Here is a 40,711-nt window from a genome sequence, read left to right as displayed (position 1 = left end):
TGACCTCCCACACGACGCCGTATAGATTGACGCAAACCAAACTCACGCACATCTCGCTACAGTATTGCAGAAATGGGGGTAACCATAGATGTGGGAGCTGGCTTGCCAGCGATGCGCCGCGCGGGCGGCGCTCGATCTGATAGGCGCTACAAGGCTCTAGGCGAACACCTCGCCGCCTTCATGCGATCGCATGCAGAACCCAATCGCGGGGCAAGTCGCATCGGCGCACCGCCGCTCCCACGACCCAATCCCCCTCTCCAGCCGTAAGACATTTCCGAACCTGAAACAAAGTGCTTCAAAGCCCCTCGGCTTGGGAATTACCCTACGCCCGCTGCGGACGCGTCTGAATTGTCGAGGACCATCAGCAGGACTAACTTCCCCGGGTCGTCGTTATGGCGACCGGGTGTGAGAGCCTGCCATCGTCGAAATGCAGCACGCAGCACTGCCATGGCGGCTGTGCGCGGGCAGGCCCAGGCCTGGCCGGCATTTGCTCATTTCGACCGGTCTCTCACCCCGCGTACGGCTGCCACCCTCATCCTGTGAGAGGGGTCTGGAGGCGGCACCTTTTCAACCGAAATGAGTGCATACCATGAAAAAGATCGTTCCTGATCCACCACCCGCCAAACCGCTCGCCCGCCCCTTCTTCACCATCAACGACGAGATGCCCCGAGCCGAAGCGCTGCTTCACGCCATCCAGCTCATGCGCGGCGTCGAAGACACCCTCGACGAGTACTGCTGCGCCCTGGCCGGGGAACCCGGGCTGGGGATGCTGGTGAATGCGGCGCACAACGTGCAGATGGGGCGGGCGCTGGCGGAGCATGCGATGAAGCGCACCTGCTGAATTGGAAGTTGGCAATTGAATGGTGGGGGCTGCTGTGCAGCCCTTTGGCGCCACCTCAAGTTTGGCTTGCGCGACACCCGCCGCTAGAAACATATTTCGTACACATGTCGTTGCCAGCGACATGTTGACAATACGTGTCGCAGAAAAGCAAAAATGACGACATGTTTTCTGCCGACAGGCGTTTACTCATGAACACGTTCAATCAAGGGTGGCAGGCTACAAAACCTTTCAACCAGATACCTGTTCTGCCACCGGCTATCGAGCTTGAAACCCGGACAGTGCTCAAGCACTGCATTGAGGCACGCACGGCCTTGGGGGAGTTGAAGCAAGCAGCAGAACTGATCCCCAACCAAACGATGCTGATCAATACGATTCCGCTTCTGGAGGCCAAAGACAGTTCCGAGATCGAAAGTATTGTCACAACCACCGATCTGCTTTTTCAGCACGCCCAGTCCAATGACGGCCATGCGGATGCAGCCACCAAGGAAGCACTACGATATCGGACCGCCTTGTATCGGGGCTTCCAGTCGCTCAGCGAGCGTCCGCTCTCGACCAATACGGCGGTGGAAATATGCCGCACGCTCAAAGGCATCGACATGGATATCCGTAAGGTGCCCGGCGTTCAGCTTGCCAATGATCGCACCGGAGAAATCATCTACACGCCACCTGAAGGGGAGTCTCACCTGCGAGAGCTGCTCTCCAACTGGGAGCGCTTTCTGCATAACGAAACAGACCTTGACCCCTTGGTACGCCTGGCAGTCGCACACTACCAGTTCGAAGCCATTCACCCGTTCTCGGACGGGAATGGCCGCACCGGACGAGTGCTCAATATTCTCTTCCTGATTGAACAAGGGTTGCTCAATCTCCCTATTCTTTATCTCAGCCGCTTCATCATTGCCAACCGCGGTAACTATTATCGTCTTCTGCTTGAGGTCACACAGAACCAGGCGTGGGAACCTTGGATCGTGTTCATGCTCAATGCCATCGAGCAAACCGCCCGATGGACCTGCGCCAAGATCAATGCCATTCGCATGCTTTCTGAGCACACCGCTCGATTTGTCCGTGAACAGCTGCCCAAGCTCTACTCACGCGAATTGGTGGATGTGATCTTCGAGCAACCTTACTGTCGAATCGGCAATATCGTAGAGAAGCAGATTGCTCAGCGTCAGGCCGCCTCTCGCCACCTTCAAGAACTTGTCGGCATCGGTGTGCTGCGGGAAATCCAGGTTGGCCGGGAAAAACTGTTCATTCATCCCAAGTTGATGCAGCTGTTGATCCGAGACAGCAACGAACTCATTCCATACGGTCAGGTTGACTCGATATAGCGCCCAGTCCGGTCATCGCGACGAAACCAACGCGCCCCCCGTGACTTTCCCCCCTCCCCGCAAAGTCCCACTTCCTGGTAGCCCCATAACCACAACACCAGGCCAGCCTTCCATGCACCCTCAACGCACCACCTTGCACAACGAACTGCACGCCCGCCCGTCGCTGTATTTCGACGGCCCGGCCCATGTCTTCCACCTCGCCCTGCTCGGCGGTGACGCGGCCTGCCAGTCACTGCTGCAGCGCTGCTGCCCCGAGGCGCCCGACCCGTACGCAGCCCAGGGCATCACCCAGCTCGACGGCCACCCGTTCAAATGGGAACGGCACACCGAGTTCTTCACCCTGACCCTGGTCGTGCCCTGCGCCAGCAGCGACAGCGACTGGCAGGTGCTGCCAGAAGTGCTGGCCAAGGCCATCGCCCCGCAGGCCGCGCAGGTGATCAACGCGGTGCAGGTGCTGGTGCGCGATGAACAGGGCCTGGACCTCACCCGCTACGGCTTCAAGGACCCTTGCGGTTCCTGCGTCGGCGGTGGGGATGCCGCGGTGTGGAGCGACTTCCGCCTGACCGCCGACGGCACCAACCGCTTCCTGTTCATCAACCGCCGCCTCAACGCCTACCGCCAGGGCCGCATGATCCGCCGCCTGCTGGAGATCGAGACCTACCGCATGATGGCCTCGCTGACCCTGGACACGGCCAAGGCCCTGAGCCATGAGCTGGACGCCTTCGACAAGACCCTGGTGAGCCTGTCCGAACGCGGCGCCAGCGCCGCCGGGCATGACTCCAAGGCGTTGCTCGAAGCCATCGCCCTGCTGTCGCGCCAGGTGGTCAGCCGCACGGTGAAGACCCGCCACCGCTTCGGCGCCACCCAGGCCTATGCGCAACTGGTGTTCGAGCGCCTGGGCGAACTGCGTGAAAGCCATGTGGGCGATTGCCAGCGCCTGGGGGTGTTCATCGAGCGGCGCTTCAAGCCTACCGTGCGCTACTGCGCAGCCACCGAGCAGCGCCTGGAGCAACTGGCAAAGAACGTGGCCAACCTCGGCGACCTGTTGCAGGCGCGGGTGCAGGTGGAGATGGAAGAACAGAATGCCGGGATCCTGCAAAGCCTCAATGCCCGGGCCGATGCCCAGGTGAAGATCCAGCGGGCGGTGGAAGGCTTGTCGATCATTGCGATCACGTACTACCTGCTGAACCTGTTCAAGCTGCTGTATGGCGGGCTGAACGTACTGGGCGCGGGGCTGGCGGCGCGCGAAGCCTTGCTGGGGATGGCGCCGCCGGTGCTGCTGGTATTGCTGGTGATTCTGCTGCGCATCAGGCGCGCCAAGCAGCACTGAAAGGCCAGGGGGCGCCTTGCGCCCCTTTCGCCGGCAAGCCGGCTCCCACCTCGACCGCGCTTAGTTCAATCTTGTGGGAGCTGGCTTGCCAGCGATGAGGCCAGCACAAGCAACACAAGGCAGTTGCTTGTACAGCATCACGCCGGCTCGTCGGCCGGGCGGCCATTCTCCTGCACCAGCACCATGGTCTGCTGCGAGGACAGGGCAATGCCCTCATCGCGCAGGCGCCCGAGGATGGTGAACAACAAGTCGCTGCGGGTGCTCGACACCTGCCGCGGCGAAGCCACGTAGCCGCTTACGCCAATCACCATGCCACTGCTGGTCAGGTCCTTGAACGTCACCGAACAGGCCGGCGCATCGAGGATCGACTCATGCTCGTGGTAGGCCGCCAGCAACACTTCGCGCACCTTGGCCGGATCGGTCTCCAGCGGCAGTGTAAGGGTGATGCCGACCACCCCGAGGGCATTGGCCATGGTCACGTTGCGCACGTTCTGCGAAATGAACTGCGAGTTGGGCACGATCACCGTCGAGCGGTCGGACATCTGGATCTCGGTGGCGCGCACGTTGATGCGGCGGATATCACCCTCCACACCGGCCAGGCTGACCCAGTCGCCCACTTTCACCGGACGCTCGGTCAGCAGGATCAGGCCGGAGATGAAGTTCTGCACGATCTGCTGCAGGCCGAAACCGATACCGACCGACAGCGCACTGACCACCCAGGTCAGGCTGGTCAGGTTGATGTGCAGGGTGGACATCACCAGCATGGCCAGGAACAGGAAGCCCAGGTAACCCACCAGGGTCACCAGGGAGGCACGCATGCCGGCGTCCATGTCGGTTTCGGGCAGCAGGCGATCGCTGAGCCAGCGCTTGACCACACGAATGGCGAACCAGCCACCGATGAAGATGGCCACGGCCATCAGGATGTCCTGAGGCACGATGTTCAGATTGCCGAGCACCTTGCCGCCGGTGCCGTCCCAGTCGGCCAGGCTCAGCAGCAGCTCACCCGGGCTGGTACCCGAAGGCATGAATACCAGCAAGGCGGCGGCGAACAGCAGCACAGTGCGGCCGATACCGGCCAGGATGGTGCTGGCCTGCGCCTGGTGGCGCTGTTGCAGGCCCAACGCCGAAGCCAGTGCCAGGCCACCGGGTTGGCGTGGCGAAAGCAAGGTTTCGCAGAGATCGCCGAATACAGTGACCAGCAGGTAGGCACACACGGTGACCACGCTGATCCACAGCAGCTTGGCCGTGAGGAAGTAGGCCAGCGTCAGGTAGCCGGTCACCAGCGTCAGCAGGATCGCCACCACCCACACCACGATCACGAACGGGATCAGCCCGGTCAGGCCTTTGGGGCGTTCCAGGCCATGCTGGCGACGGGCGCGGCGGTAGCACACCAGCGCAGCCACGAACAGCAGCGACACCACCAGCGCGGTCAGGCCGTTGGTGGCCAGGGTCAGCGCCAGGCTGGTGCCGATCACGCTGTTGATGCGTTCCTGGGTGAGCATCACCATCAGCGCCAGCGCCAGTACCTTGGGGAACCAGCCCAGGGCGCTGGCCACTTCATCGGCAATCGGCGGCAGGCGCCACGACGGGCGCTGCAGCATCAGCATGGCGCGGCCCAGGCCCGAGATGAAGGCGCTGAACACCACCAGGGCGAGGACATGATTGGTCAGGCTGGCCAGGTCGGTGCCCAGCTCGGCGCTGCTTTCCAGGCCCCAGCGCAGCAACGACACCGAGCCGGAGATGGTGCCCAGGGTTGCCAGGCTGACGCTCACGGCCAAGGCACTGCGGCGCAGCCGGCCTACGGGCAGCCAGCGCACCATGGCGTTGGCCAGCAAGCGCTCGAGCACCCGGCGCACCAGGGTCCAAACCAGTACGGCGGCCACCAGGGCGCTGATGAACAACCAGCGGTGTTCGGCGCTGAACGCGCTGGCCATGGCGTCGGCGGCCTCTGCGCGCAGGTCGCGCAGGCGGGCCACATCGTCATCGGTGGGGCGGATCAGGCTCGACCAGAACGCCGGGCTCAGCGGGCTGGCGGCGCGGCTGGTGATCTGCGAATTGAACAGGCTGCGGCGCAGGTTGACGATCTGCGTGGACAGGTCGCGGGCTGACTGGGCCAGCGCGGTGGTGTCCTTCTGCTCGGCAAGCACCGCGTTCTTCTGATCGGTCAGTTGCTTGCGCTGGCGGCTCAGGCTCTGGGCCTCTTCCGGCATCGGCGGGCCGAGCACGTTGAGCTGGTCGTCCAGGCGCTGCACATCGGCGGCACGCGCGGTGACCAGCACATCAGCCTGGCGCTGCACCTGCAGGGCCGACTGGCGCAACTGCGCGAGCAGGTCGTCGTTGGCGTTGCTGGTGACGCCCTGGCGGATCTGGTCGAGCCGTTCGCTCAACTCTTCCAGGCTAGCGTTCTCGTCCAGCACCTGCTGCTCGGCCACGGCCAGCCGCGATACCGGGGTGACTGGGGCAGCCCAGGCGGGTACGGCCACCCACAGTAGCAGGGCCAAAATCCCCACATAGAATCGGTCAAGGCTGACACGCCTCATCGAATGTTCCTCTATACAACTCGACAGGGCCTGAATTCTACGCGGTCCGGCCGCTCAGGAGGGTGCCGTTTCTCGGGCCAGCAACTGGCGTTTGCGCTCCACCCCCCAACGGTAACCGCTGAGATCGCCATCGCGGCGCACTACGCGGTGGCAGGGGATGGCCACCGCAATCGTGTTGGCCGCGCAGGCCTGGGCCACGGCGCGCACGGCCTTGGGCGCGCCGATGCGTTCGGCGATGTCGGTGTAGCTGACCCGGCTGCCCGCCGGCACTTCGCGCAAGGCCTGCCAGACCCGCTCCTGGAACGCCGTACCCTGCACATCCAATGGCAGCGCCAGGCCCAGCGCCGGCGCTTCGACAAAACCGATCACCTCGGCGACCAGGCGCTCGAAGGCGTCATCCCCACCGATCAGCTGGGCTTTGGGGAATTTGTCCTGCAGGTCCTGGAGCAGCGGCTCGGGTTCATCGCCCAACAGGATCGCGCAGATACCGCGCTCACTCTGCGCCACAAGGATCGCCCCCAGCGAACACTGGGCGAGCGCAAAGCGGATGGTCGCGCCCTGCCCGCCGGCCCGGTACTCACGGGGGTGCATCCCTAAGCGCTGGGCGGCACTTTCATAGAAGCGGCTGTTGGAGTTGTAGCCGGCGTCATAGATGGCCTCTGTGACACTGCCGGCAGCCTCCAGCCCCTCGCGCAGGCGCCGGGCGCGGAAGGCCGAGGCATAGGCCTTGGGGGTAAGGCCGGTTTCGGCCTTGAACAGGCGGTGCAGGTGGAAGGGACTGAGGTTCAGCTCGGCGCCCAGTTGGTCGAGGTTGGGTGCCGTGTCGCTGGCTTCGATCAGGCGGCAGGCGCGGGCCACCACTTCGCTGCGGCGTACCGCGTGGGTGCCCCCCGCACATCGTTTGCAGGCACGGAAACCGGCCGCCTCGGCTTGCTGGGCGTCATTGAAGAACTCGACGTTCTCGCGTTTGGCCAGGCGCGACGAGCAGGCCGGCTGGCAGTACACGCCGGTGGTGCGCACGGCGTAGACGAAGTGGCCGGTGGCGGCACTGTCGCGGGTTTGCACGGCGTGCCAGCGCTCGGCGTCGGTGGTGTAGGTGGGGACGAGGGTCATGGCGTCGCTCCTTTGATTCGCTGCAGTTACCTTGCCTGGACAGGCAGAGCGCCGAACTCCGATTCTTGCGGTGATTACACCGGCCCCATCGCGGGGCAAGCCCGCTCCCACGTGGATCGAGATCTGGCGTGGGAGCGGGCTTGCCCCGCGATGAGTCATGCGCGCCACAGATACCATGCCGCCACCGTCCGGTACGGGCTCCACGCTTCCCCCAGCGCCCGCATCCGCGCAGGCGTCGGCGCCTTCTCCAAGCCCTTCATCCGCCGATACCCCTCGCGTACGCCAAAGTCATCCACCGGCAGGATATCCGAACGTTCCAGGCTGTAGATCAGCAGCATCTCCACCGTCCAGCGCCCCACGCCGCGCAGCGTCACCAGGCGCTCGATCAGTGCATCATCGGCCAGGGTCAGCGCTTCGTCGCGGCTGGGCACGATGCCGTCCAGGCTGGCCTGGGCAATGCCCAGCAGGGTCGCGGTCTTGCTGACGGAAAACCCACAGGCGCGCATCGCCTCCGGCGTGACCCGTAGCAATTGCTCGGGCGCTGGAAAGCGCTGCCCGGGAAACAGCGCCAGCAATCGCCCAAGAATCGCCTCCGCCGCGCGCGCATGCAGCTGCTGGTAGGCAATGGCCCGCACCAGCGCTTCATAGGGTTCACGCCCCGGGGTGGCGGCATGCAGGCAAGGGCCGGTTGCGGCAATATGCCGCGCCCAGTCCGGGTCCTGCCCGGCCAGAAACTCGGCGGCGGCCGTGAAGGCACGGGGCGTAAGGTCTGCAAGGATCATCAAGGGGCTCGAACAGGCTGAAAGACTTCAGCCTAGCGCAACCGTTCATCGGCGAAACGCTCAATCTTGCGCATTGAATCCTTGGCATACCATTGATCTGGCCTCGCTGCCCCGCATAGAATTGAGAACAATTCACAATCACATTAACCGGGCAAGGCTCTTCACACGATGCAGATCCCTGACACGCTGCAACCGGCCGAAGTCGATCTGCTCTATCGCACCCACCACAGCTGGTTGCGCGGCTGGCTCAGCGCCCGCACCGGCTGCCGGGACAACGCCGCCGACCTCGCCCAGGACACCTTCGTGCGCCTGCTCAAGGCACGCCAGGTTTCACCGCTGAAAGCGCCGCGTGCCTACCTGAGCAGCATTGCCCGTGGCCTGATGATCGACCAGTTCCGCCGCCGCGCCCTGGAAAAGGCCTACCTCGAAAGCCTGGCCAACCTGCCGGAGCTGCAGGCGCCCAGCGAAGAACAGCGCCTGGTCATCCTCGACACCCTCGAACGCCTCGACAGCGCCCTGCAGAGCCTCAAACCCCGCGCGCGCCAGGCCTTCCTCATGGCCCAGCTCGACGGCCTGCCCCTGGCCCAGATCGCCTTGCGCCTGGACGTGTCACGGGCCACGGTCGAGCGCGACCTGGCCAAGGCCTTGGGCGTCTGCTATCGGTTGCGCTATGCCGACCTCTGACCAGCAACCCACCCAGGCCCAGGTCGACCAGGCCATCGACTGGCTGGTGAAGCTGCGCTACGACAGCCCCGGCCAGCGAACCAAGCAACAGTTCCAGCTGTGGCTGGCCAGCCACCCGCAACATGCCGAGGCCTGGCAACGGGTCAGCGAACTGAGTGACGAACTGGCCAGCCTGCCGGGGGAGTTGAGCCGTCGCACCCTGGAGGGCAGCGAGCGTCAACGCATGAACCGTCGTGACCACCTCAAGCTGCTGTCGGTCCTGGCGCTGGGTGGCACGCTTGGCTGGGCGGCGCGCGAGCCGTTGGGGATACCGGCACTGCTGGCCGACAGCCGCACCGCCACAGGTGAGCGCCGCGAGCTGCAGGGCAGTGACGGCAGCCGCATCCGCCTCAACACCGCCAGCGCCATCGACCTGCGCTACAGCGCCGAGCTGCGCCAGCTGACCCTGGTACGTGGCGAGGTCAGCCTGGACAGCAATGGCAGCGACAATCGCCCGTTCCGCATCGCCACCCCCATCGCCACCCTGGCCACCCAGGGCGGCCAACTGCTGCTGCGCGAGAACGCCCAGGGCCTGCTGCTGGCCGTAAGGCGGGGCGAGGTGACGCTGTTCCCCGCCTCTGCCGCAGCCCATCAGGTCAAGCCCGGCGAGGTGGTGCAGGTGCTGGCGGCGGGCAGCTATCAGCCGGCCACGCTGCACGCTGACCCGTGGGGCTGGACCGATGGCGTGCTCAGCGTGCAGCAGATGCCACTGGGCGAGTTCGTCGACGAACTGTCGCGCTACCGCCCGGGCCTGCTGCGCTGCGCGCCGGCGGTGGCCGGGTTGAAGGTGTCCGGTACCTACCAGTTGGCCGATACCGACCAGATCCTGCTGCTGATCGCGCGCAACCTGCCGGTGCGCATCGACTACCGCACGCGTTACTGGGTGAGCATCGATGCCGCGTGAAAAAATCGTGAAAATAAATGAGGTGAAATCTCATTCTCGTCCGGCCTGAAGGAACAAAGCCCGCAAAGTGGTCTTCACAACCTTCAGGAGCGCTTCATGATTCGCCCGTGTGCCCCCCGCAACGACACCCTGCGCAACGCCATACGCGGCGCCGCCTTCGGCCTTGGCCTGGCCACCGTCGGCCTGCTGCCGGCACAGGCCAGCGCCGCGCCGGCAAGCCAGAGCCAACAACGCGACTGGAACATCCCGGCCGGCCCGCTGGCCGTCGCGCTGGACCAGATGGCGCGCCAGGGCGGGCTGAACCTGTCGTTCGACGCCGACAGCCTGAAGGGCAGGACCACCAACGGCGTGCGCGGCCACTATGACAATGCCCAGGCCCTGCAGATCCTGCTGCATGGCAGTGACGTACAGGTGCAGCAGCAAAGCGAGCAGAGCTTCCTGCTGATCCCCGCACTGGACGCCGGTGATGCCTTGCAGTTGGGCGCCACCAGCATCTCCAGCAACCGCCTGGGTGAAACCACCGAGCACAGCGGCTCCTACACCACCGGCGCGGTGACCATCGGCAAGGCCCCACAGAGCATCCGCCACACCCCGCAGTCGGTCACCGTGGTCACCCGCCAGCGTATCGACGACCAGAACATCACCAACCTCACCAACCTGCTGGAGCAGACGCCGGGCGTGGTGGTCAACCTCACCGACAGCGAGCGGGTGCAGTACTTCGCCCGCGGATACGCAATCGACGCCATCCAGTACGACGGCGCCACCGTGGTGCAGAGCAGCGGCGGTGGTTCGTTCATCCAGAGCGACTCGGCGATCATCGACCGCGCCGAGATCCTGCGGGGCGCCACCGGCATGCTGCGTGGCGCCGGCAACCCGTCGGGCACCGTCAACCTGGTGCGCAAGCGCCCCACCTACGAATTCCAGGGCGAAGGCAGCGTCACCCTCGGCACCTGGGATGCCCAGCGCTACGTCGCCGATATCTCCGGACCGCTGACCGAGGCCGGCAACGTGCGTGGCCGGGTGATCGCGGTGCATGACGAGAAGGACCACTTCCAGCAGTCGCGCCAGGAGCGCAAGGACGTGCTGTACGGGGTGATGGCGTTCGACCTCAATGACAGCACCACCCTGACCACCGGCCTGGAATGGACCCAGCTCGACGCCACGGGCGCCTGGGGCAACCTGCCCGCCGACTACGACGGCTCGCCATTGCCGTTCGGTCGCAGCACCTACCTGGGCGCCGACTGGAACCGTTGGAACCGCAGCAACCTGCAGACGTTCGCCGAGCTCGAGCACCGCTTCGACAACGACTGGTCCCTCAAGCTGATGGCCCAGCGCACCCACTTCGAACTGGACGACAACGGCTTCAAGCAGACCTACTTCACCCGCGCCACCGGCGCCGCCAACCCCGGCCGCAACCCCTACCTGATGAACTATCAGGTTACCGAGGGTGATGGCGGCGAGAGCCTGCAGAACAACCTCAGCGCCACGCTCAACGGCCCGTTCGACCTGCTCGGCCGCAGCCACGAGCTGATGCTCGGCGTGGAGCGCATCCGCAACGACTCCTATGCCTCGGCCACCAACAATGTGCAGTCGGGCGTGTTCGACATCCGCACCTGGGACCCGAAGACCAGCCTGGCCAACCCGAACATCAACATCACCGCCCACCCGGTGCGCACCCGCACCACCCAGGAAGGGGCCTACGCCACCTGGCGCATCTCCCTGGCCGATCCGCTCACCGCGATCATCGGCGCGCGCGCCAACTGGTATGACTACGAGCAGGAAAACAACACCAAGGCCAATGGCAAATTCAGCGTCGACAACGAGATCGTGCCGTACGCCGCGCTGATCTACGACCTGAACGACAACTTCAGCACCTACGCCAGCTACACCGAGATCTTCAACCCGCAGACCAACACCGACGCCGCAGGCTCGGTGCTTGAACCGGTGACCGGCGAAGCCTACGAGACCGGGATCAAGGGCGAGTTCTACGACGGGCGCCTGAACACCTCGCTGGCGTTCTTCCGCATCTATCAGGTGGGCAACGCGCTGGACGACATCAGCGGCCCCAACCCGTGCCTGCCCAACTACACCAGCGGCTACTGCAAGGTGGCCGCGGGCAAGAACCGCAGCCAGGGCTTCGAGCTGGAGATCTCCGGCGAAGTGCTGCCAGGCTGGAACCTCAGCGGTGGCTACACCTACAACACCACCGAATACCTGAAGGACACCACGGGCAACAACGGCAACCCGATCCGCACCACCGACCCCAAGCGCCTGTTGCGCCTGTTCACCAGCTACCGCCTGCCGGGCGAGTTGCAGGCCTGGACCGTGGGTGGCGGGGTGCAGGCGCAAAGCGACATCTACAACCGCAGCGGCACCGCCGAGGCCACGCAGTCGGGCTATGCGGTGTACAACGCGATGGTCAACTACCGCTTCAACGACAACTATTCGCTGCAGTTGAACGCCAATAACCTGTTCGACAAGAAGTACTACCGCCAGGTGGCACCGACGCCGACCGGGTATTACTGGGGTGATCCGCGCAATGTGTCGGTGACCTTGCGCGGGACGTTCTGACCTGACCATCGCGGGGCAAGCCCGCTCCCACGCTTTACTGTGCCCGTGGGAGCGGGCTTGCCCCGCGATGGCCGGGGGATCAGTCCGCCACTGTCTCCAGCCGCCCCACCCGCCGGTACGCCTGGCGCGCGAAGCACACGAACAACCCGGCCATCAGCGCCAGCGCCATCGGTAACCCATGGGGCGCCACATCCATCGCCGCGCCACTGACCAGCGGCCCGACCAGGCTACCCACGCCCCACAGCAAGCCGACACTGGCATTGGCCGTGACCAGGTCCTGGCCCTTGAAGCGCTGCCCGATCAGCACCAGCGCCAAGGTATAGATGCCCCCCGCCACGGCGCCCAGTACCACCAGCAGCGGCCACAGCAGCCAGGTCATCTGCAGCAGCCATGGCAGGCCGATGCCGATACTCATCGCCACCACCCCGCACACCAGGTGCAGGCCGGTACGCTCGACCCGGTCGGCCAGCCAGCCCAGCGGCAACTGGAAAACCATGTCGCCGGCGAACACCACGGTCACCATCAGTGCCGCCACGCCCACGGCAAAACCATGGCTGGTGGCATACACCGGCAGCAACGACAGCACCACGGCATCAAAGAACGAGAAGAACAGCACCGCCACGCACAGCGCCGGGGCGACGCGGAAGAAGCCGGCGAGGCCGAAGCTCTTCTCGCCTTCCTCGTGTTCGACATGGTCGTTGGGCACGGTGAACAAGATGCACAGCAGCGCCAGGCCATAGCAGGCGGTGACGATGTAGGTGAGCCATGGGCTGTCGGCGCCGAGCAGCGCCAGCAGTGCCGGCCCCAGCACCTGGAAGCCGGTGAAGCTGGTAGCGTACAGGGCCATGATCTTGCCGCGATTGTGGTCCGGGCACAGCTCGTTGACCCACGACTCACCGAGGATGATCGCGATACCCATGCCGATGCCCAGGCCCAGGCGCAGCAGCGCCAGCCACAGCATCGAGTCGAAGGCCCATTCCAGCAGGGCGATGCTCAGGGTGCACAGGCTGAAGCTGAGCAGGTAGATGGTGCGCCGGGTCAGGTGCTTGCAGCAGGCATCGACCATGAACGCCGAGAGCATCATGCCCGCCGCGGGAATCGCCGAAATGATGCCGATCTCCAGGGTTCCCGCCCCGGCCTCGTGCAGGCGCAACGACACCAGCGGCAGGCTCGCCCCAAGGCTGAAACCCACCACCGACACGGCGAACAACAGGCCCGCCAACAAACGCATGTTCATGTACCACTCCTTGCCCGCCGGCGCGCAGGGGCTCTGGCCCTGGCCGGCAGTTGAATCCACTGAAAAATGATCGAACGCAAACGCCCGCCGTCACGCTGGGTAAGGCGCGCAACGCAGGGGCGTGAATCAGTTCAGGGCAAGGTGTGGCGAGAAGGTGAAGGCAAACAGCACGCTGCGCCGACGCTTGAGCACCGTGTCGCTCGGCCACGCGCGGCGCGCTGTCGGGGCGACAGGCTGGCGGGGGGAGCTGGAGACATCGGTACGGCGCATCACGTCAACTACGCAGGGATATGAAAGGAGGCGGCACTCTAGGCCAGAGGTAGACGTTCCGTCAATCGCGGGGCAAGCCCGCTCCCACGCCGGGAGTCGATCGTCGTGGGAGCGGCGGTGCGCCGATGCGACTTGCCCCGCGATGGCACTCAGCGCTTGCCGGTAGACGGCAGGAACACCGCCAACAACCCGAACAACGGCAAGTACGAGCACACCCCGTACACATACTCGATGCCACGCAAGTCAGCCACATACCCCAGCAGCGCCGCGCCGATGCCGCCGAAGCCGAACATCAAGCCGAAGAAGATCCCGGCGATCATCCCCACATTGCCCGGCACCAGTTCCTGGGCATACACCACGATGGCCGAGAACGCCGAAGCGAGGATGAAGCCGATCACCACGCTGAGCACGGTGGTCCAGAACAGGTCGGCATAGGGCAGCGCCAGGGTGAACGGCGCCACGCCCAGGATCGAGAACCAGATCACCGCCTTGCGCCCGATGCGGTCGCCGATCGGCCCGCCGAAGAAGGTGCCGGCGGCCACCGCGCCAAGGAACAGGAACAGGTGCAGCTGGGAGCTGGCCACCGAAAGCTGGAACTTCTCGATCAGGTAGAAGGTGAAGTAGCTGGTGAAGCTGGCCATGTAGAAGTACTTGGAGAACACCAGCAGGCCCAGCACCAGCAGCGCCATCATCACCCGCTGGCGCGAGATACCGTGGGTGGCCTGCACCACCTTGCGCGCCTTGGCCTGGTTGAGGTGCTCCTTGTACCAGCGGCGCAGCATCAGGGTGACGGCGAAGAACAGCAACCCGGCAACGCCGAACCAGGCCACGTGGCTCTGGCCGAACGGGATGACGATGGCCGCCGCCAGCAGCGGGCCGAACGCGGAACCGGCGTTGCCGCCGACCTGGAAGGTCGATTGCGCCAGGCCGAAACGTCCACCCGAGGCCAGCCGGGCAATACGTGAGGTTTCCGGGTGGAAGGTCGACGAGCCGATACCCACCAGCGCCGAGGCCAGCAGGATCATCGGGAAGCTGCCGACAAATGCCAGCATGACGATACCCACCAAGGTGCACAGGGTGCCCAGGGGCAGCAGGTTCGGCGTCGGCCGCTTGTCGGTGAAGAAGCCCACCCAGGGCTGCAGCAGCGAAGCGGTGACCTGGAAGGTCAGGGTGATCAGGCCGATCTGGGCGAAGCTCAGGTTGTAGTTGGCCTTGAGCATCGGGTAGATCGCCGGTAGCACCGACTGAATAAGGTCGTTGATCAGGTGCGCCAGGGCGCAGAAGGTGATGATGCGCATCACCAGCGGGCTGGCCTGGCTGGCCGTGCTGCTGGCGCTGGCGGTTTGGGTGCTGCTGGTGGCCATGGGCTGGATGTCCGTGCGCAGGATGGGATCCGATTATCATGAAACAAATAGATACGAAGCTACCTTTTTATTTTTTATCGAGGCGCTTCCTGACGTAACGTACTTGTAAATGGTTCTCAATATATTTAGCATCCTCAGGCCTCACCTCCCGTAAACGCTGGGCCAAACCGCCCTGCCCTTGCGAGTAGCACCCTCCCATGAGCCCGATGCCCGCCTTGCAGCCACAGCCCGACCCCGAGCAGGAAGCCTTGGACTGGTTCTCGCGCCTGCGCCAGCCCGGCTGCGACGACACCCTGCGTCAAGCCTTCGCCCACTGGTGCCAGGACCCACTCAACGCCCGGGCCTATGCCCAGCTCGAAGCTTACTGGCAACAATTGCAGGTGCCGGCTGCCCGGCCACGGCCGCGGGTCGCCAAGGCCCGCCGCAGCCGCAGCGGGTTGTATCTGGGGTTGATGTTCCTGATGCTGCTGGCAGCGCTGGCGTGGCTCTTCTGGCCACACATGCAGCGGCTGGCCAGCGAACTGCACACCGGCAGCGGCGAACGGCGCAGCGTGCGCCTGGCCGATGGCTCGACCCTGCACCTGGACAGCGCCAGCGCGATCAACGTCGACTTGCGCGAGCGCACCCGCCGACTCCACCTGGTGCAGGGCCAGATATCCCTGGAAGTGATGCTCGATGGCCGAGCCCTGGAAGTGCAGGTGGACGATGCACGTATCCAGGTGTTCGGCACCCGCCTGCAGATTACCCGCTACAGCGACCATGACGAACTGCTGGTATTGAGTGGCAAGGCCGCCGTCCTGCAAGGTGGCGACCAGCGCATGGTCAGTGCCGGGGAGCGGGTGACCTTCACCGACAGCCACATCGACCCGGTGGAAAAGATCGACAACAAAACCGCCGATGCCTGGCGCAGTGGCCGTTTACAGGTCAACCAAAGGCCCCTGGTCGAGGTACTGGAACGTTTGGCGGCTTATCAGGGGCAACGTGTGTGGCTACTGAATGAAGAAGCCGGTCATCGACGCGTGAGTGGCGATTTCGACCTCGATCACCCGGCACAGAGCCTGGAGCGCCTCGCTAGTGACCAGCAGCTGCACCTGTACAACGTGCTTGGCCAAGGGCTGATCGTCCGTTGAAGCGCGCTTCCCGGCTAAGTTTTTGAAAGGTTGGCAATTTTTTTTAAAAACGTTGTTGACAGGATTGCGATTCGAGCTAATAATGCGCGCCAAGTTGGCTACATAGCTCAGTTGGTTAGAGCATAGCATTCATAATGCTGGGGTCCGGGGTTCAAGTCCCTGTGTAGCCACCACCTTCTAAAAGGGCTTATCGAAAGATAAGCCCTTTTTCTTTGCCTGCGAAAAAGCCTACTTCACCCCCGCCACCGCAACGGTCAGGCCCAGGCCGATCAGAGCCACACCAATGACCCGATCCACGATGCGCTGACGCTCGATCATGGCGGCGCGCAGGCCTGCACTCGAGAAGAACACCGCCACCAGGCTGAACCACAACCAATGGGCGAACGACATGAACGCACCATAGGCGAAGTCCAGCACCAGCGAACTGCCCGGCTGGACCACCTGCGTATAAGCGCTGACCACGAAGAGCATGGTCTTGGGGTTGAGCGCATTGGTCGCAAAGCCTGTACGCAGCGCTTGCAGGGTGCCTGAATCATTGCCAGCCCCCGTGCCGTCGAGGCGGATGCGCGTGGTGTTGGTCAACGACTTGTAGCCCAGGTACACCAGATAGCCTGCCCCCATCAGCTTCATGCCCAGGAACAGCGTCGGGCTCTGGCTGATGATCACGGCGATGCCGAAGACGGTGTACAGCACGTGCACCTGCACACCAAGGGCGATGCCCACGGCTGCGGCCAGGCCGGCCTTGCGGCCCTGTGCATAACTGCAGCGGGTGACCATGGCGAAGTCGGCGCCGGGGCTGATGACGGCCAGCACGGTGAACAGGGCGATGGCGATGAGTTCGTTCACGAACAGGTATCCTCGATGAAAATTCACGGAAGACTGGATTATCCCGTTGCCTTGAGCGAGTAAAAATCGATTTAAAGTGACGCTGATCTGCTAGTTTTACTCACCTATTTGCATTGCATCGACCGGCGCCATCGCGGGGCAAGCCCGCTCCCACAAAGTGCCTCGTGCAGCATTTGTGGGAGCGGGCTTGCCCCGCGATAGGCCGGAACAGGACAGCCCATGAAACTGCCCCCACTCACCGCCTTTCGATACTTCGACATCGCCGCCCGCACCGAAAGCTTCGTGCGCGCCGCCGAGCACCTGCACGTCACCCATGGCGCCGTCAGCCGACAGGTGCGCCTGCTTGAGGAAAGCCTCGGCGTTGAGCTGTTCGAACGGCGCAACAGGGCGATCTTCCTCACCCGCGCCGGGCGCGAACTGCACGGCACCACCCAGGCGATCTTCGAGCAACTGGAAGGCGCCGTGCAGCGCCTGCACCAGCCAGCCCACGACAACGTCCTGGTGGTGTCCTGCGAGCCGACCATCGCCATGCGCTGGCTGATCCCGCGCCTGCCGCGTTTTCACGCCGCTCATCCCGACCTGCAACTGCACCTGGTGGCCGCTGGCGGCGCAGTGGACTTTGCCCGCAGCGGCGTGGACCTGGCGCTCAGGCGTGACGATTTCCACTGGGACCGCCAGTTGCATAGCCTGAAGATCTGCGACGAATGGATCGGCCCGGTCGGCGCACCCGGTCGCAACAGTTCGCGCCTGTTGCACAGCGCCACCCGCCCCAGCGCCTGGCCGGACTGGCTGCGCCTGAGCGGCCAGGGCATCACGCAGCAGCAGCGCAGTGAGTTCGAGCACTTCTACCTTTCGATCCAGGCCGCCAGTGCGGGACTGGGGCTAGCCATGGCGTCGGTGCTGATGGTCCGCGACGAGCTGGACAGCGGCCAGCTACAGGCGCCCTTCGGCTTTCTGCGCGACGGCTCCAGCTACCACTTGCTCAGCCCCCACCCCCTGGACGATGGCAGCAAGCGCCAACGCTTCGCCCAGTGGGTCAGCAGCGAATGCCGGGCCTGCATGGTTCATCTGGGCTTGGCACAGAACGACGAACCGGCACCGCCATCGCCACCCCAGGTGCGGTAGCCGGCGGTATCGATATGAATGCGCCCTGACGGATAACGACCCAGCCCCATGCTCCAGGCCTGGCCGTGCTGTTGCCAGAAGCTGCACAGCGGATTGGGGTCGGCCCAGGCCGGCAGCAGCAGGTCGACGGCGAAGGCGCGCATATGGGCACTGCTCGGCGCACCGCCGGCACAGGCATTGAGGCTCGGATCGCGGTAGGCCGAGACCACCTCGAACTGGCGCAGGATGCCCTGCTCGCCCAGTAGCTTGATCAATGACAATGTCGAACGCACCGCCGGCCAGTGGCTGGCCGGCGGCACCGCGAACGGCGAGGCGCGGCACTGGCGCCAGTCCGATGCCGAGCGCAGTAGCTGATGGATCGGCACCACCCCGTACAACCGTGCGTCCACCAGCATTTCCCGGAACCTGCGGTTTTCGTGATCCCCCGCCCACTGGGCGAACATCCACACATCGCGCTCGTCGGCCACCGCCTGCGCCGCACCGAGCAAGCCGATGGCCAGTAGCCAGGTTCTGCCGCTTTTCATTGCCCCACCTCTTCATCCACCATGGGCGCGGCCTCCGTCCTGGCGGCCACTGACAAGGAGTTAAGCATGCACAAGATTGCTTTATCGGGCCTGGCCGCCCTCGCCTTCAACGGGCTGGCCATGGCCGACGCGCAGATCGACCTGGGCGACGCCCAGCGGGTCACCCGACTGTTCGCCTACCCCAACAACTGCCACGTGATCTGCTACCGCGACTGGAGCCTGGAAAAGACTGTCGAGCACTACCTCTCCCAGAGCGTACAACGCGATGGTTATGCCAACGCCAAGGTGCAAGTGACCCGCGACAACGACAGATTGCATGCCCACATCACGGATGTGCCCGCCCACTACACCGAGCCATTGCGCAAACTGCTCGACAGCGGCGACCTGGCCTACCAGGGCGCCACCCGCCTCAACCAGAACGCCGGCTGGGACTACAGCTGGTATCTGTTCCTGCCGCTGGGCATGGCCCTGGAGAACCGCCGCAGCATCGAGCTGCTGCACTTCCCGCCGGACTATTCGCTGACCCGCTACCAGGACTATCTCAAGTCCAGCACCACCGACCGCTGGGCGGACCTTTTGACCTACAACGGCATCGACGCCAGCCAGACCCCGGCCTACCAGACCATCGTCGATATCGCGCCGATCGCCGCGCCGTCGGATGCCGGCAAGGCCCTTGAAGGGGTCTACGGCTACTTCAACGATTACCAGGTGAACATGGTCAAGCAGATGACCGTCACCCATGCCGGCCAGGCGCTGCCGATGGTCGCCTTTGGCGCGCCGGTACGCGCCTGGATCCAGCAGCAGTACGGGCCGAAAGTGAACGTGCTGGGCCTGGTCAGCATCACCCCCGAAGCCGGTGGCACCAAGGTGCCCGTACTGGGCGCCAACCACCCCAGCGCCATCTGGTACGCCGCCGACCCGAAAAGCTACGACGGCGACCAGGACAAGGCCGACGCCGCCGGCCTGAAGATGATGGGCCAGGACCTCTCCGCCGCCTGCTGGCAAGCCGGCATGGGCCGCAACCCGCAGGCCGACGCCAAGCTCACCCTGGATGCCTGCTCCACCAAGTGGCAGGTGACCCAGAAGAAGCAGACCTGCGAGCTGTTCTACCGCACCATCCGCAACATGACGCCGGAGCAGGCAGCGGCCAAGTGCAATACCGGCGCGGTGACGCGCAGCTTGCGGGATTTGCGTAAACCTTTGGAAACGAATGGGGTGGATTCGGCGCTTTGATGCCTCTCTGGCACACGACATAATCCGTCCTGCGCACAGCCCCGCAATGACTCGCTTCATTGGCTCTTGGGGTGAAGAAACCGGCCCTATGCCGGTTTCTTCGTTTTTGCAAACGACAGGAAGTCGGTCATGCACAAAACGCCCACCCAATTGGGAGACGAAAGCCTCGCTGAGGCGTTCGGCAGGTTGCTGAATCAGGCAGTCGCCTTGCAGGAAGCAGGCGCTTCTGTGCATCAAGCGCAGCAGGCAGCCGAGTTCACCTACCTGCTGACCAAGAAGCAACTCGACCGCATTCGTCGTATCTGCAAACAAATGAGCTGGCCGACGCCACAGTGCCGAGGTATTCGCATCGATCTGCAAACCATCGCACATCCTTTGCACGCGCGAGGAACGAAGGATCGATGCACAGCGCAGGAGACGCTGCAGATCCTGGTCAGCGCCTATAGCGCCTACAGCCAGGTCGGGCTCAACAAGCCCAAGCATGCCCAAGGCATCCTGTTCAACACGGGCCGCAAGGTGAAGATCGGCACAGGTAGCTACTACGCCGTGGCCGTCGTGAAAGTCTGTAGTGAGGGAGGTAAAACGTACTTGACCCCCGTCACGGCGTATCACGCGACGGAGGCCAAGATTCGAAAGATTTCATGACTACGGAGGAAGGACGGCCTCGAAGGCAAGTCTTCCGCACTGAAGCGGAACAACCCATGCGCCTGCGAATTCCCTTCATATGACCCTGGCTGCCAAGGCCTACGCAGCACCGCCGACAAATTTTCTGCTGTCTTCGTAGTCGGGGTTCATCCTATGTGCGGTCAGCCCGTTTTGCAAACCCGCCTGACGGGCTACACGCCAGTCAGTCTTCCAGCAGCGTACAGGCCATCACCAACGCATCTTCCCGCCCACCCGCCACCGGGTAGTAATCGCGCCGCCGCCCGATTTCATTGAAGCCGTAACGCTCATACAGCCGATAGGCCGACTGGTTGCTGGCACGCACTTCAAGGAAGCACTCACGGCCATTGAGCTGGTAGGCCCGCGCCATCAGGTGCTCGAGCAGGCGCAGGCCCATGCCACGGCCCTGGCTCTCCGGCTTGACGGTGATATTGAGCAGGTGCGCCTCGTCGATGATCACGTTGATCACGCCATGACCGATCTGCTGCTGGCCATCGAACATCAGCCACACTTCGTACGACTTCAGCGCATCCTGGAAGATGCCGCGGGTCCAGGGATGGCTGAAGGCTGCGTATTCGATCTTCAACACGGCATCCAGATCCGCCTCGGTCATCGGGCGGAAACTGATCGACTCACTCATTCAACGCTCTTCCAGCGCGCCATCAGCTGGCGCATGGCTTTCCAGACGTCCGCCTTGCGCTGCGGCTCGTCCATCAACAGTTCAAGGCCGGGCAAGGCCCAGGCATCGCCGAGCAGGTCGACCTTGAGTTCTTGGTAATAGGCCTCGGCGTCGGCCTGGCCGGCAAAACGAATGGCCGGCAGGCCGATCAGCCACAGGCAGGTGCTGGGCGCCTCTTCCAGGCGTGCGGCGATGAAGCCCTGGACGAAGTCCCGGGCGGCGTCCGGCCCTTGGTCCATGTTGCCGCGCATCAGCAGTGGCCAGCGCACCGGCTCGCCGATGATCTGCGGGGCGTCCGGCAGGCCGGCGGCGCGCAGCATGTCCTTGAGCAGCAGGTACGACGGGTCGCGGCTCTGGAACGGCTGGCCGGTGGCCAGCTCCACCAGCAGCAGGCAGCTGCCGGCGCGCAGCAGTTGCAGGGCAAAGCGCGGTGGTGGCACCGGGGCGGGACGCGTCGCGGGGGCCTCTACCTCGGCTTCGACCGGCTTGGCGACCGGTTTCGGCGTGCTGCCAGGGCGCGGAATCTCGATTTTCGGCCGCTCTGCGCGCGCTTGGGGCGCCACGGGCGCTTCCCGGGGCGCGGGCGCCGACGGACGCACCTCGAAGTCGATGTCCTCGACCGGCGCCACTGGCAACAGCAGTTCCGGCCGCGAAGGTGCGGCGAACGGCAGTTCGGCGCGCGGCAGCCAATGCACCACTTGCATGGCGGAAAGGTAGGCGCGGCGACGGGGTTCGGTCAGCAAGGCTCGGGGGTCCGGGGTTCGAAACGTCGCACATTCTAACGTTGTTGGCCGGGCTGTGCTGCAACTGGTCGGCGGATTTTTGTCAGCTGTGACGACCCTTTCGCGGGGCAAGCCCGCTCCCACGGTATTTCAGGGCCCGTGGGAGCGGGCTTGCCCCGCGAAAGGGCCAGTGAATCCCCTACAAGAGCCAAGGTTATCCCCCATTACAGACCAAGGGGTGAAATCCTCCCCCCTGGATGAAGTACAATCCCCCCCTTTTTACTTGGCAACGAGTAGACGCCAATGATCGAACCCAAGCGCGTCCTGCGCGCCCTAGCCGAACACTGGGCCTTGATCGAGCCGCTGTGCGAGCGCTTCGACCAAGGCACCCTGAGCCTGATCGAACTGCGCCAGCAGTTGGCCCGCCAACAGGTGGAAAGCACGCCGCAGGACATCACCCAGCTGCTCGACGTGTGGATCCGCCTGGACATCCTGGTCCCGGTAGCCAAGAGCCCGAACCGTTTCGAGCTCAACGCGCAGATCCACGACTTCCTCGCCTACCTGCGCCGCGAACACCGGCTGGGCCTGTGCCTGGAGATCGAAGCCTACCTGCGCCACCTCGAGCGCCTGGCCGGGCATATCCAGGACGCCTTCGACAACCGCGACAGCGACGACCTGGCGCGCCAGCTGCGCTTGCTCGATATGCGCGTGCGCGACGTACTGAAGAAGCTCGACAACGACGAGCAGGCGCTGGTGGCCGTGGCCGAACGGGCCAAGACCAGCAACCGGCAGATCCCGCTGCGCCAGCGTTACGCCGAAGTGCTGGCGACCTGGGACGAGTACGTCGAACCGATGATCCAGCTGGTCAACGCCGACGGCGCCTTCGAGCAGGGCGTGCGCAAGGTCGAGACCGTGCTGCTGCGCCTGCTGGGCGAGCAGGCGCGCCTGGGCCACTTGGTCGACGACGACATGCTGCTGCGCACCCATGCGCGCATCCTCGAGATGCAGACCAGCGCCCAGCTCACCCTGCGCCATGCCCGCGAACTGCTGCTGCCGCTGCGCGAAGAGGCCCGCCGGCACAACGCCGTGACCCGTGGCGCCGCGCTGGCCTTGTCGGTGATCCGCAAGAAGGGCATCGACGCCGTGCCGCAAGCGGCCATGCCGATGTTCACCCGCCCGCAGAGCACCTTCCTGGGCAGTGCCAGCCAGGTCGAAGCCTATGTCTATGCCCTGGCCCGCTTCGAGCCCAAGCCTGCGCGCTTCCCGAAAGCGCACAAGACCCAGAAGGGCCCGCTGCCCCGCGCCCCGCGCACGGTCAAGGAGATGCTCGAGCGCTGCGAGGACGCCCTGCCGCTGCCGGACCTGATGGTCTGGCTGCTGGAGCAGGAGCCCGAGGGCGCCACCGACGAACTGCTGTACTGGTTCTCGCGCCTGTCGCGCGAAAAGCGCTTCGCCCGCCAGCGCCTCGACCGCCAGGAATACATCACCCGCGAACACCTGGTCAGCCTGCGCTCCTTCGCCCTGACGTCCAGCCGCGAAAACCAGCCGGCCACCACGACCGAATCCACCGCGAGCCCCGCCCATGCATCTTGATCTTTCCGAACTGTCCCAGCTCGCACCGATCTTCCGCGAGCTGTTCAAGGGCTTCCACGTCAGCCGCCGCGACCCGGAGCTGTACGCCCAGCTGTCGAATTTCCAGGACCAGTACCGCACCCTGTTCAAGGCCCTCGGTTTCGAGCTGGTCTGCGACACCCGCGGTTTCTACTACTTCGTCCCCGAGCAGGCCGCCGCGCAGGTCAACAAGACCGCCCAGCGCCTGTCGCTGTTCACCTTCATCCTGGTCGAGCACCTGGCCGACCAGGGCCGTGACCCGATGGCCGTGCTCGACGGCGGCAGCATCGGCCGCGACGAATTGCCGTCGCTGCTGGACAAGTACCGCGACCTGTTCTTCCAGGCCGAAGTGCAGACCGTCGAAGAGCTGGAAGAGAAGATCCTGCGCCGCATGACCCAGCTCGGCTTCGCCCACGAAGAGGGTGGCATCTACCGCTTCCTGCCGCCGATGCACCGCTTCCTCGACGTGTGCCTGTCGGTGCAGCAGGACCGCGACCTCGCCGCTACCCTGCACAGCGACCTGCCACTGCCCATCCCGGTACTGGTGGTGGAAGAGACGCCCGAAGAACTCAACCGCACCGACGACCCGCTCGACCTCACCCCGTTCGACGGCCAGGAGAGCGAAGAGGAGGCCCTGGCCCGGGCCATCCGCGAAGAGCAACAGGAGATTGACGCATGAGCCAGGAACGCTACGGCATCCGCCGCTTCGCACTGCTCAACACCGCCGGCTACAGCCTGGGCCTGTTCCCCCTGGAACACCCGCTGTCGGTCTATGGCGCCAACAACCTGGGTAAATCGGCGTCGATCAACGCCCTGCAGTTCCCGATCCTGGCGCGCATGTCGGACATGAGCTTCGGCAAGTACAGCCTGGAACAGTCGCGGCGCTTCTACTTCGCCAGCGACACCAGCTACATCCTCTGCGAGCTGAACCTGCCCCACGGCCCGCATGTGATCGGCGTGGTCGGCCGCGGCCCGGGCGGCGGCTTCGGCCACCAGTTCTTCGCCTACCAGGGCGAACTGGACCTGGCCCATTACCAGAAAGACGACACCTGCCTGCGCCAGAAAGAGCTGTTCACCAACCTCGAGCGCAACGGCCTGAAAGCCTACGAGCTCAAGCCGGACGAACTGCGTCGGCTGCTGGTCGGCGGCCACACCTCGGTGCCGCTGGACCTCACCCTGATCCCGCTGCGCTCGACCAGCGAGCAGAGCCTGAAAACCTTCCGCGCGCTGTTCATCAACCTGCTGCACATGCGCGAGATCACCGCTGCCAAGCTCAAGCAGCTGTTCCTCGACGCCTTCGAACACAGTCTGCGCTCGGGCAGCGTCGACTACATCGCCGCCTGCGAAGAGGCCTTCCGCGACGTGCGCCGCATGGAGGGCGACTACAACGCCCTGGTGGCAGCCGGCCCATTGGTCGAGGCCCTGGCCGGCGGCGTGGCCCAGCGCGACATCCTGCGCGGCAAGCTGCACCGCATTTCGCCCCTGCTCGACAACCTGTTGGGCACCTGGCAGGAATACGCCATGGCGCGCAAGGAAGAGCTGGTCATCCAGTCCGAGCACTACCGTGGCGAGCAGGACCGCCTGCAGAACGACCAGCGCGGCGGCACCCAGGAGCTGATGCGCCTGGAGCGCGAAATCACCGGTATCCAGCGCTGGCTGGGTGAACTGTCGGTGCTCAAGCACCGCTTCGCCCTGGTGACCGACGTCAAGACCCTGGAACAGCAACTGCTGGCCGCCAAGGACGCCCACGACGAACTGGCCGGTGCCCTGGCCCAGTCACGGCAGTTCTCCGCCGAAGACCTCGACGAGCGCGTGCGCGACCTCGAGAAACGCGTGAAAGCGGTCAAGCTGCAACTCGACCACGCCGACAACAACAGCTACGCCCGCCTGCGCGAAGAGTTCTCCCAGCAGGACGTCGACCGCCTGATGCGCCTGTTCAACGGCGCGCTGTTCAGCCTGCCGCTGGGTGACCGCGGCATCGAGCTGGATGACAGCGATGTCTGGGTCAAGACCCTGGAAGGCGTGCTTGACCGTTTCAAGGGCGAGCGCTTCGAAGTGCCGGGCCTGTCCATCGATATCTCGCACATCGACCCGCCCGCGCTGCAGGCCTTGGCCGACCGCGCCGCCCTGCGCGACCAGAAAGAGCGCCTGGACAAAGAGCTCAAGCAGCTCAAGACCCAGCAGGCCGTGGCCCTCGACCGCGCCGCCAGCAAGGCGCAGACCGAAGCGCTGTACCAGCAGGTGCTGGATGCGCAGAAGGCCCTGGAAGACTTCCGCCGCGCCGAGACCCTGGCCGCCGAAGAGCCGGAGAAGATGGAGCAACTGAGCCAGCTGGAAGCGGCCCAGGACGAGCTCAAGCGCTCCAGCGACGCCTTCACCGAACGCGTCCAGCAGCTGTCCGCCAAGCTGCAGCTGGTAGGCCGGCAGATCGCCGACCTGGAAGCCAAGCAGCGCACCCTGGAAGACGCCCTGCGCCGTCGCCAGCTGCTGCCGGCCGACCTGCCCTTCGGCACGCCGTTCATGGAAGCGATCGACGACTCCATGGACAACCTGCTGCCGCTGCTCAACGACTACCAGGACAGCTGGCAGGCGTTGCAGCGCGTGGACAACCAGATCGAGGCGCTGTACGCCCAGGTGCGCCTCAAGGGCGTGGCCAAGTTCGACAGCGAAGACGACATGGAGCGCCGCCTGCAGCTGCTGATCAACGCCTACTCGCACCGTACCGAGGAGGCGCTGACCCTGGCCAAGGCACGCCGCGCGGCGGTCACCGACATCGCCCGGACCCTGCGCAACATCCGCAGCGACTATGACAGCCTGGAACACCAGCTGGCGCTGTTCAACCGCGAGATCAACAAGCGCCAGGTGTCCAACCTGGAGAGCTTCCGCGTGGTGCTGGCGCCGAACAAGGAAGCGCTCAAGCACATCGACCAGATCATCCACAGCGCCGGCCAGTACGAGGAAGGCGAGACCCTGTCGGTGTTCGACCTGACCCAGAACAGCGACCAGGATCACAAGAACGAAGAGGCCAAGGAATACCTGGCGCGGCTGGTGGCGGCCAACCACAACCAGCTGGGCCTGAAGGACCTGTTCGAACTGGCGTTCGAGATCACCAAGATCAACAGCCAGCCGGTGATCCACGCCGACATCGACGGCGCCGCTTCCAACGGCACCACCATGACCATCAAGGCGCTGACCAACATGTACCTGTTGCTGCACCTGATGGACCGCGACCTGGCCGGGCGCATTCGCCTGCCGTACTACCTGGACGAGGCGGCGGACATCGACGAACGCAACCAGGCAGCGTTGCTGGAGACCAGCCAGCAATTGGGCTTCGTACCGATCCTGGCGAGCGTGAAGCCGCAGGTGTCGGCGCGGGTGGCGATCGACCTGGAAGGCGGTAGCGGGCCGAATGGCATCTACATCGACGAGGCGGACTGGAAGTACATCAGCCGTCGCGATGAGGTGAAGGCCATCGTGCGTGAGGATGAGGCCGAAGAACTAGCCTGAGGTAGCCGGGGCCGCGTTGTGGCCCTATCGCGGGTAAACCCGCTCCCACAGGAATGATGCAGTACNNNCTGTGGGAGCGGGTTTACCCGCGAACGAGGGCGAAGCCCTCGCCTTTCAAACCATCGCGGGGCAAGTCGCATCGGCGCACCGCCGCTCCCACGCCATGCTATGTGCTGGCGTGGGAGCGGGCTTGCCCCGCGATTGAAGGTGATGCGATGAATCAGTGCGTGCGCGCTACGGCAAACTCGCTCAACTCGATCAGCGCATCCCGGTATTCACTGGCCGGCAGCACTTCCAGGCAGGCAATGGCACGGGCCACGTAGTCACGGGCCATCTGGGCGGTGTAGGCCAGGGCGCCCGAAGCCTCGACGGCAATGCGGATCTGCTCCAGGTCTTCGATGCCACCTTTCTGGATCGCCTTGCGCACCAGGGCAGCCTGCTCGGGCGTGCCTTCGCGCATGGTGTAGATCAGCGGCAGGGTCGGCTTGCCCTCGGCCAGGTCGTCGCCGACGTTCTTGCCCAGGGTTTCCGAGTCGCCCTTGTAGTCCAGCAGGTCGTCGACCAGCTGGAAGGCCACGCCCAGGTGGTCGCCGAAGGTGCGCAAGGCTTCACGCTGTTCGTCGGTGGCCTGGGCGAGCGCGGCGGCGCTGTGGGTCGAGGCCTCGAACAGCATCGCGGTCTTGCCGCGGATGACGTCCATGTACACCTCTTCGGTGGTGCTGGCATCGCGCACCCGCGACAGTTGCAGCACTTCGCCTTCGGCGATCACCCGCGTGGCCTTGGAGAGGATCTGCATGACCGGCATCGAGCCCAGTTCGACCATCATTTCGAACGAGCGCGAATAAAGGAAGTCGCCCACCAGAACGCTCGGCGCGTTGCCCCACAGGGCATTGGCGGTGGAGCGGCCACGGCGCATGCCGGACATGTCGACCACGTCGTCATGCAGCAGGGTGGCGGTGTGCAGGAACTCGATGGTGGCGGCCAGCAGGCGCAGGTCGTCGCCTTCGCGACCCAGGGCCTTGCCGCACAGCAGCACCAGCAGCGGGCGCAGGCGCTTGCCGCCGGCGGAAGTGATATAGTCGCCGATCTTCGATACCAGCGGCACGCGCGAGGTCAGCTGCTTCTTGATGATCTCGTCGACGGCGCTGAAATCGTCAGCTACCGCGCGGTAGAAGGATTGGGGTTGCATCGGCTGCTCCATTGAGGTTGCGCGGCATGCTAGGTCGCGGGTATCGGTGTGTCAAGGCGCGCTGCCCGTGGGCCCTGGCCAGTACTTGCAAGCATTTCCGGGGTTGCGTACAATCGCGCACCCTAACTTCCTGGGCAGCACCTGCCTTACGCAATTGCACCGGGCCGTTCCAGCCCTATGCAGCCATGCCAGCCAATACTCATCATATAAAGCGCTGGGTGAGCAGGATTATCGGAGAAATACCATGTCTTACGCAGTAATCGTTACCGGCGGCAAGCAGTACAAAGTCGCTGAAGGTGAATTCCTCAAGATCGAAAAACTGGAAGTCGCCACTGGCGAATCCGTGACCTTCGATCGCGTTCTGCTGGTCGCCAACGGTGAAGAAGTCACCATCGGTGCTCCAGTTGTCGCTGGTGCCAAGGTTGTGGCCGAAGTGATTTCGCAAGGCCGTCACGACAAGGTTCGTATCATCAAGTTCCGTCGTCGTAAGCACCACATGAAGCGCATGGGCCACCGCCAGTGGTTCACCGAGATCAAAATCACCGGCATCCAGGCTTAATCCCCTAGATCCCCTGAATTTATTTGGAGAATTGAACCATGGCTCACAAGAAGGCTGGTGGTAGTACCCGTAACGGTCGCGACTCAGAATCGAAACGCCTTGGCGTGAAGATGTATGGCAGCCAGGTCGTCAAGGCCGGCAACATCATCGTCCGTCAGCGCGGCACCCAGTTCCACGCCGGCTACGGCGTTGGCATGGGCAAGGATCACACCCTGTTCGCCAAGATCGAAGGCGTGATCAAGTTCGAGAAGAAAGGCGAGTTCAACCGCCGTTACGTGAGCATCGTCGCCGCTTAATCGCGACGTCGCTCCAGAAGCCCCGTCATGCGACGGGGCTTTTTCGTTTGTGTTGAGCCTCTTGCAAAGCTGTTTGTTTGGGCTGCTGGCGTTGGTTTCTGGTCGTACGGGGCCGCCGCGCTCATTTTTGCAAGAGCCTCAGGTTTTCTGGTTTTCGACTCGTCATTCGACGAGAGGCGGTTTTGAATGAAGTTTGTTGACGAAGTATCGATCCGGGTAAAAGCCGGTGACGGCGGTAACGGTTGCATGAGCTTCCGCCGCGAGAAATTCATCGAGAACGGCGGCCCCAACGGCGGTGACGGTGGCGACGGCGGCTCGGTGTACATGGTGGCCGACGAGAACCTCAACACCCTCGTCGATTATCGCTACACCCGTCATCACGAAGCCCAGCGCGGCTCCAACGGCGGCAGCACCGACTGCACCGGCAAGAAAGGCGACGACCTGTTCCTGCGCGTACCGGTCGGCACCACCGTGATCGACGCCTCCACCCAGGAAGTCATCGGTGACCTGATCACCCCGGGCCAGAAACTGATGGTCGCCCAGGGCGGCTGGCACGGCCTGGGCAACACCCGCTTCAAGTCCAGCACCAACCGTGCGCCACGCCAGACCACTCCAGGCAAGCCGGGTGATCAGCGCGACCTGAAGATGGAAATGAAAGTCCTGGCTGACGTCGGTCTTCTGGGCCTGCCGAACGCCGGCAAGAGCACCTTCATCCGCTCGGTATCGGCCGCCAAGCCGAAAGTCGCCGACTACCCGTTCACCACCCTGGTGCCGAACCTGGGCGTGGTCAGCGTCGACCGCTGGAAGAGCTTCGTCATCGCCGACATTCCCGGCCTGATCGAAGGCGCCTCCGACGGTGCCGGCCTGGGTATCCGCTTCCTCAAGCACCTGGCCCGTACCCGCGTGCTGCTGCACCTGGTCGACATGGCGCCGCTGGACGAAAGCAGCCCGGCCGATGCCGCCGAAGTGATCGTCAACGAGCTGACCCGTTTCAGCCCGTCGCTGGCCGAGCGTGAGCGCTGGCTGGTGCTGAACAAGGCCGACATGGTCATGGACGACGAGCGCGACGAGCGGGTCAAGGAAGTGGTCGAGCGCCTGCAGTGGGAAGGCCCGGTCTACGTGATCTCGGCGATCTCCAAGCAAGGCACCGAGAAACTCAGCCACGACCTGATGCGCTACCTCGAAGACCGCGCCGACCGCCTGGCCAACGACCCGGCCTACGCCGAAGAGCTGGCCGATCTCGACCAGCGCATCGAAGACGAAGCCCGTGCCCAGCTGCAGGCCCTGGACGACGCGCGTACCCTGCGCCGTACCGGCGTCAAGAGCGTGCACGACATCGGCGACGATGACGGCTGGGATGATGATTTCGAGGACGACGAAGACGGCCCGGAAATCATTTACGTGCGCGACTGATCGGTTGCAGTACACTGAACGCCGCTCTCTGGAGCGGCGTTTTTGTATCTCAGGTATCTACAGATTCGACATAGGTTGGAAGAGAAGATGCGAAGCAAGGTGACTGGCGCCAAGCGCTGGGTCGTGAAGATCGGCAGCGCGCTGCTGACTGCCGATGGCAAGGGCCTGGACCGTGGCGCCATGGCGGTGTGGGTCGAGCAGATGGTGGCCCTGCGTGAAGCGGGCGTGGAACTGGTGCTGGTCTCTTCCGGGGCCGTGGCCGCCGGCATGAGCCAGTTGGGCTGGACCACCCGACCGAGCGCGATGAACGAGCTGCAGGCCGCTGCCGCGCTCGGCCAGATGCGCCTGGTGCAGGCCTGGGAATCGAGCTTCGGCGAGCACGGCAAGCACACCGCACAGATCCTGCTGACCCATGACGACCTGTCCGACCGCAAGCGTTACCTGAACGCGCGCAGCACCCTGCGCACCCTGGTCGACCTGGGCGTGGTGCCGGTGATCAACGAGAACGACACCGTGGTCACCGACGAGATCCGCTTCGGCGACAACGACACCCTGGCCGCGCTGGTGGCCAACCTGGTCGAGGCCGACCTGCTGGTGATCCTCACTGACCGCGACGGCATGTTCGACGCCGACCCGCGCAACAACCCCGAAGCCCAGCTTATTTATGAAGCCCGTGCCGACGACCCTTCGCTCGACGCCGTGGCCGGCGGTACCGGTGGCGCCCTCGGCCGTGGCGGCATGCAGACCAAACTGCGCGCCGCGCGCCTGGCTGCCCGTTCCGGTGCGCACACCATCATCATCGGTGGCCGTATCGAGCGCGTGCTGGACCGCCTGAAGGCCGGCGAGCGCCTGGGTACCCTGCTGTCGCCCGAGCGCGGCATGCTTGCCGCGCGCAAGCAGTGGCTGGCTGGCCACTTGCAGACCCGTGGCACCCTGGTGCTGGATGACGGTGCCGTGCAGGCCCTGCGCCAAGCCAACAAGAGCCTGCTGCCGGTCGGCGTGAAGACCGTGCAGGGCAGCTTCCGCCGCGGCGAGATGGTGGTCTGCGTCGGCCCGGATGGCCTGGAAGTGGCCCGTGGCCTGGCCAACTACAGCGCGCTGGAAGCGCAGAAGATCATCGGCCAGCCGTCCGATGCCATCGAAAGTGTGCTGGGCTACAGCGCCGAGCCTGAGCTGGTACACCGCGACAACCTGGTCCTGGTCTGAGGAAGTGAACGTGCTGAAAAGGATGATTGCCGTGGCAGCCCTGGCGCTGCCGATGCTGGCCGGGGCCGAGGAGATCGGCCAGGTGTCCACCGTGTTCAAGTTCGTCGGGCCCAACGACCGTATCGTCGTCGAAGCCTTCGACGACCCCAAGGTAGACGGCGTGACCTGCTACCTGTCGCGGGCCAAGACCGGCGGCCTGAAAGGTGGCCTGGGGCTGGCCGAGGACCGTGCCGAAGCGTCGATCGCCTGCCGTCAGGTTGGGCCGATCCACTTCAAGGGTGACTTGAAAGACGGTGAGGAGGTGTTCAAGGAGCGCACCTCGCTGGTGTTCAAGACCATGCAGGTAGTGCGTTTTCTCGACAAGAAGCGCAACACGCTGGTGTACCTGGTGTACAGCGACCGCCTGATCGAAGGCAGCCCGCAGAATGCGGTGACGGCGATTCCGATCCTGCCTTGGGCACAGCAATAACCTGCTAGAAACGATCGCGGGGCAAGTCGCATCGGCGCACCGCCGCTCCCACGCCAGCACATAGCATGGCGTGGGAGCGGGCTTGCCCCGCGATGCATTTGTGCAGGAAAAAACTAAACCCTATACAATGTGCGCCTTTACCCGTCTGTACCTTAAGGAACGCCTGTGAGCACTCTGCCACCCTGCCCAAAATGCAACTCCGAATACACCTACGAAGATGGCGCGCAACTGATCTGCCCCGAGTGCGCCCATGAGTGGTCGGCCAGCGGCGAAGCCGAAGCCAGCGACGATGTGGTGAAGAAGGATTCGGTGGGCAACGTGCTGCAGGACGGCGACACCGTCACCGTGATCAAGGACCTCAAGGTCAAGGGCTCCTCGCTGGTGGTCAAGGTCGGCACCAAGGTCAAGAACATCCGCCTGTGCGACGGCGACCACGACATCGACTGCAAGATCGATGGCATCGGCGCGATGAAGCTGAAGTCCGAGTTCGTACGCAAGGTCTGACCTCCCTTTCGGGGCTGCCTCCGGGTGGCCCCGACAGATCCTGCAACAGGATCGCCTGCACCCTTCACAACATTTCTGCCAATTGTTACTTGCTATTTTGATAATAAGAATTATTCTCATTGGAACCGCTATCCAAGGAGAATAGCCATGACTTATCTGATCGACGCCTGGCTGGAACGCCCCCACCCCTACTTACGCATCCTGCATCGCGAGACGGGCGAAGTGTGCGCCGTGCTCGAGGAAGACGCACTCGACGAGCTGCGTGACCAGGGCGACCTGGACATGACCGGGTTGAATTCGAGTGAACCGGGGGTACTGAAAGAGCTGGTGAGGAACCTGTTTCTGTTCTGCTATGCACGGGCATTGCGCCCTGGGGGAACGGATTGGAACTGAGAGAGATCGCGGGGCAAGTCGCATCGGCGCACCGCCGCTCCCACGGAGATTGCGTGGGAGCGGGCTTGCCCCGCGATTGTTCAAGGCTCAGGCCTTACAGAACGTCGAGCAGCTCGACGTCGAACACCAGTACGCTGTGCGGCGGGATGCTGCCGACGCCTTGGGCGCCGTAAGCCAGTTCGCTTGGCACGTACAGGCGCCATTTGCTGCCGGCGTTCATCAGCTGCAGGGCTTCGGTCCAGCCAGCGATCACGCCGCCAACCGGGAACTCGGCCGGCTGGCCGCGCTCGTAGGAGCTGTCGAACACGGTGCCGTCGACCAGGGTGCCGTGGTAGTGGGTGCGAACGTTGTCTTCGCGAGTCGGCTTGGCGCCTTCACCAGCGGTCAGTACTTCGTACTGCAGGCCCGAAGCCAGGGTGACGATACCTTCACGCTTGGCGTTGTCGGCCAGGAATTCCTTGCCCACTGCAGCGGCGGCTTCGGCCTTGGCAGCAGCTTCGGCTTGCATCACCTCACGGATCACCTTGAAGGCAGCCGACAGGTCGGCTTCGCTGACACGGCTTTCGGCGCCATTGAAGGCGTCGGTCAGGCCGGCAACGATGGCGTCCAGGTTGACGCCTGGTGGCGGGTTGTCACGCAGCTGGCCACCCAGCTGGCGGCCAATGCCGTAGCTGACGCGGGTTTCGTCGGTGGACAGGTTGAGTTCGGACATGGGCTTGCTCCGCTTGAGGGCGCACTGCATCTGCGCCCTGATGAAAAGGGCGAGCAGCCTAGCACACTGGTGCCGCGCGGAGCAGCTACCAGGCCGAACGCTGGGAAATCGGGACTTTGAGGTCTTCTTCCGGGTGGGTGCCCATGCCGCACATCTCGTCCTGCACGGACCAGTGCATCAGGTTCATCGAGACCATCGGGATGGCCTTGAGCAACCCCCGCGCATCCTCCACCGAATGCACGCGCAAGCGCTCGCCACTGGGGCTGGACAGGGGGTGGGCACGGCCCTTGACCCGGGCTTCAAGCAGATAATCACCGCCTTCGATGGCGATCAGGTTGAGTTCGTCGACATGGCCAGCCCTGGCCTCGGCGTTGAGCTGCTGCAGGTTCATAGGTGCACCTCGCTGCGGGAACCACGCTTGAGTGCTCATTTTTTGTACAGAACCCGGTTTTAGACAAGGCGCCGTTCGTCAGTTGTACCGCATCGTCCTTTTCGCGGGTAAACCCGCTCCCACAGGTTATGCGCAGATCCTGTGGGAGCGGGTTTACCCGCGAACAGGCATCAGTGTTTGGTCAAGCGATCCAGGTAGCCCATGACGAACGCCGAGACGACAAAGGTCATGTGGATGATCACGTACCACATCAGGTATTCGGTGGAGATGTTCTGCGCATCCATGAACACCCGCAGCAGGTGGATCGAAGAGATGGCGACGATGGACGCGGCCACTTTCATCTTCAACGACGAAGAGTCCATCTTGCCGAGCCAGTTGAGTTTCTCCTTGCTCTCGTCGATGTCCAGTTGCGAGACGAAGTTCTCGTAGCCAGAGATCATCACCATCACCAACAGGCCGCCAACCAGCGACATGTCGATCAGCGACAGGATCACCAGGATCAGGTCGGCCTCGGCGAGGGAAAAGACGTTGGGCAGGACATGGATGATTTCCTGGAAGAACTTCAGGGCCAGTGCCAGCAGGCCCAGCGAGAGGCCGAAGTAGATCGGTGCGAGCAGCCAGCGCGAGGCATACATCGCGTTTTCGAGGATACGTTCCATGGACAGTGGGGACTCATAAGGTGACTGGAAAAGCGTGCGCGAGTATAGCCAGCCACCCGTGACAGCAAAAGCCTGCGGCGGCTTGCCGCAGGCGTTAAGAGCCGACGCGGGACTGTGGGAGCGGGCTTGCCCCGCGAATGGGTCCGCAGTCCTATCGAACTGGCCTGTCAGGGCTATCGCGGGGCAAGTCGCATCGGCGCACCGCCGCTCCCACGCAGTAACTCAAGTTTCCGGATGGAACTGATAATCCCCGAGATTGCGGCACCGCTCGCCGTTGATCTTGCGCAGCTGCGCCTGCAGGTGCAGGCACCAGATCTGCGGGTCTTCAGCGACCTGGTAACCATGAAGGGTAAGGCTGTCGACGATGGCATTCATCACCGACTCGGCCACCATAGGGCCATGGAACGGCCCCTGGGCCTTGATCGCCGAGGGTTGTTCGCCAGCCATGCCGGCGGCGAACAGCAAGGTCCACATGCCGTTGTCACCGGCCAGTGGGCGAATACTGCATTCGATGCGAGTCACCAGGCCCAGGCACTGGCGGGTAAGGCTGAGGTTGCGCATGGCGGCGTCCCCTCTGTGGAGCCCTGTTCAGCCCGAAAGCAACGGGCTGTTTCCATCCTGAACCCTGTAGACGTCCTTAAGTTCCACTGTAGCCGACCTACGGAAAAGTTAGAAAACCGGCGCTGAACGGTAGCACTTCGCCGCCAGCGCCGGATTATTGACTCAGGCCGGATTTGCCTGGGCGACGACTTCCTCGAGCCGCTCCTTCTCGGCTTCCTTGATCTCTTCCTCGCTGATCATTTCGGAAATCACCCGTAGGCGCTCGACCACCCGGGCATTGACGCTGCCTTCGGCGAATTCACCCTTGTCATCCAGCGCACCGGCCTCCTCACCCACCAGCAAGCTCAGCGCTTCGTCGGCCTGACTGACGGCGTAGACGTGGAATTGCCCGGCCTCGACCGCCTGCAATACACGCTCGTCGAGCATCAGCGTGGCGACGTTGGCCTTGGGAATGATCACACCCTGTTCGCCGGTCAGGCCGCGCGCTTCGCAAAGGCGGAAGAAGCCTTCGATCTTCTCGTTGACCCCACCCACCGCCTGCACTTCGCCAAACTGGTTGATGGAACCGGTGATGGCGAAGCACTGCTTGAGCGGCGTGCGCGACAGTGCCGAAATCAGTGTGCAGGCCTCGCCCAGCGAGGCGCTGTCACCGTCGACATAACCGTAGGACTGCTCCAGGGCGATGCTCGCCGAAATCGCCAGGGGGAACTCCTGGGCATAGCGGCTGCCCAGGTAACCAGTGAGGATCATCACCCCCTTGGAGTGGATCGGCTGGCCCAGGTTGACCTCGCGCTCGATGTCGACGATGCCGCTGCCACCCGGGTACACGGTGGCCGAAATACGCGCCGGCATGCCGAACGCCGAATCACCCACCTCCAGCACGGTCAGGCCGTTGCACTTGCCGATCGCCGCGCCTTCGGTGTCGATCAGGATGATCCCGGCGAGCATGTCGTCGAGCACCCGCTGCGACACCCGCCCGGTACGCGTGGCCTTGGCCTTGAGCGCACGTTCGATGTGGCCGGCGTCGGTCATGCTTTCATTGGCCAGCTGGCGGACGAAGTCGGCCTCGCTGACCAGCTGGAACAGGTCGCCGATACGTGCCGACAGCCGCGACTGGTTTTCTGCCAGGCGCGCGCTGTAGGTGGCCAGACGCGCCACGGCGTCGCTGGTCAGTGGCGCCATGCCTTCTTCATTGGTGCGGGTGCGCAACAGCTGAGCGAACTGCTCCAGGCTCTCGTCGACCATGGGCAGGTCTTCGTCGAAGTCGACCAGCACCCGGAACATCTCCTGGAAGTCCGAATCGTGGTCCTGCAGCGCGTAGTACAGCTGGCGCGAACCGATGATCACCAGCTTGACCCCCAGCGGGATCATCTGCGGCGTCAGGCTGACCGTGGCCACACGCCCCAGCTCGCCCAGCGGCGACTCCATCTTCAACTTGCGCGACTGCAGGGCGCGCTTGAGTGCATCCCAGACGAAGGGCTCACCGAGCATCTTGTCGGCTTCAAGAATCAGGAAACCGCCATTGGCGCGGTGCAGTGCCCCCGCCCGCAGCTGGCGGTAGGAGGTGTACAGGGCGCCCTGGTCGGTGCTGTATTCGATGCGGCCGAACAGGTTGTCGTAGGTCGGGTGCGGCTCGAACACCACCGGTGCGCCGCCGTTGCCGCAATGGCCCACCACCAGGTTGGGCGCGTATTGCTCTTCGAGCATCTTGCGCGCCACGGCGTCGGTCTTGCTGTCATCGACCAGTTGCTCGACCACGGTGCGCAGCAGGTTCAACTGCATGGATTGCAAGTAGGCGCAGACAGCCGCGTTTTCGGCGTACTTCTCCGACAGCGGCGCCAGCAGCGGCTGCAGTGCCAGGGTGATGGTTTCTTCGTTGAGCTGGCGCAGCTGGTTGTTCGACTCGCGCTTCCACTGCGGCAGGCTGGCCAGCTCTTCGTTCAGGCGCTCTTCGAGCAGGGCGATGTCTTCATGGAAACGCTCGCGCAACTCTTCCGGCAGCTGGGCGAACTCGGCCTCGTCCAGTGCCTTGCCGTCGGCCATGGGGGTGAAGGCGACGTTGCTGCTGTCGCGGTACAGGGCCACGTCCTTTTCCAGCGAGGCGCGTTCGATCACGTCCAGCGCACGGTCGTAGCGCTGGTTGAAGGCGCGGTCGATGGCGCTTTTCTTCTGCTGGTAGGAGGGATGCTCGAACACCGCCGGGAAGGTCGCCACCAGGTTGTCGATCAGGCCATTCATGTCACTGATGAAGGCATGAGCACTGCCGGCGGGCAGCTCCAGCGCACGCGGCTCGCGAGAGTCCTCGAAATTGTTGACGTAGAGCCAGTCGGACGGCGTGGCCTGGCGCTTGCCTTCGGCCTTCAGGTAGCGCTTCACGAACGAGAAACGGCCGGTGCCGGGCTCGCCCATCACATACACGTTGTAACCGGGGCGCGGCATTGCCACGCCGAACTGCAGGGCCTCGACGGCACGCTCCTGGCCCAGCACACCACGAAATGGCTCCAGATCGTCGGTATTGGAGAAAGCAAACTGTTCAGCGGAGAAACGCCGGGTCAGGGCTTCGGGCGCGAGACGCAGGCGCGAGGCGACAGGATCGGGCATTGGGTTTCCTTACTTCGGCGGGGCGGATGGAAAGCATTCTGGCGCCGCCAGCGCGCCGCTTGCAAGGCTCTGCGGGACTTTATGTCGCAGCTCAACAATGGCGATCACGCAAGACATTTTTCGCAATAAACAACGCAATCTTTGGATCGTGCCTAAACTCCTAGCTGCGCGGGGGGGTGGCAAGTCTTCCTGTGCTGGCAACCGCGTTGCCAGAACCCTGACCATTGGTACGTCACTTGAGAATGAGAACAACGCTATGAAACGGATTCTTCTGGGTACTCTGTTCGCCGCTGTCTCTATCAACGCCATGGCCGAAGCGCCGGGAGGTCCCAACTGCGGTTGGGGCAACATGCTGTTCGAGGGCCAGCGCGGCACCCCGGCACACTTCCTGGCCTCCACCACCAACGGCACGTCCGGCAACGCAACCTTCGGCATGACCTCGGGCACCAACGGTTGCTCGACCAAGGCCTCCCTCACCTATGGCGGCAAGTCGTGGTTCGCCATGAACGGCATGATGAACGAACTGTCCGAAGACATGGCCAAGGGCCAGGGCGAAGCCCTGACCACCTACGCCGTGGTCCTCGGCGTGGCGCCTGAAGACCGCGCGCATTTCGCCGCCGTCACCCACGAGCATTTCCAGCAGATCTTCAGCAGCGCCGACGTCACTGCCGAAACTGTCCACAGCAACACCCTGGCGGTGCTCAAGAGCGACCCGCAACTGGCCAAATACGCCACCGAGGCATGAGCCCCACGCCTCCCGCCCCGGCAGCGGGGCGGGCTTGGCGATCCACCTTCGGCATCATTCAGACGTAGTTGCCCGACATGCTCAAACGCCTCGCTACCCTGGCGCTGATCGTCAGCGCCCCCTTGCACGCCGCACCACAGCACGACCCGGCCCGCCTGCGACAGCTGGCCGCCACGCCCTACTGGATCGCCCTGGGCCACTATGAAACTGCCAAGCTCGGCGGCTGGCGCAGCTATGTCGACGACAGGCGGTTCTTTCTCGCAGAAGACGGCGCGCACCACCCAGACCAGGAGCTCAAGGCCACGGTCGAAGCGCTGTATGCCCCGGCCAGCCTCGGCGACAAGCACCCGCAGTGCGTATTCCCGGCCCGCACCCGCTGGTTGCGCGAACAACTGGGCCTGACCGACCTGCCCAAGCCTGATTGCCAGGAGTTCGCCACCTGGTACCAGTCGATCGACCCGCACAGCGCGACGTTGATCTTCCCGGCGGCCTACCTCAACAGCCCGTCGTCGATGTTCGGCCACACCTTGTTGCGCATCGACCAGTCCAATACCCGCCGCGACGACACCACGCTGCTCAGCTACGCGATCAACTTCGGTGCCTATATCGAAGGCAGCGACAACAGCATCCTCTACGCCTGGAAAGGCCTGATGGGCGGCTACCCCGGGCTGTTCGCGATCATGCCCTACCAGGAAAAACTGTCCGAGTACCGCAGCCTGGAAAACCGCGACCTGTGGGAGTACCAGCTGGACCTTACGCCGGAAGAAACCGGACGGATGGTCGAGCATGTGTGGGAGCTCAAGCAGATCAAGTTCGACTATTTCTTCTTCGACGAAAACTGCTCCTACCGCCTGCTCGAACTGCTGCAGGTGGCGCGCCCGAGCCTGGACCTCACCTCGCAGTTCCCGCTGACCGCCATCCCCACCGACACGGTCAAGGCGGTCAAGCAGTCCGGGCTGGTCACCGATGTGCGCTATCGCCCGTCGCGCGAACGCGAGCTACTGGCCCGGGCCGAGCCGCTGGACTCGGCAGAGAAACAACAGGTACTGGCCCTGAGCGCCGACACCGGGCAACTGCAAAGCCCCGAATTCACCGCCCTGCCCCGCGACCGCCAGGCCCTGGTGCAGGACGCCGCCTACCGCCTGGAGCGCTACCGGGCCAACGGCCAGGAGCGCGATCCAGCCCAGGCCACACGCAGCTTCGAGCTGCTCCGCGCGATCAACCGTAACCCACCGCCGCCGCTGGAGATCGAACGCCCCGGCCTGCCGGAGGATGGCCACCAGTCACGCACCTGGCAGTTGGGCGTCGGCACCCGTGAAGACCGCGCCTACGCCGAGTACGGCCTGCGCATGGCCTATCACGACCTCAACGACAACCTGTACAGCTTCCCCCTCGGCGCACAGATCGAGATCCTCCAGCTCAAGTTGCGCCAGTACGAAGGCAACGACTGGCAGGTGCAGCGCCTGGACCTGGCCACCATCCGTTCGCTGACACCGCGCAATGAGCTGCTCAAGCCCTGGTCGTGGCAGGTGGCGGGCGGGCTGGAACGGGTGCCGGGCAAGCACGATGACGAAGTGCTGGTCAGCCATGTGAATGGCGGTGCCGGTGGCACCTGGCAATTGACCGACGACCTGCTGGGCTTCGCCCTGGGCACGCTGCGGGTGGAGCATCACAACGACTTCGCCGAGTTCGTCTCACCGGCGGCCGGATTCAATGGCGGGCTGTTGTGGCGCAATGGGCTGGGCAACCTGACGCTGGAGGCCAAGGGTGACTACTTCACCAATGGCGAGGTTCGGCGCAGCGTGAGCCTGAATCAGCAGTGGGAGATCAGCCAGAACCTCGGTGTGCGGCTGAGCGCCTCGCGCCAGTTCAGTCATCTGGCCACGGCGCAGAACGAAGTGATGCTGGAGTTGAAGTGGTATCAGTATTGATCCGTGCGGGCTTCTTCGCGGGTAAACCCGCTCCCACANGGT

The 40,711-nt window shown here is 64.1% G+C and carries 37 protein-coding genes and 1 tRNA gene; 23 read left to right on the top strand and 15 right to left on the bottom strand.

Going from position 1 to position 40,711, the window contains the following annotated elements; translation table 11 throughout:
* The first annotated feature begins 589 nt into the window (after positions 1-589).
* The 3 genes from RTH46_RS08075 to RTH46_RS08065 all read left to right on the top strand — a co-directional run bounded on the left by RTH46_RS08075 (position 590) and on the right by RTH46_RS08065 (position 3,496).
* On the top strand, positions 590-841 hold the full coding sequence (locus RTH46_RS08075) for a hypothetical protein (RefSeq protein ID WP_316905383.1): 252 nt from the start codon (positions 590-592) through the stop codon (positions 839-841).
* 188 nt (positions 842-1,029) lie between these two features.
* On the top strand, positions 1,030-2,166 hold the full coding sequence (fic, locus tag RTH46_RS08070) for a protein adenylyltransferase Fic (protein WP_316905382.1): 1,137 nt from the start codon (positions 1,030-1,032) through the stop codon (positions 2,164-2,166).
* Between the two features lie 112 nt (positions 2,167-2,278).
* Positions 2,279-3,496 (top strand): DUF3422 domain-containing protein, encoded by a 1,218-nt coding sequence (locus RTH46_RS08065; protein ID WP_279848196.1) that lies wholly within the window; start codon positions 2,279-2,281, stop codon positions 3,494-3,496.
* 137 nt (positions 3,497-3,633) lie between these two features.
* On the opposite strand, the gene RTH46_RS08060 is transcribed toward RTH46_RS08065, so the two are convergent.
* From RTH46_RS08060 to RTH46_RS08050, 3 genes are all read right to left on the bottom strand, one after another.
* On the bottom strand, positions 3,634-6,036 hold the full coding sequence (locus tag RTH46_RS08060) for a DUF3772 domain-containing protein (protein WP_316905381.1): 2,403 nt from the start codon (positions 6,034-6,036) through the stop codon (positions 3,634-3,636).
* 54 nt (positions 6,037-6,090) lie between these two features.
* A complete protein-coding gene (gene ada, locus RTH46_RS08055; RefSeq protein ID WP_316905380.1) occupies positions 6,091-7,149 on the bottom strand; it encodes a bifunctional DNA-binding transcriptional regulator/O6-methylguanine-DNA methyltransferase Ada in 1,059 nt (352 codons plus the stop codon).
* 155 nt (positions 7,150-7,304) lie between these two features.
* A complete protein-coding gene (locus RTH46_RS08050; RefSeq protein ID WP_316905379.1) occupies positions 7,305-7,931 on the bottom strand; it encodes a DNA-3-methyladenine glycosylase in 627 nt (208 codons plus the stop codon).
* A gap of 168 nt (positions 7,932-8,099) precedes the next feature.
* Between RTH46_RS08050 and RTH46_RS08045 the strand changes: the two genes are divergently transcribed.
* The 3 genes from RTH46_RS08045 to RTH46_RS08035 all read left to right on the top strand — a co-directional run bounded on the left by RTH46_RS08045 (position 8,100) and on the right by RTH46_RS08035 (position 12,129).
* Complete coding sequence (locus RTH46_RS08045) at positions 8,100-8,615, top strand: sigma-70 family RNA polymerase sigma factor (RefSeq protein ID WP_316905378.1); 516 nt, start codon at positions 8,100-8,102, stop codon at positions 8,613-8,615.
* Entirely contained in the window at positions 8,602-9,558 is a 957-nt protein-coding gene (locus RTH46_RS08040) for a FecR domain-containing protein (protein WP_153788450.1), read from the top strand. The genes RTH46_RS08045 and RTH46_RS08040 overlap by 14 nt, the downstream gene beginning before the upstream one ends.
* 96 nt (positions 9,559-9,654) lie before the next feature.
* The gene (locus RTH46_RS08035) at positions 9,655-12,129 is read left to right on the top strand and encodes a TonB-dependent siderophore receptor (RefSeq protein WP_316905377.1); all 2,475 of its coding nucleotides are present in this window, start codon (positions 9,655-9,657) and stop codon (positions 12,127-12,129) included.
* A 79-nt stretch (positions 12,130-12,208) separates the two neighbouring features.
* Here the strand turns inward: RTH46_RS08035 and RTH46_RS08030 are convergent, their stop codons facing one another.
* Together RTH46_RS08030 and RTH46_RS08025 are read right to left on the bottom strand one after the other, a co-directional pair.
* A complete protein-coding gene (locus tag RTH46_RS08030) occupies positions 12,209-13,366 on the bottom strand; it encodes an MFS transporter (protein ID WP_316905376.1) in 1,158 nt (385 codons plus the stop codon).
* A 419-nt stretch (positions 13,367-13,785) separates the two neighbouring features.
* A complete protein-coding gene (locus tag RTH46_RS08025; RefSeq protein ID WP_153788447.1) occupies positions 13,786-15,000 on the bottom strand; it encodes an MFS transporter in 1,215 nt (404 codons plus the stop codon).
* A gap of 197 nt (positions 15,001-15,197) precedes the next feature.
* Between RTH46_RS08025 and RTH46_RS08020 the strand changes: the two genes are divergently transcribed.
* The gene (locus RTH46_RS08020) at positions 15,198-16,130 is read left to right on the top strand and encodes a FecR family protein (protein ID WP_316905375.1); all 933 of its coding nucleotides are present in this window, start codon (positions 15,198-15,200) and stop codon (positions 16,128-16,130) included.
* Between the two features lie 96 nt (positions 16,131-16,226).
* A tRNA-Met gene (locus tag RTH46_RS08015) sits at positions 16,227-16,303 on the top strand.
* Positions 16,304-16,358: 55 nt separating this feature from the next.
* On the opposite strand, the gene RTH46_RS08010 is transcribed toward RTH46_RS08015, so the two are convergent.
* On the bottom strand, positions 16,359-16,976 hold the full coding sequence (locus RTH46_RS08010; protein ID WP_316905374.1) for a LysE family translocator: 618 nt from the start codon (positions 16,974-16,976) through the stop codon (positions 16,359-16,361).
* A 219-nt stretch (positions 16,977-17,195) separates the two neighbouring features.
* Here RTH46_RS08010 and RTH46_RS08005 point away from each other — a divergent pair, with 219 nt between their 5' ends.
* Positions 17,196-18,101 carry a LysR substrate-binding domain-containing protein gene (locus RTH46_RS08005; protein ID WP_316905373.1) on the top strand — a complete coding sequence of 302 codons (906 nt, stop codon included), beginning with the start codon at positions 17,196-17,198 and terminating at the stop codon, positions 18,099-18,101.
* On the opposite strand, the gene RTH46_RS08000 is transcribed toward RTH46_RS08005, so the two are convergent.
* Positions 18,041-18,625, bottom strand: a complete 585-nt coding sequence (locus RTH46_RS08000) for a D-Ala-D-Ala carboxypeptidase family metallohydrolase (RefSeq protein WP_178125868.1) — start codon at positions 18,623-18,625, stop codon at positions 18,041-18,043. The two genes, RTH46_RS08005 and RTH46_RS08000, sit on opposite strands and share 61 nt — an antisense overlap.
* Before the next feature lie 66 nt (positions 18,626-18,691).
* Between RTH46_RS08000 and RTH46_RS07995 the strand changes: the two genes are divergently transcribed.
* Together RTH46_RS07995 and RTH46_RS07990 are read left to right on the top strand one after the other, a co-directional pair.
* Complete coding sequence (locus RTH46_RS07995; RefSeq protein ID WP_316905372.1) at positions 18,692-19,858, top strand: hypothetical protein; 1,167 nt, start codon at positions 18,692-18,694, stop codon at positions 19,856-19,858.
* 129 nt (positions 19,859-19,987) lie between these two features.
* Positions 19,988-20,503, top strand: a complete 516-nt coding sequence (locus RTH46_RS07990) for a hypothetical protein (protein ID WP_316905371.1) — start codon at positions 19,988-19,990, stop codon at positions 20,501-20,503.
* A gap of 202 nt (positions 20,504-20,705) precedes the next feature.
* Here RTH46_RS07990 and rimI read toward each other — a convergent pair whose 3' ends face one another.
* Both rimI and RTH46_RS07980 read right to left on the bottom strand, forming a co-directional pair.
* The gene (gene rimI, locus RTH46_RS07985) at positions 20,706-21,161 is read right to left on the bottom strand and encodes a ribosomal protein S18-alanine N-acetyltransferase (RefSeq protein WP_125860419.1); all 456 of its coding nucleotides are present in this window, start codon (positions 21,159-21,161) and stop codon (positions 20,706-20,708) included.
* The gene (locus RTH46_RS07980; RefSeq protein ID WP_316905370.1) at positions 21,158-21,943 is read right to left on the bottom strand and encodes an energy transducer TonB; all 786 of its coding nucleotides are present in this window, start codon (positions 21,941-21,943) and stop codon (positions 21,158-21,160) included. The genes rimI and RTH46_RS07980 overlap by 4 nt, the downstream gene beginning before the upstream one ends.
* A gap of 282 nt (positions 21,944-22,225) precedes the next feature.
* On the opposite strand from RTH46_RS07980, the gene mksB reads away from it, so the two are divergent.
* The 3 genes from mksB to mksF are packed head-to-tail and all read left to right on the top strand — an operon-like array spanning position 22,226 to position 27,040.
* Positions 22,226-23,515, top strand: coding sequence for an Mks condensin complex protein MksB (mksB, locus tag RTH46_RS07975; protein ID WP_110996188.1), 1,290 nt, complete (start codon positions 22,226-22,228; stop codon positions 23,513-23,515).
* Positions 23,505-24,212, top strand: coding sequence for an Mks condensin complex protein MksE (gene mksE, locus RTH46_RS07970; RefSeq protein ID WP_125465571.1), 708 nt, complete (start codon positions 23,505-23,507; stop codon positions 24,210-24,212). Before mksB ends, mksE begins: the two co-directional genes overlap by 11 nt.
* Positions 24,209-27,040, top strand: a complete 2,832-nt coding sequence (gene mksF, locus RTH46_RS07965; RefSeq protein WP_153788441.1) for an Mks condensin complex protein MksF — start codon at positions 24,209-24,211, stop codon at positions 27,038-27,040. Before mksE ends, mksF begins: the two co-directional genes overlap by 4 nt.
* 220 nt (positions 27,041-27,260) lie before the next feature.
* On the opposite strand, the gene RTH46_RS07960 is transcribed toward mksF, so the two are convergent.
* The gene (locus tag RTH46_RS07960) at positions 27,261-28,229 is read right to left on the bottom strand and encodes a polyprenyl synthetase family protein (RefSeq protein ID WP_110996194.1); all 969 of its coding nucleotides are present in this window, start codon (positions 28,227-28,229) and stop codon (positions 27,261-27,263) included.
* 244 nt (positions 28,230-28,473) lie between these two features.
* On the opposite strand from RTH46_RS07960, the gene rplU reads away from it, so the two are divergent.
* The 7 genes from rplU (at position 28,474) to RTH46_RS07925 (ending at position 33,069) form a co-directional block, all read left to right on the top strand.
* A complete protein-coding gene (gene rplU, locus RTH46_RS07955) occupies positions 28,474-28,788 on the top strand; it encodes a 50S ribosomal protein L21 (RefSeq protein WP_060512528.1) in 315 nt (104 codons plus the stop codon).
* 38 nt (positions 28,789-28,826) lie between these two features.
* Positions 28,827-29,084 (top strand): 50S ribosomal protein L27, encoded by a 258-nt coding sequence (gene rpmA, locus RTH46_RS07950; protein WP_008092023.1) that lies wholly within the window; start codon positions 28,827-28,829, stop codon positions 29,082-29,084.
* A gap of 186 nt (positions 29,085-29,270) precedes the next feature.
* A complete protein-coding gene (gene cgtA / locus RTH46_RS07945) occupies positions 29,271-30,497 on the top strand; it encodes an Obg family GTPase CgtA (RefSeq protein ID WP_110996193.1) in 1,227 nt (408 codons plus the stop codon).
* Between the two features lie 87 nt (positions 30,498-30,584).
* Positions 30,585-31,703 (top strand): glutamate 5-kinase, encoded by a 1,119-nt coding sequence (proB, locus tag RTH46_RS07940; protein ID WP_153787193.1) that lies wholly within the window; start codon positions 30,585-30,587, stop codon positions 31,701-31,703.
* 22 nt (positions 31,704-31,725) lie between these two features.
* Entirely contained in the window at positions 31,726-32,172 is a 447-nt protein-coding gene (locus RTH46_RS07935; protein WP_178125821.1) for a CreA family protein, read from the top strand.
* A gap of 165 nt (positions 32,173-32,337) precedes the next feature.
* Positions 32,338-32,676 (top strand): zinc ribbon domain-containing protein YjdM, encoded by a 339-nt coding sequence (locus RTH46_RS07930; RefSeq protein ID WP_125465575.1) that lies wholly within the window; start codon positions 32,338-32,340, stop codon positions 32,674-32,676.
* 147 nt (positions 32,677-32,823) lie between these two features.
* Positions 32,824-33,069, top strand: a complete 246-nt coding sequence (locus tag RTH46_RS07925) for a hypothetical protein (protein ID WP_110996196.1) — start codon at positions 32,824-32,826, stop codon at positions 33,067-33,069.
* A gap of 94 nt (positions 33,070-33,163) precedes the next feature.
* On the opposite strand, the gene RTH46_RS07920 is transcribed toward RTH46_RS07925, so the two are convergent.
* From RTH46_RS07920 to RTH46_RS07900, 5 genes are all read right to left on the bottom strand, one after another.
* A complete protein-coding gene (locus tag RTH46_RS07920; protein WP_153787194.1) occupies positions 33,164-33,781 on the bottom strand; it encodes an FKBP-type peptidyl-prolyl cis-trans isomerase in 618 nt (205 codons plus the stop codon).
* Between the two features lie 85 nt (positions 33,782-33,866).
* Positions 33,867-34,172, bottom strand: coding sequence for a DUF6482 family protein (locus RTH46_RS07915; protein WP_125465577.1), 306 nt, complete (start codon positions 34,170-34,172; stop codon positions 33,867-33,869).
* Positions 34,173-34,342: 170 nt separating this feature from the next.
* Positions 34,343-34,831, bottom strand: coding sequence for a TIGR00645 family protein (locus tag RTH46_RS07910; protein WP_110996199.1), 489 nt, complete (start codon positions 34,829-34,831; stop codon positions 34,343-34,345).
* Between the two features lie 222 nt (positions 34,832-35,053).
* Complete coding sequence (locus tag RTH46_RS07905) at positions 35,054-35,392, bottom strand: hypothetical protein (protein WP_110996200.1); 339 nt, start codon at positions 35,390-35,392, stop codon at positions 35,054-35,056.
* A gap of 162 nt (positions 35,393-35,554) precedes the next feature.
* Positions 35,555-37,993 carry a Lon protease family protein gene (locus RTH46_RS07900; protein ID WP_153787196.1) on the bottom strand — a complete coding sequence of 813 codons (2,439 nt, stop codon included), beginning with the start codon at positions 37,991-37,993 and terminating at the stop codon, positions 35,555-35,557.
* A gap of 256 nt (positions 37,994-38,249) precedes the next feature.
* Here RTH46_RS07900 and RTH46_RS07895 point away from each other — a divergent pair, with 256 nt between their 5' ends.
* Both RTH46_RS07895 and RTH46_RS07890 read left to right on the top strand, forming a co-directional pair.
* Complete coding sequence (locus RTH46_RS07895; protein ID WP_153787197.1) at positions 38,250-38,738, top strand: DUF3015 domain-containing protein; 489 nt, start codon at positions 38,250-38,252, stop codon at positions 38,736-38,738.
* 77 nt (positions 38,739-38,815) lie between these two features.
* Positions 38,816-40,669 (top strand): DUF4105 domain-containing protein, encoded by a 1,854-nt coding sequence (locus tag RTH46_RS07890; protein WP_316905369.1) that lies wholly within the window; start codon positions 38,816-38,818, stop codon positions 40,667-40,669.
* Positions 40,670-40,711: the final 42 nt, after the last annotated feature.

Source organism: Pseudomonas sp. zfem004, from assembly GCF_032621715.1.
Lineage (GTDB): Bacteria > Pseudomonadota > Gammaproteobacteria > Pseudomonadales > Pseudomonadaceae > Aquipseudomonas > Aquipseudomonas sichuanensis.
This window is presented reverse-complemented; position numbering and strand designations above follow the sequence as displayed.

Excerpts from the sequence above, each read along its gene's own strand:
- RTH46_RS08075 (WP_316905383.1), top strand. The coding sequence starts at position 590 with ATGAAAAAGATCGTTCCTGATCCACCACCCGCCAAACCGCTCGCCCGC.
- fic (WP_316905382.1), top strand. The coding sequence starts at position 1,030 with ATGAACACGTTCAATCAAGGGTGGCAGGCTACAAAACCTTTCAACCAG.
- RTH46_RS08065 (WP_279848196.1), top strand. The coding sequence starts at position 2,279 with ATGCACCCTCAACGCACCACCTTGCACAACGAACTGCACGCCCGCCCG.
- RTH46_RS08060 (WP_316905381.1), bottom strand. The coding sequence starts at position 6,036 with ATGAGGCGTGTCAGCCTTGACCGATTCTATGTGGGGATTTTGGCCCTG.
- ada (WP_316905380.1), bottom strand. The coding sequence starts at position 7,149 with ATGACCCTCGTCCCCACCTACACCACCGACGCCGAGCGCTGGCACGCC.
- RTH46_RS08050 (WP_316905379.1), bottom strand. The coding sequence starts at position 7,931 with ATGATCCTTGCAGACCTTACGCCCCGTGCCTTCACGGCCGCCGCCGAG.
- RTH46_RS08045 (WP_316905378.1), top strand. The coding sequence starts at position 8,100 with ATGCAGATCCCTGACACGCTGCAACCGGCCGAAGTCGATCTGCTCTAT.
- RTH46_RS08040 (WP_153788450.1), top strand. The coding sequence starts at position 8,602 with ATGCCGACCTCTGACCAGCAACCCACCCAGGCCCAGGTCGACCAGGCC.
- RTH46_RS08035 (WP_316905377.1), top strand. The coding sequence starts at position 9,655 with ATGATTCGCCCGTGTGCCCCCCGCAACGACACCCTGCGCAACGCCATA.
- RTH46_RS08030 (WP_316905376.1), bottom strand. The coding sequence starts at position 13,366 with ATGAACATGCGTTTGTTGGCGGGCCTGTTGTTCGCCGTGTCGGTGGTG.
- RTH46_RS08025 (WP_153788447.1), bottom strand. The coding sequence starts at position 15,000 with ATGGCCACCAGCAGCACCCAAACCGCCAGCGCCAGCAGCACGGCCAGC.
- RTH46_RS08020 (WP_316905375.1), top strand. The coding sequence starts at position 15,198 with ATGAGCCCGATGCCCGCCTTGCAGCCACAGCCCGACCCCGAGCAGGAA.
- RTH46_RS08005 (WP_316905373.1), top strand. The coding sequence starts at position 17,196 with ATGAAACTGCCCCCACTCACCGCCTTTCGATACTTCGACATCGCCGCC.
- RTH46_RS08000 (WP_178125868.1), bottom strand. The coding sequence starts at position 18,625 with ATGAAAAGCGGCAGAACCTGGCTACTGGCCATCGGCTTGCTCGGTGCG.
- RTH46_RS07995 (WP_316905372.1), top strand. The coding sequence starts at position 18,692 with ATGCACAAGATTGCTTTATCGGGCCTGGCCGCCCTCGCCTTCAACGGG.
- RTH46_RS07990 (WP_316905371.1), top strand. The coding sequence starts at position 19,988 with ATGCACAAAACGCCCACCCAATTGGGAGACGAAAGCCTCGCTGAGGCG.
- rimI (WP_125860419.1), bottom strand. The coding sequence starts at position 21,161 with ATGAGTGAGTCGATCAGTTTCCGCCCGATGACCGAGGCGGATCTGGAT.
- mksB (WP_110996188.1), top strand. The coding sequence starts at position 22,226 with ATGATCGAACCCAAGCGCGTCCTGCGCGCCCTAGCCGAACACTGGGCC.
- mksE (WP_125465571.1), top strand. The coding sequence starts at position 23,505 with ATGCATCTTGATCTTTCCGAACTGTCCCAGCTCGCACCGATCTTCCGC.
- mksF (WP_153788441.1), top strand. The coding sequence starts at position 24,209 with ATGAGCCAGGAACGCTACGGCATCCGCCGCTTCGCACTGCTCAACACC.
- RTH46_RS07960 (WP_110996194.1), bottom strand. The coding sequence starts at position 28,229 with ATGCAACCCCAATCCTTCTACCGCGCGGTAGCTGACGATTTCAGCGCC.
- rplU (WP_060512528.1), top strand. The coding sequence starts at position 28,474 with ATGTCTTACGCAGTAATCGTTACCGGCGGCAAGCAGTACAAAGTCGCT.
- rpmA (WP_008092023.1), top strand. The coding sequence starts at position 28,827 with ATGGCTCACAAGAAGGCTGGTGGTAGTACCCGTAACGGTCGCGACTCA.
- cgtA (WP_110996193.1), top strand. The coding sequence starts at position 29,271 with ATGAAGTTTGTTGACGAAGTATCGATCCGGGTAAAAGCCGGTGACGGC.
- proB (WP_153787193.1), top strand. The coding sequence starts at position 30,585 with ATGCGAAGCAAGGTGACTGGCGCCAAGCGCTGGGTCGTGAAGATCGGC.
- RTH46_RS07935 (WP_178125821.1), top strand. The coding sequence starts at position 31,726 with ATGATTGCCGTGGCAGCCCTGGCGCTGCCGATGCTGGCCGGGGCCGAG.
- RTH46_RS07925 (WP_110996196.1), top strand. The coding sequence starts at position 32,824 with ATGACTTATCTGATCGACGCCTGGCTGGAACGCCCCCACCCCTACTTA.
- RTH46_RS07920 (WP_153787194.1), bottom strand. The coding sequence starts at position 33,781 with ATGTCCGAACTCAACCTGTCCACCGACGAAACCCGCGTCAGCTACGGC.
- RTH46_RS07915 (WP_125465577.1), bottom strand. The coding sequence starts at position 34,172 with ATGAACCTGCAGCAGCTCAACGCCGAGGCCAGGGCTGGCCATGTCGAC.
- RTH46_RS07910 (WP_110996199.1), bottom strand. The coding sequence starts at position 34,831 with ATGGAACGTATCCTCGAAAACGCGATGTATGCCTCGCGCTGGCTGCTC.
- RTH46_RS07905 (WP_110996200.1), bottom strand. The coding sequence starts at position 35,392 with ATGCGCAACCTCAGCCTTACCCGCCAGTGCCTGGGCCTGGTGACTCGC.
- RTH46_RS07900 (WP_153787196.1), bottom strand. The coding sequence starts at position 37,993 with ATGCCCGATCCTGTCGCCTCGCGCCTGCGTCTCGCGCCCGAAGCCCTG.
- RTH46_RS07895 (WP_153787197.1), top strand. The coding sequence starts at position 38,250 with ATGAAACGGATTCTTCTGGGTACTCTGTTCGCCGCTGTCTCTATCAAC.
- RTH46_RS07890 (WP_316905369.1), top strand. The coding sequence starts at position 38,816 with ATGCTCAAACGCCTCGCTACCCTGGCGCTGATCGTCAGCGCCCCCTTG.